The following is a 55948-nucleotide window of genomic DNA, read 5'->3' on the forward strand; positions in this document are numbered from 1 at the left end:
GCGTAGACGAAGACCGTGCGGCCCTCCACCGTGCCCCAGCCGGTGACCACACCGTCGGTGTACGGCTTCTTCGCCTCCAGGCCGAACCCCACCGCCCGGTGGCGGCGCAACTGCTCGACCTCGTGGAACGAGTCGGGGTCCAGGAGCAGGTCGATGCGCTCGCGGGCGGTCAGCTTGCCCTTGGCGCGCTGGGCCTCGGTGGCCTTCTCGCTCGGCCCGAGCCTCGCCTGCTCGCGCAGGACGTGCAGTTCGGCGACGCGCACCGCCGCGGTCCCCGGCGTCGGCTGCTCAGTAACGGTCACGGTCGGTCCCTTCCTCATCCGAAGTCGAAATGGAACGCGGAGCCCACGCGTGCGTCGCCCGCGCGCGGACCGCGTCCAGCAGGCTCGCCTGCTCCAGGCACTCCCCGGCGTCCGGCGACTCGACGGCGCCCGAGCGCACCGCACGCACGAACGCCTGCACCGTGGAAGCCACTTGGTCGTGCGGGGCCAGCGTCAGCTCGCGCGGGCCGTGCGCGTCCGTGATCCACACCGCCGGCTTGTGGTCGGCGGGCGGGGTGAACGCCGGCTCGACGCGGATCCGCCCCTCGCTGCCCCACAGTTCGTACGCCGAGCGGTACGCGTGCTCCATGCCGAACGCCAGCTGCCCGAGCACCCCGGCCGGCGAGCGCACCAGCACCGCACCCGACGTCTCCACCGCCGCACCGTCCCCGTGCTCCAGGGCGGCGCCGACGGCCTCCAGGCCCGCGCCCAGGAAGTACAGGGCGGCGCGCACGGGGTAATAACCGACGTCGAGCAGCGCGCCGCCACCGAGTTCGGGGCGGTGTCTGATGTTCCCGGCCGGCAGCGCCGGGATCGCGAACGCCGCACTGAACGCCCGGAGTTGACCGATCGCCCCGCTCGCCACCAGCTCCCGTACCACCGAGTGCTGAGGATGATGGACGAACATGACGTTCTCCATCAGGACCAGGCCCGAGGCGCGCGCCAGGCCGAGCAGCGCCTCTGTGGTGGGCCGGTCCGCGGTGAGGGGCTTCTCGGCCAGTACGTGCTTGCCCGCACGCAGCGCCCGGCCCGCCCACTCGGCGTGCAGGGAGATGGGCAGCGGAACGTACACCGCGTCCACGTCGTCCCGGGTCAGGACCGCGTCGTAGCTCTCCACCGCGGCGCAGCCGAACTGCGCCGCGACCTCCCGAGCGCGCCCGCCGTCCCGGCTCGCCACCGCCGTCAGCTCGATGTCCGGGTCGGCCGCCATGGCGGGCAGCACCCGGCGGCGGGCGATGTCGGCGGTGCCGAGGACGGCGATGCGCAGGGGTCGTTCAGTCATGCGTCAGATGTCCCATGGCGTTGAGGCAGGCAAGGAGCGTCCTGGCCTGCACATTGACATAGTGGCCGTGCTTGATCAGAGCCGTGAGCTGACTGACCGTCACCCACTGGTACCCCGTGGGCGGTTCGATCGGCGCTTGCTGCTCGTCCGCCTCGATAACCAGATAGCGGTTCTCCGCGTACAGGAACCGGCCGCCCTCCTCGGAATGGATGGCGTCGTAGCGGATGCGCTCGGGCGCCGCGTTCAGGACGAGGTCGAGGAAGGGCGGACGGACCTGGAGGCCCTCGAAGTTGTCCGGGGAGCACTGCACGGTGGGGGCCAGCTCGACCGTGTCGAGGAAACCGCCCTCGACCTTGGCGTTGGCCAGGACGTGCAGCACACCGTCGAACGAGCGGGTCAGGAAGGCGGCGACGCCGCGGCTGCACGGCTCGATCAAAGGCTGCGTCCAGCTGGTCACCTCGCGGTTGCCGGCCTGCACCTCGACGGCGACCACATTGAACCAGCGGCCGTCGTCCTTGCCGATGCGCGCCTCGTCACGGGTCCAGCCCGGCACGTCGTCCAGCGGTATCCGCTCGGCCTGCACGTCGTAGCGCGAACGCTCCGCGGTGAACCACGACAGCAGGTCGACGTCGGTGAGCAGCGCGCCGGCCCGCGGGTCGCGCGAGCGGGCCAGGGCGTGGTCGAAACCGTCCCCGCGGGCGGGCCCCGCGCTGTAGGCGGGCAGACAGGCCAGGACCGTACGCGAGTCCATGTTCACCAGGTTGTCCTGGTGCAGGAGATCGGAGATCTGGCCGAGGGTGAGCCAGCAGAAGTCCTCGTCGAGCGGGACATCGCCGTCCACCTCGACGATCATGTTGCGGTTGCTCTTGTGGTAGAACCACGAACCGTGCTCGGACTGGAGCACATCGGCGAGGATCCGGCCCCGCCCACTGCCCGTGAAGTACTCGATGTACTTCACGTCCGTGCCCTGGTGGACCTTGGTGTAGTTGCTGCGGGTGGCCTGCACCGTGGGGGAGAGCTGCAGCAGATTACGGTTGCCCGGCTCCATCTTGGCCTGCATCAGGAAGTGCAGTACGCCGTCGAACTCCTTCACCAGGATCCCGAGGATGCCGACCTCGGGCTGCTTGATGATCGGCTGGAACCATTCCTTGTGCGGGCCGTCGTCGGTGGTGACGTGCAGCCCCTCGACGCTGAAGAAGCGGCCGCTGGAGTGCACCAGGTTCCCGGTGTCCGGCTCGAAGGACCAGCCGCGCAGCTTGGAGAACGGGATCCGCTCGATGTGGAAGCAACCCGCCTTCCTGCGCTCGGCGAACCAGTGGTGGAACTCCCCGGTGGTCAGGAGTCCGCCGGTGGTGGCCGCGGACGCCGCGATCCGGTCGGCGACCGACACCGGCTCACGGGGCTGGACCACCGGCTGAAGCTCAGTCAGCTCCGCAAGTGTCGACGACATGTACGCTCTCTCCTCGTCAAGGGTGCTGGGGTTGAGGGGTGTCGCAGGACGTCACCAGCCGGCGACGAAGTCCCGGATCGAGGCCGTCATGAAGTCGGTGTGCTCGTCGGTCAGGCCGGGATAGACGCCGATCCAGAAGGTCTGCTCGGTGATGATGTCGGAGTTGGTCAGGTCGCCCACGATGCGGTGCGGGGCGTCCACGTAGGCGGGCTGGCGGGTCAGGTTGCCGGCGAACAGATTGCGCGTGCCGATCTTCCGCTCCTCCAGGAAGTTCACCAACTCCTTGCGCTTGAACGGCGCGTCGGGGTCGACGGTGATGACGAACCCGAACCAGCTGGGCTCGCTGCCCAGGGTCGCCTCCGGCAGGATCAGGTGCGGCACACCCTCAAGACCCTCGCGCAGACGCTGCCAGTTGCGACGGCGGGCGGCGGTGAAGTCGTCGACCTTGTCGAGCTGGGTCAGGCCGAGCGCGGCCTGCAGGTCGGTGGCCTTCAGGTTGTAACCGATGTGCGAGTAGATGTACTTGTGGTCGTAGCCGGCCGGCAGGGTGCCCAGCTGGTACTGGAACCGCTTGAAGCAGCGGTCGCTCTCGCCCGGCTCGCACCAGCAGTCCCGGCCCCAGTCGCGCAGGGACTCCACGATACGGGCCAGCGCCAGGTTCGAGGTCAGCACACAGCCGCCCTCACCCATCGTCAGGTGGTGCGCCGGGTAGAAGCTCACCGTCGTCAAGTCGCCGAAGGTGCCGGTGAGTTGACCGTTGTAGAGCGAGCCGACCGCGTCGCAGTTGTCCTCGACGAGGAAGAGGTCGTTCTCCTCGGCGATCTGCGCGACCTCGGCCACCTCGAAGGGGTTGCCGAGCGCGTGCGCGACCATGATGGCGCGGGTCCTGGGGCCGACGGCCGCCTTGATGCGCTCCGCGGTCGTGTTGTACGTCTTCAGCTCGACGTCCACGAAGACCGGGATGAGGCCGTTCTGCAGGATCGGGTTGACGGTGGTCGGGAAGCCCGCGGCCACCGTGATGACCTCGTCGCCCGGCTTGAGAGCGCGGTCCTCCAGGTGCGGCGAGAGGAGCGCCGACATGGCCAGGAGGTTGGCCGAGGAACCGGAGTTCACCAGGTGCGCCTTGCGCCGCTTCATGTAGCGCGCGAAGCGGGACTCGAACTTGCGGGAGCTGGTTCCGGCGGCTATCCGCATGTCGAGCGCCGCCTCCACCAGGGCCACCCGGTCCGCCGGCTCCAGGACCGCGCCGGAGGGCCAGATCTCGCTGACGCCCGGCACGAACTCACCGGACGGCTCCTTCTCCAGGTGGTACTCCCGCACCTGTTCGAGAATCCGTGCCTTGGTGTCACTCATTTTGGCTGCCTCCATGGTCGTCAGTCCGGCACGAAGCCCTCAGCGGTGATCCGACACGGCCATCGTCGTGGGGACGACTTGAAGGGCACTGGACAACGGCTCGCGATCGGTGCCGACCCGGGCCGGCAGGGCGCCGGCCTGCGCGTCGGCGCCACCACCGGCACCGACATCGGCCCAGGCGCGGTCGGCGTCGGCCCGCGCGTCGGCGACGATGGCGGCCCGTGCGTGCGCCAGCAGGTCGCGCAGCGAATCGTCCAGACTGCGCCGCGGCGACCAGCCGAGCAGTCGCCGTGCCCGCCCGATGTCCATGCGCTGCCACTCGGCCTCGGGCGGCCGCCCGCCCGCGCTCGGCGTCTCCACGATCTCGGCGGCCGCGCCCGCCAGCTCGGTCAGCCGCACCACCAGACTGCGCACCGAAGTCGCCTGCCCACCACCGATGTTGAACACCTCCCCGCTCACCTGGGAGCGGGCGGCGGCGAGCGCCGCGTCCGCCACGTCCCGTACGTCCACGAAGTCGCGGTGGGCGAGGAGCGGAGCGAGCCGCAACGGCTCCGGGGCCGAGGTCGCCAGATGGTGGGCCACCATGCCGAGCAGGCTCGCCCGATGGGTACCGGGACCCGACACGTTCGACACGCGCAGGACCAGACCCTCCGCCCGGCCCGCCGCCGCCGCGTCGAGCAGCGCCCGGGCCCCGGCCAGCTTGGAGCGGCCGTACGGGGTGACCGGCGCGGTCGGCGTGGACTCGGTGATCCCGGTACGCGGCACCGGACCGTACTCGTGCACCGAGCCGAGCTGTATGACCCGGGGCCGCGCCGCGAGCGGGGCGGTCGCCGCGACCAGGCGCTCCACCAGATCGGTGTTGGCGCGCGCCATGTCGTCGTCGCTGGCCTGCCACACCGCGCCCGCCGCGTTCACCACCACCCCGGCGCCGCGCTCGGCGAGCAGCGCCGCGATACGGTCCGGCGCGGCGCTCACCACGTCAACGGGCAACACGTCATAGGGAGTTGAAGGCGGACGGGTGGGCGCGCTGCGAGCGACACCGGTCACCGTCCAGCCCGCCGCGTCGAACACCTCGCAGACGTGCCGGCCCACGAACCCCGTGGCGCCGAGCACCACCACCGATCCGGCCGCGCCGCCTCTGCCGCCTGCTCTTCGGTCGTTCACCGACACCGTGACTACCTCCTGTATGCGCGGTTTGAGCGGCACTGTGGCGCGTGGCGCTCGGGGACCGCTGGACAGGTGGTCATGCGGCGCTACCGGAACTTGAGTACGGGCGCCTACCGTCCGCCACCATGAGGATCGAAGAGACCGCCGTACCGGACGCGTACCGCATCATGCCGAAGCTGCTGACGGACCCCCGCGGCAGTTTCCACGAGTCATACCGCTACGACCTGCTCGCCGCCGAGACCGGACACGAGTTCGTGCCGCGCCAGGTCAACTACTCGGCCTCCTCGCGCAATACGGTGCGCGGGCTGCACGGCGTGGCCATCCCGCCGGGCCAGGCCAAGCTGGTCAGCTGCGTGCGCGGGGCGCTGCTCGACGTGGTCGTCGACGTACGCCTGGGCTCGCCCACGTTCGGCGAGCACGTGACGACGGTGCTCGATGCGCGGGACGGTCGGGCGATGTTCGTGGCGGAGGGGCTCGCGCACGGGTTCGTGGCGCTGACCGACGACACGTGCATCAGCTATCTGTGCTCCACCGAGTACGTGCCCGGTACGCAGCTCGACCTGCGGGCGTTCGACCCGGAGCTCGGGCTTCCGTGGTCCCGGTGGCTCACGGGGGAGCCGGTGCTGTCCGAGAAGGACGCGGGGGCACCTACGGTGGGTGAGGCGGGTGAGCTCGGCCTGCTGCCCACGTATGCGCAGTGTGTCTCCCTCTACGGGAGGGGTTCGGAGCGCTCTCGGCATGCCGCCTAGCCGCTTCTGCGGGTAGCTTCTTCGGCCGCCGTCCGCGCCGGGCCACTCGCGCAGTTCCCCGCGCCCCTTGACTACTCGGTGTGGGCTCGCGTGGGCCACCTCAGCCCGTCCGGCGTCTGAGGACGAGCGCCTTTCGGGCGCGAACGGGGTCTGGGGCGGAGCCCCAGGATCCTGGACCTCAGCCCGTTCATAACCCCCGGAGGGTTTCGGGAAGCCCCGATGCTCGTAAGTAGGGGTTCTGTCCCGCACGACCTGATGCCGGGCGGGACAGCTTGTCAGCGCTTGCTAGTTGCCTGTTGAGCGGCGCATCACGGGCAGCTCGTCCCACTGCGGACCGTGGGCCAGTCCTGCGGCGTGGCCAGGGCAGCGTACAACGTGGCGCCGGGGCCGCTGGTGCTCTGTATCCAGCGGACAGCGACCGGCGCGCGTGTGAGCCGCCCCTTGGCGCGGCAGGCGTCGCACGGGAAGGGGCACGCAGGCAGCCGGTTGCCCGGCGGGATGAACACGACTCCCGACCGCACATCTAGAGCCCCGCCGAACGGCGTCCACCACCCTTCTGGGCTTCTCTCGTATGGCGTGCCCGTATACGGGTCACAGCCACCCCTACGCAACGCCGCCAAGCTCAGGACACTCACCGCTGCTTCTTCGCGGGGTGGGGATGGTTCCTGATTTCCGCCGCCGCGTCGTACGCCTCCCCGTACTCCTTGGCTTCACGGGCCCTGGCCAGCTCCGCCGCCAACGCCGTACAAACCCCACACCCGGCTACGGGTGCGCAGCCGTAAAGGTAGTCCTCCATGAACGCGGCCAGTTCGACAGCCGGTAGCGGGTAAGTCCGTGGTTCGGTCATCGCCGATCGCCATCCCCTCACGTGGTCCGATGGCAACCACGCTAGGAAGTGCGGAACCCCAACTCCCAGCCAATTGCGTCTGATTGCACGCGGATTATGTGAGGCAGTCGCGGGCCCGGAGGATCAGCGCCCGTGCTCTGTCGCCGTAGACCGCCATGTTGGCCAGCGTGGCGAAGGTGTCTGCGTACGCCTTTACCTCGCTGGGCTGCGTCAGTGTCAAGTACCCAGAGACCAACTCAACGTTGACTTGCGCATCGTCGTAGATCCAGAAGTTCTCAACCGGAAGTTGAGGGCGCTGCTGAGCCATGGGGACCACCCCGAGACTGACATTCGGTAGGCCGCACACAGTGAGCAAGTGCTCCAGCTGCTCCTCCTGGTCGTCCGCCGCGCTGAGGGTGTTGCGTAGTACGGGCTCCTCGATCAGGAACGCGAATAGCCGTTGCCCCTCGTGCAACACGCGCTGACGCTCCATGCGGGCGGCCACGGCGTCGGCCACATCGTCCGTTGTCACCCGTTGCCGCTGGATCGTGCGAAGCACGTCCTCCGTGTACTGGTAGGTCTGGAGCAGGCCGGGAAGGGCCCAAGAGCAGTACGAGCGGAAGCGGTGCGTGCGCTGATACAGCGGAAGGCGTTCCTCCTGCGACCGTTTCAGTCCGGTGCGTTCCAGCCGGCGCCACGTGAGCCACATGCCCTCAACGGCCCGCAGCGAGGCGATCAGGTCCCCCGCTTGGTCCCCGGCCCTGCAAGCCCGGCACCACGCACGAATGTCGTCCTCGCTGGGCTGAGCCTTCGCTGTCGAGATCCGCGACACCTTGGACGGATGCCAGCCGCACAATGCTGCGAGGTCCTTGCCCTCAAGCCCGGCGTCCTTGAACAACTCGCGTAGGCGGTCAGCCAGGACTTGCCGGGCTTGCTGGACGTTAGATGATGCTGATTGCACTAGACCGGCCGGTACTCCTCATGCGGAGTCGCCCGCTGCCAGATCGCTTCAAAGGCATCAGTGCACCAGGCGGCCAGCGGGGTATCCGTGACGTACTCCCGATCCATCAGCGCACCATCCCCACTGAAGTGGTGGAACAGGACCAACTCCCCGTCGAATACCCAGAAGTCCACGGCCGGAACGGCCACATCCTTCGCCCGGCGACGGGGTAGCCAGCGGACTATCTCCCCGGCAGCCACGTTGGTCACGGCGTAGTCATACTCCCAGCGCACGTACTCCGTCAGCGGCTCGGAGACAACCCGGGCCCGGCGGACGACCACGCCCCGCGAGACAGCGTCATGCACGGCATCGTGCCACCCCTCCCACCAGTCAGCGCGGTTATCCGCCGTGAACTTGCGGTGTCCCTCACGCCACGCGAGGAAATCAGGGTCTGTACTCGCGTAGTGGTCGCGGACCTCAAGGTGAATGGCTGTACGCCGGGCTTGAGCCAGTGGCTCACGTGCCGGGGGCTTCATCGGCGGCGTCTCCGTCCGGGCGCGGGATGTACTGGCGCATGACCTTGGGCAGGCGAATGATCGCTTCGTGATCCGGAACGTCCGTGCCGTGTCCGGGAATTGAGCCGATCTCCTGGCACTTCTTCACCTCCTCATCGGTGGCCCGGTACGACTGAATCAGCAGGTCTCCGCTGTCCTCGTCTAGCCAGATGGTTGGCGAGTCGTCCTTGCCGGTGTCCGGGATGATCCCGAGGAAACGTAAGCGCATGACCTCTCCCTGTGTCGATCCGATTGCGGCCGATTGCTTGAGCGTCGCCCCAGTGGACAGTCAGCGCAAGAGGGCATGCCCGTAGGGCACTTGAGAAAGCACCCCGGTACGACGAAACCCCCGCACCCGACGCCCTGGTGAGGGTGACGAGCGCGGGGGCATGTGTGGCCTTGGCTAGCCGGCTAGGACGTTGGTCAGCCGTGCGGCAGCCTTGCCACCGAAGAGGGCGAGGCCGCAGTAGAAGTCGATGCGGGTGCGATAGACGGGCTTGTCGTGGGACTCGCCGAGGTCGGTGGCCTGTACGCCGCCGTTGGTCAGTCCGCTCACTCCGGCGTCGGCCTCGGTGTGTCCGAAGCGTACGGCGTAGATGTCGCCGGTCTGCTTACCGCCCGTTCCGACCGTCAGCGGGAGCACGTCGGTACCGTCCAGCTTCTGCCCGGCGTCCAGCAGCGGGATGCCCTTCCACGTGACCGTGTTCTTTCCGGCGAGTTCGGCCGAGAGGAGCTGGGCACCGCCGAGCCGCCGGAACCCGGACTCAATTTTCGCCCGGAGAGCGGCGTTCATGTAAAGCGCCCCGTTCGAGCCGTCGATACCGCGCACCTGTGCGGCGAGTGTGTCCAACGCATCAAAGAAGTCATGCCCGTTGGTGATCGGTCCGAAGCCCTTCGCGTCCAGGACCTGACCGCTGAACAGGCGCTTGCGCAGCCCGTCGAACCCCTTCGGATTCACCTCTACGTCACCGTTGAAAAACTGGTCCGAGAAGTGAACGGAGGCCGCCTTGACCTTGAGCGTTTCCTGAATGGCCCGCTGATCATTGATGTTGCCACGCGTCTGCACGATGAACTTGTCCACGTCGGCGTCCCCGCCCAGGATGGCGAGCGTCTCGATCCGCTGGTTCAGCGTGCCCATGCTCTCCGGGTAGGCCTCATTCACGCCCCGGAACGAGACCCCGGGAAGGGTGGATTCCTCGTTGTAGCGGTAGGCGTTGCCCGCCACCGTTATCAGCGGGAGCCGGTCCAAGATCGGCGATTCCTGCACAACTGTTTCAATCACGCCGCGCTGAAGCTGGTCAAGGGAGAGCTTCGCGGATTCAGCAAGAGTCAAAGACATCATTAATTCCTTACTTGGTTTGAATAAAAGAAAAAGGCGCCGAAGCTGGACGCTGGCGACACCCACAGAAATGACCTAATGAGCCAGGCGAAAGAAACGCCTCCCTGCCGATCTTGGGCGGGAGGGGAGGGGAGTACCCCCCTGGTCGGAACGGTATTTATGTCCGAATTGGCTTCGAATTTGCGGAAGCCCAACCACCAGGTTGGCTTTTCGCGGTCTCGCGGTTGTGACAGCGAGTGCACAGCGGACGCAGCCTGTTGAACGCGTCCGGATCGGCGACGCTTTGCGCCACCAACTCACGCCGAGACAAAGGGAAGTGGTCCGCGACCACCGCCGTGCGACCGCACAGCAGACACCACGGATTGCGGTACAGGTACGCCTTACGGATGCGCTGCCAACGCGTCGTGTAACCCCGTTCAGCGCTCGTCCCGCGCTGTTGCTCGGCCTCGCGTCGGTGAGCTTCACAGCGGCCACCACGGGCGGTCAGCTCGGGGCAGCCGGGGACAGAGCATGGGGGGCGGGGTCGTCGGGGCATGGGGGATCACCTCCTGTCAAGGGGAGTAGTTGAGCGCGGCGCGGCATGTCACGATCGTGGAAGGTCGGCACCGCGCCTGACCTGAGAGGGGCAACTCATGCAGGTTTACAGTCAGTTGGCACCGCCCACGATCCCCGGGCCAATCACCAGCTGCACATGCGGTCCCGGCTGCTCGTGTGGTTGTCAGTCCGGCGGGCCCTGCCAGTGCGGCGGCTCCTAGGCCGATAGACGGATTTCATCCGCCCCGGCACATGCACTGACACTGTGCCGGGGCGGAGTCATGTCCGCGCAGCGCCCGCCAGTGGTCAGCTCGGGGCACCCGGGGACAGAGCACGGGGGGCGGGGCTTGCGGGGCATAGGGGATGACCTCCTGTCAAGGGGTCTGGCTGTGAGTGGCGTTGGCATGCCAAGATCACGCACGGTCCGTGATGGACCAACCGCAGAGCTACAGAGGGGCGAGACGAATGACTACCGAGGAACAGACGGAGTTTGAAGTGGTGCTCGTCAGCAGCGAGTCGAACATCAACGTCGCTAAGGAGATTCGCAGCATCACGGGCTTGGGCCTGCCGGAGGCAAGAGAGATGGTGGTCGGGGCGCCTTGCGTGATCGCAGGGAGCGTCCCGCGGAGCGTCGCCGAGGAGCTTAAGAGGCACCTTGAGAATGCGGGCGCCACGATCGAAATCCGCTGACACTGCGCGCCGCCACCCCGGTACAAGCGCCGACACTGTGCCGGGGCTGAGTCACGCCGCAACGCGGGCAGCTCCGAACTCCGTCCGCGTCTTCAGTCCGTGGCAGCCGTGGCACAGCACCTGAACGTTGCTGTCTATGTCCTCGCCACCGAGGGACAGCGGGCGCACGTGGTCCACGTCCACCCCATCCGCCGGGAAGTCGCCCAAGCACCAGTCGCACCACGCGGAGCCCCGTTCCTGCACTCGCCGGCGGAGCCGAGCGGCAGCGTCCCGGCGGTTGGCCCGTCGCCGTCCCCGTGCCCGCCGAGAGCGGACGTTCGGACGATCCTCGTAGGTAGCGTGGTGAGCCTTGCAGCGGCCCCGATGGGTCGCGGGCTCGGTGCAGTCGATACAGCGCATGTGCGTCCCCCTGATGGGTTGTTGTCGAGTGCCCGCCCCCGGAGTCGAACCAGGGAACTGTGCGGATTGCTTACGGATATCCCCGAGGGGGCCGGTACCGCGCTCCCCTGCCGTTGGGTCAGGAGGCTTAAACACCGCCCCATCCGAGCGCCTTTACTCCGGACGGACCAAGCGTTCCTTCGTGAGAGTGTCTTTGCGTGTCGCAGCGCCGTACCGGCCGCTCGCCGGGTAGGGCATGAAAGACCTGCGCGCCGCTTCATTGGAGGGGGCGCGCCCCTTTCAGTGAAAGGAACACAGCACTTATGTCTGAAGAGCCGTCTGTGATCGCGACCGGTTTCAACAACGTCAGCGGCGGTGGCATCCCGGTCGCGGGCGATATTGCCAGTTTGGTCAACCGCGTCATCAAAGCCGGACCGGGTGGGACCGTCACGCAAGACATGGTTGACCAGGCGAACAAGGTCAAGCCCGTTGTAGACAAGGCCAACGGCTGATCTCACCGCCACCTGTCCGCCAGTGGTGGCCAGGTGGGTACGTCCCGCCTCGCCGGCGAGGCTGGACAACGTGGGGACTGCGCGCGCTTACAACCCCTTTCGGCTCGCCCTGATGGGCGGGTTACTCGTGGGCGGTGCAGTCCCCGCACGCGTTGCCTCACGACCCCTGCGACCACCCCGGTAACGCGGGGCGCGTGGTGCACGGGCAACGCTGGTTCCGAGAGTCGGGCACTCAGTCCGCCGGATTCCCCCGTGGGGTGGGTGCGCGGTAGTCCCGCTCTCGGAAGTAGTGGAGAGCGAAGGTTTCCCGTGTCCAGTCGGACAGTCGGGCTCTCGCTCCCGGTCTATGTGGAGAGCGGAGGTTTCCCGGAGCCCCGAGGGGCTTGCAGGAAGGTCCCTTGCGCTCTCTTCCGGGCTGTAGTGGAGAGCGGAGGTTTCCCGGAGCGGAGTTCCGTGGCGGTGTGCCGAAGAGTGGTCCGGTCTCTCTTCTCTTATATTTTTTCTACGTGTTCTAAAAAATGGGTTGGAACCGTCACTCTGACACCGCCCTGCCTCGCTGTACTGCCGAGCCGGCGAGGGCCCACACGCCCGTGTACGGGCAGCAGAAAGCCCCGGCGGTCCGCGAGGACTACCGGGGCAGGGGCGGGCTGGTTGTACTGCATTTTCGGGCTCTGAGAACCGTGATGCACCAGCCCTAGCCCGCACACCCATGTTGGTACGGGGTGGGGCGAGCCTATCCGCCGTTTGGGGACGCCGAGGAACCCCGGCGGTCGCGAGGGACCACCGGGGCGTACTCGGTCTCAGACGTCCGTTAGGCAGCCGTCGCGAATGTCTGCGCGGCGATGTTGCGGTGTGCTTTGGCTCCGACGGTGGGGGTGTGGGCGGGCTGGTTCTCGGCGGCAAGCTCGGCGGCCATCGTCGCGTTCTCCTCGATGGCGGGGTCAAGGTGGCCGTTGATGGTGAAGTCCACGCGGCGTAGGTCGAGCGTTCGCCAGCCGCCGCGGGTTCCGCGCTTCACCATGAGTCGTGCCCCTGCCTCTACGAGCATCGTGCGCCGTGCCACGTTGTCCGCGTCGTTCCAGTCGTCGGCGTAGGTGCGTCCCGTGCCGATCACGTCGCGGCGGGGCTCGGTCTTCTCCCGTGTCTCCAGTTCGGCGAGGCGTGCGTCAAGGCTGTCTGCGTGTCGCTGCCATGCCGCGTGTGCGGTCTTGGACTTCTGGCGCCCCTTCTGGCTCTGGTGTTCCTCGAACTCGGCGAGGGTGGCGTCAATCTCGGGTTGCGGGTCGTAGCCGGGTATCTCTATGGTGCGGGTGATCTGTACGGGGCCGACCAGGCGTATGAACTCGGCGGTCACGTACTGGTCTGCCCAGTTCGCGCGCACAGTGGACGGGGCAGGGCAGTTCGATCCGTACTTGTAGGACGAGCAGACGTAGTAGCCCTGGTTCAGGTACATGCGGCCGTTGCAGCCGTCGCAGTGGATCACGCGCAGCAGCATTGAGCCGGAGTCCTTCCGCACGGGGGACGCTCGGCTACGGGCTTGGGGGCGAGCAGCGCGCCCACCTGGTCGAACTCCTCCCGGGTGAGGATCGGGGTTTCGGCGGCAAGGATCGGGTTGCCCTGGTCGTCGCGGACCGGGTTTCCGCGGTGCATCTTCCAGCCCAGGAGCGCGGGGTTCGTGAGCATCTTGACGATGGTCTTGTCCCGCCACTGTGCGGGCTTCCGCTTTGCAGTGGCGCTCTCCTCGGGCTCGGCTCCGCCGTTCTTCGTACGGGCCTTGTAGGCGGCCCAGTGCGCGGACGGGGACAGCACACCGTCAGCGTTCAGCATGCGGCAATGGCGAGGGGGGCGAGGCCGGCGAGCAGCGCGGCAATGATGCGCTCAATGACCTTGACCGCTACGGGGTCCGGAACGAGCGTCCAGCCGACCCCACCGTGTTCTTTCGGCATGGGGGCGGGGAGGTAGCCGTACGTGGTCTTGCCGCCGCCACGCCACCGAAGGGGCATCTTCCGCATGGCTGCCTGTGCGCCGGTCACGCGGTCGCTGGTGGACTGGGTTTCGACCTGTGCCGCGAACGCGAACATCATCATCATGAGTTCGCTCATGGGGTCCATGGGGTTGCGGAAGTCGAAGACGAGCCGACCGGTGCCGCCCAGACCCTCGGCGAAAACGATCATCTTGCGATGCGCGCGGGCCCACTTCGCAAGCTAGTGCATGTCTTGCATGGACCGGATGGCGCGGTCAAACCGCCAGAAGACAAGGGCGTCAAAGGTGTCCGGCCGCTTCAGCCACTCACCGAGCTGCGGGCGGTCGAAGGGGCCGACCTTGGACGCGGACACGTCTAGGTCAACCGCTTCGCGCAGTGCGGCGCCCTCACCGAACTCGATACCGAGGGCCGCCGCGGCTATGTCGTCGGCCTCGCGCTGCCGCTCGGGGCTGGTGGTCTCATCCGTGCGCACCGACAATCGGACGCACCGAACCCCACGAAGGGTCTCCGTGGTCAGTGCTGTTTTGCTATCCATGCCCCCTTGGGGAGAGCAGAGGTTTCCCGCACCGTGCTTGACCTGCACAGATACCGCCACGACCCGATCACTCCAGAACTAGGACTCTGGAACATCGGGAAGGGGCGGGGTGGGGCATCCCGGGGCCTGGGGCGGAGCCCCAGCAACCCCGCCGCCTTCGAGTGCGGACCGTGCTGGGTCGCCCGCGCCCGTCGTGGCGGAGCCGCGCAACAGGCACAGCCCCGCGCCCCTGTAGGGCACCCGGTGCCGACCGGTCGCGCCCGTCGTGGCGGAGCCGCGCAACAGGCGCAGCCCCGCGCCCCTGGTAGGGCACTCGGGGTCACAAGCCGCACCCACGCCACCGCGGCGGAACAGCGCGAAGGCACAGCCCCGCCTCCCTGTAGGGCACCCGGCGTCGTGGCGCACACCACTTGGGCCCGCTCCCGGGATTTCCGGGGGCGGGCCCAAGTGGTGCACTCAGTACGACAGTTGGCGGGACGGGACGGGGCTGACGCCCAGGGAGGTGAGGGCGGTCGACGGGGTCTCCTTCGCTGTGCCGCGCGCGGCCAGATAGCCGTCGGGGCGGATCAGGAGCCAGCTGCCCTCGGGGGCGCCCAGGGCGGTGGCGAGGTGGCCGGCCGGGTCGGACAGGGTGTCCGGGCCCGGGGTGTTGACCGTGCGGACGCGTACCGAGGGGCCGTAACGCTCCTCGGGGGCCGCGCCGAAGGTGAGCAACAGCCATTCGGGACGCTGGAGTTCGGCCACCAGCTCCTGCCAGCCGGGGCTGGTCGCGAGGGTCGGGGCCGTGACGCGGGCGACGCGCTCGCCCGGGCGCACCCCGGGTGACGGGGTGGAGGCGTGGGCCAGGGGGCCGGCCGCGTAGCCGAGGCCGAGCGCCGACATGCCGCCCATGATCTTGCGCTGGATGCGGCCCTTGACGGGGGGCAGCGAGCGAAGGACCGTGAACGCGGCGCGCAGCGCGGCCGCCGCCTTGCGGCTCCTGAGCTGGACCAGCATCGTCGCCATCTTGGTGGTGCGCAGCAACTCCGCGCCCACCGGGACCCGTTCGTCGCTGTAGCTGTCCAGGAGCGAGTCGGGTGCCTCGCCGCGCAGGACCGTGGCGAGCTTCCAGGACAGGTTGACCGCGTCCTGGACACCGGTGTTCATGCCCTGCCCGGAGGCCGGGCTGTGCACATGGGCCGCGTCGCCGGCGAGCAGCACCCGGCCGTGACGCATCTGCGCGATCATCCGCTGCTGGATGGTGAACACCGAGACCCAGGACGGCGATTCGACCACGGCGGGCTTGCCCGTACCCGTGGTGATCTTCGCCGAGAAGCGCCGGGCGACCATCGCGTCGTCGCCGCCGTAGGACGTCTCCGCGGTGTCGAGCAGGCGCCACTTGCCGGGCTCGGGGAACGGCACCATCATCACGGTGCCGGTCGGGGTGCGCATCCAGTGGATGCTGTCCTTCGGCAGGTCGCAGTGGACGGTCGCGTCCGCGATCAGCCAGGTCTCGCTCGACTCGCCCTCCAGTTTCAGGCCGAGCTGCTTGCGGATGGTGGAGTGGCCGCCGTCCGTGCCGACCAGCCAGTCGGTGGTGACGGACTCGGTGCGCCCGTCGGCGTGGACGAGGTGGGCCCGTACGCCGTCGGCGCCGAGGTCCTCGAACTCCGTGAGCCGCACGCCCCATTCGACCTCGACGCCCCGGCGGGCCGTCGCCGTGCGCAGCACCTCCTCGGTGATCACCTGGTCGACCATGAGCGTGAACGGGAAGCGGGTGGGCAGCCGGCTGTAGTCGGTGTCGAAGCGGATCAGGCGGCGGCCGTTCTGGTGCAGCGTGAAGTGCTCCACTCGCTGGCCGCGCGGCAGCAGCTCGTCCAGGATGCCCATCTGGTCGTACGTCTCCAGGGTGCGGGCGTGCGTGGCGAGCGCCCGGCTGGTGGTGGCCGGGCCGGCCGCCGCGTCCACGAGCCGGACCCGCACACCGTGCCGGGCCAGCTCATGGGCGGCGCTCAGCCCGACCGGACCGGCGCCCACGACCAGCACCTGGGGTGCGGGCGCCGTCTCGTTGAGCAGTGTCACTTCTGACCCTCCTGCGGCGCGTGCTTGACCGCCTTCCACCAGCTGGGGTTGTCGCGGTACCAGGCGGCGGTCTCGGCGATACCGTCCTCGAAGGAGATGCGCGGCGCGTAGCCGAGCTCCTCGGCGATCTTCGCCTCGCTGAGCGAGTAGCGCAGGTCGTGGCCCTTGCGGTCGGCGACCCGGACCACCTTCGACCAGTCGTTGCCGGTCAGCTCAAGCAGGCGCTCGGTGATCTGGCGGTTGGTCTGCTCGTTGCCGCCGCCGACGTTGTAGATCTCGCCCGCGCGGCCCTTCGTCAGGACGAGCTGGATGGCGCGGCAGTGATCGTCGACGTGCAGCCACTCGCGGATGTTGGCGCCCTCGCCGTACAGCGGGACCGTCTCGCCTTCGAGCAGGTTGGTCACGAAGCGCGGGATGAGCTTCTCGGGGTGCTGGTAGGGCCCGTAGTTGTTGGAGCAGCGGGTGATCGACACGTTCAGGTCGTGGGTGCGCCAGTAGGCGCGGGTGATCAGGTCCGAGCCGGCCTTGGAGGCGGCGTACGGGGAGTTCGGCAGGAGCGGCCACTCCTCGGTCCAGGAGCCCTCGTCGATCGAGCCGTACACCTCGTCCGTGGAGACGTGCACGACGCGCTGGACACCGGTGCGCAGCGCGGCCTCCATCACGTTCTGGGTGCCGCCGACGTTGGTGGCGATGAACTCGGCGGCCGACTCCAGGGAGCGGTCCACGTGGGACTCGGCCGCGAAGTGGACGACCGCGTCGTGGCCGGGGAAGAGGTCGAGGAGCAGCGGCAGGTCGCAGATGTCGCCCTCGACGAAGGTCAGGCGCGGGTGCTCGGCCGGCAGGTTGTCGCGGTTGCCCGCGTAGGTGAGCTTGTCGAGGACGGTGACCTCGGCGTTCTCGTACCCCTCGTAGCCGCCCGCGAGGAGCGTGCGGACGTAGTGCGAGCCGATGAAGCCCGCGCCGCCGGTGACCAGGATCTTGTTCATGCCGCTCTTCTTCGTCGGGGCCGGGTTGGGGTGGGTGGTGGTCATGCCGCGACCTCCACGCGGGTGTGGTCGCCGACCACCAGACGGTGGTGGCGGCTGGCCAGGTCGATGCCCGTGACCGCGGCGCCCCTGCCGAGCAGAGAGCCGTGCAGGCCCCGCACCGCGGAGATCGTCGCACCGTCGAGGGCGATCGAGTAGTCGAGATGGGTGCCGGACAGGACGCAGTCCCGGCCGATGGACGTGTGCGGCCCGACGTGGCTGTCCTCAAGGACGGTGCCCGCGCCGATCACGACGGGGCCCTCCACGAACGACCGGGTGATCTTCGCGCCGGCCTCGACGACGACCGCGCCGATCAGCACGCTCTGGTCGTCGACGTCGCCCTCCACCCGGCGCGCGATGCCGTCGAGAAGCATCTGGTTGCACTCCAGGACGTCCTCGACGCGGCCGGTGTCCTTCCAGTACCCGGAGTACTCCTGGGCCCGCACGGTCGCGCCGCTCGTCACCAGCCACTGGATGGCGTCGGTGATCTCCAGCTCGCCGCGCGCGCTCGGCACGATCGAGTCGACGGCCTCGTGGATGGCCGGCGTGAAGAAGTAGACGCCGATGAGCGCCAGGTTGGAGCGCGGCACGGGGGGCTTCTCCACGAGCCGCTCCACCACACCGGTCGCGTCGACCTCCGCGACGCCGAAGGCGCGCGGGTCCTCGACCTGGGCGACGAGCACCTGCGCGGCGGGGCGCAGCGCGTGGAACTCGGCGGCCGCCTCGGCGATGCCCTCGGGCAGCATGTTGTCGCCGAGGTACATCACGAAGTCGTCGTCGCCGAGGAAGTCCTGGGCGAGCTGCACGCACTGGGCGAGGCCCTTGGGGCTCTCCTGCGGGATGTACGTGATCTCGACGCCGAGCCGGGACCCGTCGCCGAGAGCCTCGGCTATCTCCTCGACGTGGTTGCCGACGATGATGCCGATCTCGGTGACACCGAGGTCACGGATGTTGTCGAGCACCCGCTCAAGGACGGGCTTGTTGGCGATCGGGATGAGCTGCTTGGGCATGGAGTAGCTGAACGGGCGCAGTCGGCTTCCCGTACCGCCGCTCAGAACCAGAGCCTTCATGGGGTCCTCTTCTGTGGTGGTTACGTCGTGATCGACACATCAACAGGCGCATGAGCAGGGGGCGTTGAGGCGCAGGCGCACGGGAGGGTCCCGTGACCGCGGTCAGGCGGCCAGGCGCACGGGAGGGTCCCGTGACCGGGGTCAGGCGGCCAGGCGCACGGGAGGGTCCCGTGACCGGGGTCAGGCGGCGGGCACCAGCCGGACGGCCGGGGTGGTGGCCCCCGTGGCTCCCGTAGCCCCCGTGACGCCATCGGTGGCGCCCTCGGTGAGGCTCTCCACCAGGTCGGCGAAGGCGTCGGTGGCCTCGTGCAGCAGGGCCTCCGTCTCGGGCTCCAGGCCGGCGAAACCGCCCGGGCCCCTGCGGATGCCACCCGCGTGCACGAAGAAGCTCTCGGAGACGGCCCGCGGCTTCATCGACATCAGCACCGGGCGCAGCCCGTAGTCGAGGGCGAGCACATGGGCGAGCGAGCCGCCGGTGGCCAGCGGCAGCACCACCTTGCCTTCGAGGCCGAACTGTGGAAGGACGTCGAGGAAGGACTTCAGCAGCCCCGAACAGCCCGCCTTGTAGACCGGCGTGGCCAGGACCACGGCGTCGGCCGCCGCGAACAGGGCCGCCGCGTCGGCGAGTTGGGGGTGGCTGATGTCGGCGCGCAGGAGCTCGGCCGCGGGCAGAGTGCGCACGGCGAGCGATTCCACCCGGTGACCGCGGGCGGCGAGCCGCTCGGCCGCGAGGGTGAGGACCTGGTGGGTGCTGGAGACCGGCGACGGACTGCCGGAGACGGCGAGGATCGTCGGCATGGACAACCTCCTGAAACAAGAAGGGAGTTGCTCGTGGTCAAGTCTGGGAGACGGACGTGGGTGCCGCCCGGCCCGGGTGTCAGGCAACGAGGGCCGGCTCCGCCGCCGTGGCCGCCGCGTGACGTACCGCGGCGACCCGTTCGAGGGAGGCGAGTACGAGCTCCGGGTCGGCGACGAAGTCCACCAGGCAGGCGATCTCGTCGACTCCGGCCGCCCGCACCCGGCGCGCCGTCTCGGTGCACTCCGCGACCGAGCCGATCAGCGAGTTGCCGGACAGATAGCGGTTGAGCCCGAGCTCGGCGAGCTTGCGCTGCGCCTTCGCCGCGGACAGCACCTCGCGGCCCTGCTTGTTGCCGCTCATCCGGCCGCCGGCCTCGACCGCGAGGGCCTCCAGGTCGATGGCGGAGAGCAGATAGTCGCGCAGGGCGCCGCCGCCGACCCGGCGGGCCTCGTCGGCGTCGTCGGTGACATAGGTGTGCATCATGACGGTGATCGTGCCCGGGCCCTCCCAGCCGGCGTCGGCGCGCGCCGCCCGGTACAGGGCGATCTTGTCGCCGAGCGACTCCACGTCCTGGTTCTCCAGATGGGTCAGGATGTTGCAGCCGAGCCGGCCCGCCTCGCGGAACGTTCCCTCGCTGCGCGACGCGGTCACCCACACCGACAGCTCGTCCTGGACCGGACGCGGGAAGACGGGCAACGTGGTCTCGACGCCCAACGGGTTGGGGCCCGTCCAGTTGCCGGTGCGCCAGGCGGTCCTGATGGCACCGACATCCTTGATCATCTGCTCGCGCCGGGTCTCGTACTTGTCCGGCGCGATCACGAAGTCGTTGACGTTCCACCCCGAGCCCACCGAGATCGCGACCCGGCCGCCCGATATGCCGTCCACCATCGCGAAGTCCTCGACGATACGGGCGGCCGGGTGCAGCGGCGTCACGACGCTGCCGGCCCGGATCTGGATGCGGCTGGTCACCGCGGCGATCGCCGCCGAGGTCACCGCGGGGTTCGGGAAGGCGCCGCCGAACCGGTGGAAGTGGCGTTCGGGTGTCGATACGAAGCCGAGGCCGAGCTCGTCGGCGCGGCGGGCCGCGTCGAGCATCAGACGGTAGGTCTCCTGAGCCCGGTCGCCGACCGCGGCGAAGAAGAAGACACCGAAGTCCAGCGGCTGCTCACCTGCCGAGCCGTCCGCACCGTGGCTGCCGGTCTGCCGGGAATCCGCGTTCATTTAGCGCTGCCTCCTTCCCCGTCGGACGTCGTCGCGGCGGGGTCGTCACCATGGGGGCTTGCTGCCCGGCGACACCATGGGGCGGCCTCCTCGCACCGGACTTGAGTCCCGGGCAGGCCCGGACCGCTCCAGCACGGCTCAAGTGCGGCGCGAGGCAGCCCGGTTGTGATGGATCGAGCGGAACACGAGGGAGGCTCGATGCCGACGCGGACCCGGTACGGCCAACCCGGCCGGCACCCGTTGGGGGCCGGCGCGTTCAACCCCGCCAGGGGCGCGGGGAACCGCGTGCTCAGCCACGGACGGCCCGCAGCCGAAGTGCAGCACCACCCGCGGAGTGCCGGACCCCGGCCCGCTGGACCGGCGTCCACCGCCGCTCGACCCGGGGTCGAGGCCATCCCGCCACGCTCAGGGCGACCACCTTCCGCTCCGATGACCACGAGGTTGCTGGATGACGACTCAGACGCTGGTTGCCGCGGACACCGGCACCGGCACCGACACCGACCCCGTCGACACCACCACCGTTCATGGGTTGCTCGCCGCGGCCGTGGCCACCCGCCCCGACGCCCCCGCGGTGCGTGACGCCTCCGGCGTGTGGACGTACGCGGAACTGGACGCCTGGTCACGGGCGTACGCCGACTGGCTCACCGCCCAGGGTGTGGGACACGCGGACCGCATCCTCGTCCGCGTCGGCAACACCCGCGAATTCACCGCCCTGATGTTCGGCGCGCTGCGCCGCGGTATCGCCTTCGTGCCGGTCAACCCGGCGATGAAGCCCTTCCACCTGAACACCGTCGTACCGGACTGCGACCCGGTCCTCGTGATCGGGCAGGACGCCGACGACACCGCGATCCTGCGGGAGCTGACCGACAGCCCGGTCTTCGAGCTCGACGAGGTGCGCCGCGACGCCGAGGCGCGGTACGACGCCGGCCCCGCCGCGCTCGACGAGGCGCCCGTCGCCCCCGACGACCTGGCCCTGCTCATCTACACCTCGGGCTCGACCTCCGCGCCCAAGGCCGTGGTCAGCACCCACGCCCCCGTCGTCTTCGCCGCCCGCGCCATCCAGGCCCGGCTGAACTACCGCGAGGACGACGTCGTCCTCGTCGCGGTGCCGGTCTCCTTCGACTACGGGCTCTACCAGATCCTGCTCTCCGTCATCGCCGGCGCCCAGGTGCTGCTCACCTCGCCGGACCGGCACGTACGCCTGCTCGGCGCCCTGCACGAGCACCGGGTCACCGTGGTTCCGCTGGTGCCCTCGCTCGGCGAGATGCTGCTGACGCTGGCCAAGCGGGACCGCCGCGAGGCGCCCCCGGTGCGGCTCTTCACCAACACCGGCGCGGCCCTGACCGGCCCCGTCATCGCCCAGCTGCGCGCGGCCTTCCCGCACGCCCGGGTCTCCCCGATGTTCGGCACCACCGAGTGCAAGCGCATCACCGTGCTCGAACCCGACGGTGACATCGAGCACCCCGGCTCGGTCGGCCGGGCCCTCGACTGCACCGAGGTGCTGATCCTGGACGACGACGGACGGCTCCTGCCGCCCGGCACCGTCGGCGAGATCTGCGTCCGCGGACCGCACATCATGACCGGCTACTGGCAGGCCCCGGAGCAGACCGCGCTACGGTTCCGCCCCGACCCGGTCACCGGCGAGGTCACCCTGCACACCGGCGACTACGGGCACCTCGACGCCGAAGGCCACCTCTACTTCGAGGGCCGCCGCGACGACCTGTTCAAGCGCAAGGGCGTCCGCATGGGCACCCTGGAGATCGAGACGGCCGCGCTCGACATCGACGGCGTCACGGCCGCCGCCGCCCTGGCCCCGGCCGAGGGCCACGACCTCACGCTGTACGCCGTCACCGACCTGACGTCCGACGAGGTGCTCGCGCAGCTCACCGAGCGCCTGGAGGCCGCCAAAATCCCCGCCGCCTGCCACCTGCTCGACGCACTTCCGCTCACCCCGAACGGCAAGACCGACAAGCAGCGCCTGCGCCGCGAACAGTAACCCTGTAAGGAGATTGAGCCATGACCACCACTGACGTCTCGTGGGACGCCGGCTTCCAAGAGCTGCTGACCTCGGTCCTGCCGCGTGTCACGGGCGCCCTCGACCCCGCGCTCGACCTCAAGAGCGTCGGCCTCGACTCGATGGCCACCATCGAGCTCCTGGTCCGCCTTGAGGACCAGTACGACGTGGAGATCCCCGAGGACAAACTCACCGGCGCGACCTTCGCGACCCCGGCCGCACTGTGGGCGGTCCTCGCCGCGCAGCGCACCGCCACCCGCGCCTGAGTCACCCGCGCCTGAGTCACCCGCGCCTGAGTCACCCGCGCCTGAGCCGCACCTGCCTCATCCGCACCCGTCCGATCCGCACCACAAGTTTCCGCCGCACCACCCAACCCCCCACCCATACACGTCCTTTGGAGGACACCATGAGCCACCTCATCATCGGTCTCGCCGTCACCGTCGTCGTCTGCCTCATCGTGAAGTTCGGCGGCGACGCGCTGAAGAAGCGCCGCGGCTGACCTTCCTCGCCGCACCCCAGAGGGGCCCGCCGACCACCCCGGTCGCCGGGCCCCTCCCGCATGCCGCCACGGGGGCCCTAGGCGGCGCGGGGAACTGCGCGAGACGCGGGCACGGTCCGCACCCGTAGGCGGGGTTTGCTGGGGCTCCGCCCCAGACCCCGTTCGCGGCTTGAGGGCGCTCGTCCTCAATCTCCCCCAAGGCCTTAAGGGCCAGGGGGGACCCCCATGACGGGCTGAGGATGCTGGGGATCGGCACCCTGCCAAGGGCAACCCCGATAGGGGCGCGGGGAACTGCGCGAGACGCGGGCACGGTCCGCAGGCGAGAGCGGGGGTGCTGGGATCGGCACCCTGCCAAGGGCAACCCACCCAGGGGCGCGGGGTGAACAGCGAGGGGCCCCGCCGCATTCGGCGGGGCCCCTTGGTGCGGCGGCGGCGCTACGCGGCGAGGCGTTCCAGGTCCTCAACGACCCGCGCCGGGCTCGGCATCTCCGCCATGTCGGCCCGCAACTCCTGAGCGCACTTGAGGTACCGGGGATCGTCCAGCACGTCCCGGATCGCCTCGCGCACCTGGCCGGGGTCGTTCTGCGGGGCCGCCTCGCCCAGTACCCGGGCCGCGCCGGCCGCGGCCAGGAGCTCCGCCGAGGCGAACTGGTCGACGATCTGCGGGAGCACCACCTGCGGCAGGCCGAACGAGCACGAGGTGAGGGTGGTGTTGGCCCCGCCGTGGTGGATGACCGCGTCGCAGTCGCGCAGGAACAGGTTGAGCGGGACCGGCTCGACGACCCGGACGTTGTCCGGCACCGCGCCGAACCCCTCGTGGAAGACGGCGTCCGCCGTCACCACGGCCTCGACGTTCTCCAGGCCGTCGAAGGCCGCGATGATCGAGCGGTACAGGCCCGTCCCGTTGAGGACCAGGGTCTGGCGGCCCAGGCACACCACGACACGGCGTACGCCGTCCGCGGCCGGCCGGTGCAGCCAGTCGGGCACGGTGCCGGTGCCGTTGAAGGGCACGTAACCGATGGGCGCGCCCGGTGCCGCGCTCGGGTGGCGCAGGGCCGGCGGACACGGGTCGAGCAGGAGGGTCGGGTCGGGCAGCCCGTCGAGGCCGAGGCGCTCGGCGGTCCCGTACAGGAAGTTGCGGGCCGAGGCGCGCGAGGGGCCGCTCAGCGGGTCGACGCCCCAGCGGTGCTGTACGGAGGGGATGCCGAGCGCGCCGGCCACGAGCTGGCCCGCCAGTTCCATCTGCTCGGAGACGATGAGGTCGGGCTCCCACTCCCGGGCGAACTCCAGGTAGGAGCCCACCAGATAGCGGGCGTGGGTCTCCCACAGCTTGGTGGCGCCGGCCATCTTCTCCGGCGGCGTCGGCCCCATCAGCTCCAACGGGCGTACACCCGCCGGGAGATGGCGCTGGAGCACGTCCAGGCCGTGGAAGCGGTCGCCGATGTCGACGGCCGAGATCCCGGCGGCGCGAGCCGCGTCGGTGACGTCAGGCTGCGCGGCGACCGTCACCTCGTGGCCCGCCCCCCGCAGCGCCCAGGCCAGCGGCACCATGGGGGTGAAGTGTGTGGGGAAGGGGGTGCTCAGCATCAGTACGCGCATCGTCGTCGTCCTCCTCGGACGTAAGGGCGGTCTCATCGGCGGTCGTTCCGGGGCCCTCTTCGGTGGCCTGACCCGTGGTCGTTCCGGGGGCCTGCTCGACGGAGGCCTCGGCGGTCGCTTCGGTGGCCTGCTCGGCGGAGGCTCCCGCGGTCTTCTCGGTGGCGGCCTCGGCGGAATCCTCGGCCGGGTCGGCCGGGTCGGCGGGGTCCTCGGCAGGGCCCGCCGCGGCGTCGGCCAGCGCGTTCACATCGACGTCCTTCATGAGCAGCGCCGTGACCAGGGCGAACAGCAGAAGTCCCGCGGCCGTCAGGAGCAGCGTGGACGTGGCGTGCGCGAAGGCGTCGGTCACCAGGTGGCGGCGGCCCGCGTCGAGGCCTGCGAGCTGGGCCGCCGCCGCGTCCGGGTCCTTGACGCCGGATGCCCCGGCGGCCGACGCGAACCGCGCGCTGAGCACCGCGCCGAGCACCGTGCCGCCGATGGTGGTGCCCAGCATCGTGGCAAACCGTGACGTGGTGGTCACCACCCCCAACTGGTCCGGCGTGGCCGCCGATTGGGTCATGAACAGGGCGATCTGGGTGACACCGCCCAGGCCCACGCCGAGCAGCAGAAGCAGCAGGTCGAGCTCCCAGACGGGTGCGTCGCCCGCGGTGAGGCCGAGCCCGGCGACCGCCGCCGTAGCCGTCGCCGTGGTGGCCACCAGGACCGCCTTGCACCTGCCGGTACGGGTGATGATCTTGCCCCAGCCGAGGAAGACGAGGACCACACCGATGGCGAGCGGGATCAGATGCAGGCCGACCGCGTCGAGCGACACACCCCGCACGATGTTCAGGTAGTTGATGAGGAAGACCGGCAGGGACAGAAGGGCGAAGCCGCCCACGAACTGCAGGATCGCGGCGGGCCGGAACACCTTGTCCTTGAACAGGGTGAGCGGCATCAGCGGATCGGCCGCCTTCAGCTGCCGGGCCACGAACGCACCGGCCATCAGGCAGCCGCCGTAGAAGTAGGGCAGGACAGGGCCCGAGAACGAGTTGTGCTCGCCGTACGCCTTCACGCCGAGCAGCAGTGCGCAGGTGGCGGCGGCGATGAGCACCGAGCCGAGGACGTCGACCTTCTGCCGGGTGCCCTTGACCGGGAGCCGCAGCGCCCAGGCCACCCCGGCCAGGGCGAGGCCCGCGAGCGGCACGTTGAGCAGGAAGATCCAGCGCCACGACAGGTTCTCGCTGAGCGGCCCGCCGATCATGGGCCCGGCGATGATGCCGGCCGCGATGAGGGCGCCGCCCGCGTTGGAGCGGCCCGCCCGCGACTTGGGCGGATACAGGGTGGCGATCACGATGAGCGTCATGCTCATCAGGCCGCCGCCGCCGAGCCCCTGGACGGCGCGGAAGACGATCAGCTGGGTGAGCGAGTGGGCGGTGGCGCACAGCGCTGAGCCCGCGAGGAAGGTGGCGAGCGCCCCGAGGTAGATGCGGCGCGGCCCGTAGCTGTCGCTGAGCCGGCCGTACAGCGGTTGCGCCGCCGTCGCGGCGAGCAGATACGCGGTGATCAGCCAGGGGAAGCGGTCGATGCCGTGGGCCGGGTCGAGGTCGCGCACGATCGGCAGGACGGCCGAGGAGATGATCGAGCCGTCGAGCAGGGCCAGCGTCATGGTGGCCATCGCGCAGACGATGAACACCAGGACCTGGATGTCGCTCATGCCATTGGGGTTCGGCTTCTTCTCCTTGGCCGTGTCCTGCGGGGCGATGTCCTGCGGGGCCGTGTCGTGGGATGCGGCGTCCTGGGATGCCGAGTTCGCCGTGGTCGCGGCGATCTCGGTGGTCTCGGTGGTCTCGGTGGTCGCTGTGGTCTCGGCGGTCACATCGGTGCTCACGCCAGCACCTCCTGACGTGTTGTCAGTTGTTCGAGCAGGGGCACGGTGTCGGCCGGGCTCGGCATCGCGCGCACCTCGTCGCGCAGACGCTCGGCGCCGGGACGGAAGGCGTGCTCAGAGAGCAACCGCCTTACGGCGTCGGTAAGTTGGGGGCCGCTGTTCTGGAGCTCGGCGCTGTCCAGGGTGATCCCGGCGCCCGCCGCGGCGACCTTGTCACCGGCGAGGAACGTCTCGTCGAGCTGGGGGAGCACCAGCTGGGGGATGCCGAGCGCGGCCGCGGCGAGCGTGGAGCCGGGGCCGCCGTGGTGGATCACGAGATCGGCGCCGGGGAAGAGGAGGCCGGGCGCGGTCTCCTCGGTGTACGTCATGCCCTCGGGCAGCTCACCGACGGCCGCCCGGTGCTCGGGCGGCGCGGAGACGACCGCCTCCACACCGCCCGCGCCGGCCAGGGCCCCGACGACCCGGCGCAGCAGCGGGGCGCCGTCCAGGTCGAGGGTGTGGCCGCCGAGCGCCACCGCGACCCGGCGCCCGGCCGTGGTCGCGTACGTCCAGGGTGTGCCGTCGCCGGTGTGCGGCTCGGGGCGGATCGGGCGGGCGGGTGGTGCCTTCGTGCTCGCGAGGGCGGGCGGCGCCGGGTCGAGGATCAGATCGGGCTCCGGTACGGAGTCGAGGCCCAGGCGCTCGCACAGCGGGCCCAGCCACATCCGGGTCAGGCCCAGCATGAACGTGCTGGTGGGCGCCACGCCCCAGCGGTGCCAGACGCTCGGTATGCCGAGCACCTTGGCGACGACGGGGCCCGCGAACTCCATGTGGTCGCTGATCACCAGGTCGGCCCCCCAGTCGCGGGCCAGCTCCAGGTAGTCGTAGAGGAAGTACGGGGCGTGGTTGCGCCACATCTGGGCGGCGCCGTCGATCTGCTGGGCCGGCGGGCGGCCCACCACTTCGATGGGGCGCAGGCCCTCGGGGCGCCGGCCCCGTCGCAGGTCGCTGTAGTGGAAGGCCTCGCCGAACGTGGTGGTCGTGAGACCGGCCGCCCCGGCGGGCCCGGTCACGTCGGGCTGTCCGGCGACGCGCACCTCGTGGCCCGCGGCGGTGAGCGCGCGGACCAGCGGCAGCATGGCCAGGAAGTGTGTGTCGACGGGGGTGCTGATGATCAGTGCGCGCATCGGAGGTTCTCCAGGTCACGGACGACGGCGGCGGGGCTCGGCATGGCGGCCATGGTGTCGGCGAGGACGCCCGCGCCCTTGGCGAGCCGCTCCTCGGCGAGCAGGGTGCGCACCGCCTCGGCCACCTGGGCGGGGTCGTTCTGCGCCTCGGCGGTGCGCAGCGTCAGACCGGCGTCGGCGGCGGCCAGCAGATCGCCGCCCTCGAACTGGTCGACCAGCTGCGGCATGATCAGCTGCGGTACGCCGAAACTGGCCACGGCGAGCAGGGTGTTGGCGCCGCCATGGGTGACGACCGCGTCCGTCTTGTCGAGGAAGCCGTTGAGCGGGGTCGGCGGGATGATGGTGACGTTCTTCGGGAGGGTGCCGAGCTCGTCGACGAACTCCTCCTGCACCGTCATCACCGCGTCGGCCTCCGGCAGGTCGCCGAAGGCCTCGACGATGCCCCGGAACATCGGGAGCCCGCCGAGCGAGATGGTCTGGCGGCCCATGGTCACGCAGACCCGGGGCTTGTCGCCGCGCTGGCGCAGCCAACTCGGCACGGAACCCGTGCCGTTGAAGGGAATGTGCCGGATCGGCGCCCCGGCCGGCGCGCCCTTGACCAGGAGCTGCGGAGGCGCCGGGTCGAGCAGCAGGTCGGGCTTGGGCAGGCCGCCCTCGATGCCGAGCCGCTCGCAGGTGCCGGCGAGCAGATCCTCGGCGGTGGCGCGCATCAGGTGGCTCATCGGGTCGACGCCCCAACGGTGCGAGACCACCGGGATCCTGTGCACGCCGCCGACGAGGCAGGCGACCCAGTCGAAGATCTCCGAGATCACCAGGTCGGGCTTGAACGCCGCGGCGACTTCGAGGTACTTGGGTGCCATGTAGCGGGTGTGGAGCACCCACACCCGGGAGCCGATCATCGTCATCTTCGGGGTGAGCGGGCCGACGATCTCGATGGGCCGCTTGTTCGGCGGCAGCGGTGGGCTGAGCAGGTCCTTGCCGAAGAACTGCCGGCCCACCGCGACCGTGTTGAGGCCCGCCGAACGGGCCATCGCAATGATGTCGGGCTGACCGGCGACCAGGACCTCGTGCCCGGCGCCGCGCAGTGCCCAGGCCAGCGGCACCATGCAGGTGAAGTGGGTGGACTCGGGGCTGCTCAGGATCAGTACACGCATGAGGTGTCCTTGGAGGTGAGGGGAGCGGCGGGGGCTTCGGCGCGTGCGGCGGGGCCGCGGCGCAGCCGGCCGGTGTAGTCGGTCACCACCCGGTCCGCGATGCCGGCCGGTATGCGGTCGGTGCGTACCGATGCGGTGATCAGGGCGCCGTCCGGGGTGATGCGGACGTCGAGCTCCAGCTCGGTGAACATGGTGGGGGCGCCGATGCGCGACAACTGGGCGGTGCAGCCCGGGAGTTCGAGGCGCGGATCCGGGTCGTCCTGCATCAGGAAGCTCGGCATCGGGCGCAGTGACTCGCCGCCGCCGGTCAGGACCACGGTCCGGGCCAGCTGCGCGCCGCCGGTCTCCTGAGCGGCCAGCGCCTCGTCGACATGGGCGGCCGCCTGCTCCAGGAGCCCGGCGCCACCGTCCTTGTGCGGCGGCCAGAAGCGCAGGAAGAGCAGGTCGACCCGGCAGCTGACGGCGGAGGCGAGCACCTCGCTGCCCCTGCGGGCCACCGGCACCTTGACGGCGATGTCGTCCTGGCCCGTCAACTCGCGCAGGACGACGCCGAATTGGGCGGCGAGAAGCGCGAACCGGGTGGTGCCGAGTTCGCGTGCCCGCGCGTCCCAGCGGGCGAGCTCGGTGTGGGTCACGGTCAGGGAAGGGGAGTAGCCGGGACCGGCGTTGCGGTCGTTGTCGGTGCGGCCCGGCAGCTCCAGGGGCTCCTGCAGCTCCAGATGGTCCTCCCAGTACGCGGCCTGCGCCGCCAGGTCGACCCGCGCCATCACCCTGCGGTGGTCGGCGGAGACCTCGGCGAGGGTCGCGGCCGGTGCGGGGAAGGCGGGGGCGCGGCCCGCGAGCCGGGCGGCGTAGGCGAGCGAGAGGTCCGCGGCGAGCACCGTCTCGGACGCCCCGTCGAACGCCACATGGTGGGCGACCAGACCGAACAGGGTGCGTCCGGTGTCCTCGGCGCGTACGGCGGCGCACCGCCACACCTGCGCGTCGCGCACCCGCAGCGGGGTGAGGGCCGCGCCCAGCCATGCGGCCGCCGCGCTCTCCTCGTCCGGGGCGCCGGGCAGCCGGATCACCTCGGCATCGGCCGGCCGCTCCGGCACCACCGCGTACCCGATCTCGTTGTTGCGGATCAAGTACCGTGCGTGCAGGGCCTGATGGCGCAGGTGGACGTCGCCGACGGCGGCGGTGAGGGCGTCGAGGTCGAGCGGCCCGTCGAGCCACCAGGTCATCCGGCAGAGCCCGCCGAGCCCGTCCTTGTCGTGGGCTGCGGCGAAGAGAAAGCCGGACTGCTCGGGCGGCAGCAAAATCTCGCCGGGCTCAAGGCCGGGCACCGGGGCATCGGCGGCCCCGGCCGTGCGGGCCGTGGCGTCCAGCCAGGCGGCGAGCCGGTGCACCGTCGGTGTACGGAAGATCTGCGAGGGCTGCACGGCCGCGCCGAGCACCGCGTCCAGGTGCTGGCACAGCCGGGCCGCTTCGAGCGAACTGCCGCCGAGCTCGAAGAACGACACGTCGCCCGGCACCCGGTCGGTGTCGAGCACCGCCCGGAACCCGTCGGCGACCAGGGCCGCCGTACCGTCGAACGACTCGGCGGCAAGCCCTGCCGGGTGCTCCCGCTCGGGGCGGACCCGCGCGGCGAGGTCACGCCGGTCGACCTTGCCGTTGGCGAGCTGCGGGAACTGGTCGAGGAACTGGACCCGGCGGGGCACCAGGTACTCCGGCAGCAGCTCGGCGAGGCGCCCGCGCAGCTCGTCCGGGCCGATCCCGGCGGCGGCGCGCGTGTAGAACAGCGCGAGCCCGTGGTAGGAGCCGTCGGGCTTGGGCACCGGCACGACCGCGGCGCCCGTCACCGTGACCACCCGCTCCACGGTGCGCTCCACCTCGGCCGGCTCGATCCGATGGCCCCGGATCTTGATCTGGCGGTCGCCGCGGCCGGTGTAGTGGAACACGCCCTCGGCCGAGCGGTTGCCCAAGTCGCCGGTACGGTAGAGGCGTTGGGGCCGTCCGTCGATCTCGACCTCGACGAAGACCTCCCGGGTCAGCTCCGGGTTCCCGAGATAGCCGAGCGCCAGGCCCGGCCCGCCCAGGCACAGTTCGCCGGTCTCGCCCGGCGTGCACACCCGGGTGCCGTCCAGGACGTACACATCGGTGTGGGCGAGGGCGCGGCCGAGCGGGATGCCGGCCGGGTCGTCGCAGTCCTCGGCGCACACCACGTGCCCGGTGACGACGGCCCCGCACTCGACGGGCCCGTACACATTGAGCAGCCGGATGCCGGGATGTTCGGTGAGGAAGGCACGCACCCGGGGCGGGGCGGCCCGCTCGCCGCCGATGGACAGCCACTTCATCCCGGCGAAGGCGCCCACATCGGTGGTGACCAGCATGTTGAACAGCTGCGTCGTCATGAACGCGGCGTTCACGCCCTCCTCGGCGATCAGCGCCCGCAGGGTGCGCGGCACGAGGACCGTCTCGTCGAGCAGCACGGTGCGCCCACCGGTCAGGAGCATGCTCCAGCAGTCCAGGGCGAAGCCGTCCCAGGTCGGGGGAGCGGTCTGCGGCATCACCGTGCCGGGGCCCAGCTCGGCGTAGAAGGGGCCGTCGAAGAGCCGCACGACGTTCTCGTGGCTCGACACCACACCCTTGGGGGCGCCGGTGGAGCCCGAGGTGAAGAACACCGAGCAGGCGTCGGAGCCGCGCACCGCGACCGGCGCGGGGGTGAGCCCGCTCGCGGCGGTACGGGCCAGGTCCTCCTTCGGCGGCGTCCACACCGGCACCGGCCAGTCGCCCGCCACGGTGGTCACCAGGAGCGGCGCGCCCAGCCGGCCGATCACTGCCTCGAGCCGGTCGACGGGCCAGCGGGCGTCCAGGAAGGAGTAGGCGGCCCCGCACTTGAACAGGGCGAGCAGCACCGCGATCAGCGGGGTGCCGCGCTCCATGAGCACCGGCACCAGTTGTCCGCGCCGCACGCCGTGCGCCTGGAGGAGCGCCGCGTACGCGTCGGACGCGGCAGCCAGCTCGCGGTAGGAGATGCCAACCCCCCGGTGGCGTACGGCGATCTCCTCGGGAAAGCGGCGGGCCGCGTCCTGGAACAGGCCGTGCATGGTCTCGCCCCGCACGAAGCGGTCGGTGCCCGTCGTGGGCTCAAGGAGTACGGTCATCGTCTTCCTGTCTCCTCAGGTGTGGGAACGTCCGTGCGGCCGGCTCTCACGCACTCCTCCAGGAAGCCCACGAGCCGGTCGGGGGTGGGCATCCGGTCGGTCTCGGCCCGCAGCGCCTGCGACCGCTCCCGGTAGGAGGGGCGGCGCAGCAGGTCCTGTACGGCCGTGCCCACCGCGCCCTCCTCGGCGTCGGCGGGCAGCGCGGTGCCGGCGCCGGAGGCGCGCACCAGATGGGACCAGTGCTCCTGGAAGGCGTTGCGCGGCAGCAGGAGCTGGGGAAGGCCGTGGGTGACGGCGATGAGGCCGCTGCCGACGCCTCCGTGGTGGACCAGCGCGTCGCAGTGCGCGAGCAGCACGTCCAGCGGGAAGGACTCCACCAGCCGTACACCGTTCGGGAGTTGGCCGGTGTGCGCGGCCTGCTCGGGGGTGACGGCGAGGACGACGTCGGTGCCGAGGCCGAGCAGCGAGCGCACCACGTGGTCGCGCACCTCGTCGAGGGCGGAGGTGGTGACGCCGCCGGTGACACACACCAGGGGGCGGCCCGACGGGCGCTCCGAGCGCAGCCAGTCCGGCAGGGCCGCGGGGCCCGCGAACGGGATGTAGCGCATGTTGGCGCGGCGCACCCCGTGCGGCGGGCGCAGCCCCGGCGGGCACGGGTCGATCCACACCGAGGGGCCGACCACCGGGTCGACGCCGAACCGCTCGAAGAGCGCCGCGTACGACGGGCGCAGCTCGGCCTCGCTCTCGCAGTGCACACCGAGCGAGACGCCCCACGTGTGGCCGACCGCCGGGACCTTGACCGCGGCGGCGGCCACCAGACCGGCCGCGGCGGCCGTGTCGTGCACCACGATGTCGGGGCGCCAGAAGCGCGCGAAGTCGACGAGGTCGTCGGTGAGGGTGTCGGCGACGGCGATCATCTTCTCGATGAGCGCCTCGCTCAGATCGGCGTCGAGCACCGCGACCGATTCTGCCGCCGTCTTCAACCGGCCGGGGCCGAGGCCCAGTTGGCGGGCCGCGACCTCGGCGGTCGCGGCCTCGTCGCCGACGGGCACGGCCACCAGACCGGCCCGGGTGACGGGGGCCACGCACTGGGGCCGCACCGCCACCCGCACCTCGTGGCCCGCAAGGCGGCAGGCCCAGGCGAGCGGGATGATCCAGGGGACATGGGCCGGCCCGTGCCCCACGAACAACACGCGCATTCAGTTGCCTCACTCCATCGCGTACGGTCAGTGGCAGGGCAAGGGTGGGGGCATCCGCTCGAATGCGACTCGCGTCCGCTACGAACACGAAAGTGCCCGCGGGGGGAGTCCCCGCGGGCACTTCGGTGGAGCTGACGGAATCAGGCGCGGCGGCCGCCCCTGCGGTAGGCGAAGGCGGCGAAGGCCGCGAGCAGCGCGGTCCACAGGGCGAGCACACCGAGGCCGGTGCCGCTCGGCGCGGAGTTGGCGGCCGCGTCCCAGGAGAGCTGGGCGTAGCGGTAGACCGGGGTCTCCTTCGACAGCGGCTGGAGCCAGCTGGGCAGGGTGTCGGTCGGCATCATCAGGCCGCCGAGCAGGGTGAGCGTCAGATACGAGACGGTGCCGGCGATCTGGGCGAGCTGCGCCTTGAAGAGGTAGCCGATGCCGATGCCGAGCATCGCGAGCGGGGCGATGCCGACCCAAAGCAGCAGGAAGATCTCCAGCCAGGTGCCCGGGGAGAGGTCGACGCCCCGGTAGAACTTGCCGATCAGGCCGATGACCACGATGGGCAGGATGCCGAGGCAGGTGGCGACGGCGCCACGGGCGATGACGACCTGCACCGGCGACAGCGGGGTGAGCCGCAGCTGGCGCAGCCAGCCCAGCGCCCGGTCCTCGGCGATGCCGGTGCCGTTGGTGATGACCACACCGAGCGCGCCGAACGCCGCCGCGCCCACCATCGCCCGTACCAGGGACTCCTGGTCGGGGCCGCCGCCCGCGAGGGTGACATACAGGCCGACCGGCATGATGAGGCTCATCATGAGGTAGCCGCCGTTGCGGATGAGCCGCAGGATTTCGAGGCGGATGTAACCGAGCATCAGGTGGTCCGTCCTTCCGGAGCGGCCGCGTGGCGGGACTGGTGGGTGAGCGCGATGAAGGCCTCTTCCAGGCCCACGCCCGAGACCTCCAGGTCGGTGAAGGCGTCGGCGCGCGACAGCGCGTGCACCGTGGAGTCGGAGTCACTGGTGCGCAGATGGACGCGGCCGCCGCGGTGCTCCACGGAGGAGACACCGGGCAGCAGGTCGAAGCCGTCCTGGTGGCCGCGCGGCACGAAGCTCACCGTGCGGCCCTCGATCATCGACTTGATCTGCGAGGTGGTGCCGTCGGCGACCACCCGGCCCGAGGCGATGACGACGACGCGGTCGGCGCTGTCGTCGGCCTCTTCGAGGTAGTGCGTCGAGAACAGGACGGTGTTGCCGCGCTCGGCGTACCGCTGCATCGCGGCCCACAGCTCGCGCCGCGACTCCACGTCGAGGGCGGCGGTCGGCTCGTCGAGGACCACCAGGTCCGGGTCGCCGGCCAGGGCGAGCGCGAAGCGCACCCGCTGGGCCTGACCGCCGGAGAGCCGGTCCACGTTCCGGCCCGCGATCTTGGTCAGCTCGGCGAGGTCGAGAATCTCCTGGAGCGGCAGCGGCTTGCGGTAGGTCCCGCGCACGAAGTCGACCAGCTCGCGCACCGAGACCCGGGGAATCATCTTCCCCTCCTGGAGCATGGCTCCCAAGTGCCCTGCACGCATGGCGAGTTCTGGCTTCTTGCCGAAGACCTCGATGGTTCCCTGGTCCGGCGGGAAGAGCCCGAGGAGCATGTTGATGGTGGTGGACTTGCCGGCACCGTTGGGGCCGAGAAGGGCGACCGTCTCACCGCGGCCGATCGTCAGATCGATCCCGTCGACGGCACGCACACTGCCGTACTCCTTGACGACACCCTTGAAGACGACCGCGGGCGGGCCGTGCTGTTCTGCCATGGGGGGTGGCACCTGTTCCCTTTCCTGTGTGAGTGAGCGCATGTCAGATCAGCCCTTCCAAGGTGTGGACCAGTTCCGTGGGGCCTGGCAGGCATTCGATCTCCGCGCGAACGTCCTGCGCGGCCTTGCGGTGGCGCTCGTTCTCCAGGAGGCCCGCGAGGGCGTCCCGGACGAGCGAGGGGTCGTGCTGCTCGGCCTCGGTGGCGAGGCTGATGCCGCAGCCGGACTCCTGGACGAGCCGGCCGGTGGTCTGGAGGAACGGCTTGTCACCGGGCAGCACCAGCTGCGGGACGGCCGAGGCGAACGAGGTCATGCTGGTGCCGCTGCCGCCGTGGTGGACGGCGACGGACGTGTGCCGCATCACCGGACCGATCGGGAAGCGGTCGACGACCTTGACCGAGGACGGGATCCCGCCGAGCAGCGCGTGATACTGGGCGTCGATCGGGAAGAGCACGTCGAGCCCGTGCTCGGTGCAGGCGTCCAGGACGTGCCGGAAGCCCAGCGGCAGCTCGCCGGTCTCGGCGAGCACCCGCCCGTGCCACATGCCCAGGCACAGCAGCGCCCGGGGCCGCTCGGGTCTGCGGACCGCCCAGTCGGGCAGCTCGGCGGTGCCGCAGTACGGCACGTACCGCGAGAGCAGGCCGGGCGTGTTGTCGCCCTCGGGTAGCAGCGAGGCCGGGCTCGGGTCGATGATCAGGGCCGGGTCGGGGAAGCCGGCCGCCCCGAACTCGACGCACAGATCGTGGAGTTGGAGCTTGGCCTGGCGCAGCAGCGGGCTGGTGAAGTCGTCCGGTCCCCAGCGGTGGATCACCCCGGGTACGCCGAGCGCGCCGGCGACGACGAGGCCGCCGAACTCCACCGGGTCCGTCATCACCAGGTCGGCCTCCCACTCCCGGCCGAGCTCCACCAGCTCGTCGATGTAGCCGCCGAGCCGGGTACGCCAGCGCTCGCCGGCCGCGTCCCACTCCGCGTCCGCGCGGCGGTCCATGCCGGCCCGGTCGGGCATCGCCACGGCGCCGGGCCGGGTCAGGCGCTGGCGGGTCTCGCCGCCGCCGACCAGCCGGGTGTCCAGGCCGGCCGCCGACGCGAACGTCACCAGCTCGGCGTCGCCCGCCACCAGCACGTGGTGCCCGGCCGCGCGCAGCGCCCAGGTCAGCGGCACCATCGGCACGATGTGGCTGGGGACCAGAGCGGTCACTAGGACACGCATGTCTCCTCCTGCGGAGCGGTCGCGGCGGTCCCGGCGGTCGCGGCCACCAGGGTTTCGAGGTCGGTGACCAGCTGCTCCACCGGCGGACAGGCGAGCACCGAGCGCCGCACGGCCGCCGCGCGCTGCCGGAACGAGGGCTCGGTGAGCAGCCGCCCGAGCGCCTCGGTGACGGTCTCGCCGGTGACCCAGTAGGCGGGCAGATTGATGCCGCTGCCGACATCGGCCACGTGCCCGGCGGAGTTGGGCTGGTCGTCGTACATGGGCGTCACCAGCATCGGCGTACCGCTGCGCAGCCCCTCGCGGATGCTGCTGTGGCCACCGTGCGTCACGAACACGTCCGCCGCTTCGAGCAGCACGTCCTGCGGCACCCACTCGGTGAGCAGCCGCACATGCTCCGGCACCTTGCCGAACTCCTCGGGGTCGCGGCCCACACCGATCGAGACGAGCGCGGTGCACTCCAGGCCGGAGACGGCCTCGATCACGGCGTGCAGCACCTCGTCGGACTTCCACGGCATGGACGGCGCCATCGTGCCGATCGAGGCGTACACGACCGGCCTGTCGTCGGGCAGCTGGGCCAGCCACGGCAGGGCCTTGTCGTCACTGCGGTAGGGCGCGGTCTGGCGGTAGTGGCGCAGGGTGCGCGGGTCCAGGTCGTCGCCGGTGCACTCGGCCGGGAGCCAGCTGATCAGGCCGTGCCGGTAGACGGAGTTGTCGTCCTCGTCCTCGGGGGAGGCGGGCAGGCCGAGCTCGGCCCGCAGCTTGTTCAGCGGTTCGTGCGTCACGGCGGGCGGCAGCAGATGCGTCGAGCCGCCGGCCACCGCTATGTGCGGGATGCCGAGCGATTCGGCGGCGAGCAGGCCGCCCATCTCCTCGCCCTCGCGGACGATCACATCGGGCTTCCAGTCCGCGGCGATCTCCAGGATGGAGCGGGCCGCGGCCAGGGCGGGCGGCCCCAGCACACACTCCACGAGCCCGTCCTCGTACGCCTCCTGGTCGCCCCGGAACAGCGGAAGCGCGATCGCCTCGATGCAGAAGGGGTCCTTGGCCCAGTCGAACCCCGCAGGGAAGAAGGTGAGCCCATAGCTCACACTCTCCTCGCGCATGGACTCGTCGTCGGCCACGGCGACGGTGTGCCCGGCCCGGACGGCGGCCTGGGCCAGAGGGATCAGCAGACGCAGATGCGACTTGCCCGCATGGGCGGTGAACAGGATGCGCACGGCGGGTCTCCGATGGGGGTGGGAGCGGCCTTTGGCGGACCGCCCGTCGGTCATGCCCAAGAGCGTGACCGGCTCCACTCGAATGCCACTTGAGCCGCCCTCGGCCGAAGCCTCCCCTGCCGCACTCAAGTCCGATTCGAGAGGCCATGGCGACCTTGGGCGCATGCCGTATGCCCGAAGGATTCGACCGAACCGCCGAACAGGGGAGTAGCTGGATGCGTTGGAACGAGATCTATGTCGCCTCGCTCGGCACCTGGCTGCCCGAGCCCGTCCCGGTGGCCGAGGCCGTCGCGGCCGGGGAGTGCGGCCAGGAGTGGATCGACGACTTCGGGTACGAGTCCGTGCGGATCGCCCGCGAGAGCGAGACCGAGGGCTGGACGGCGCCGCCGGACATGGCCGTCGCCGCGGGCCGCACCGCGCACCAGCGCTCGGGCCTCGCCAAGTCGGCGTACTCCCTGCTCCTGCACGGCAGCACCTGGTTCCAGGGCCTCGACATCTGGCCCGCCGCGTCCTACATCGCCAAGCGGACCGTCGGCGCCACCGTGCCCGGCCTCGATGTGCAGCAGCGCTGCAACATCGGCATCAGCGGGCTCGACCTGGCCGCCGCCCACCTCACGGCCGGCTACGACAAGGGCAGCGCCGTCATGCTCACCACCGCCGACCGCTTCGGCGGCCCCGGCGCCAACCGCTGGCAGCTGCGGCACGGCAACGCCTACGCCGACGGCGCCACCGCCACCATCCTCTCCACCGAGGGCGGCTTCGCGCGCCTGGTGGCCACCGCGACCGTCGCCGACAACTCCCTGGAGCCGATGGCCCGTGGGGATGAGGAGTTCGGCCCCGTCTCGCGCGCCGCCGAACGGCAGATCGACCTGACCGCACGCGGCGACGCCCAGAAGGCCGTCAGCGACGAGACGATGACCAACATCCGCTTCGGCAAGGTGATGCAGGAGGCCAAGCAGGCCGTCCTCGACGACGCCGGCCTGGAGATGGACGACATCGCGTACGTCATCATCCCCTCCACCGGCCGCATCAAGGGCCCCTTCCAGATCCACCACCTGCTCGGAGTCGACGAGTCCGAGACCACCTGGGAGTTCGCCCGCCGCAGCGGCCACATCGGCGCCGGCGACTGGGCCGCGGGCCTCGAAAACCTGCTGCTCACCGGTGAGTTGAAGCCCGGCGACCACGTGATGCTCTACGGCGGCGGCGCGGGCTACACCATCACCACCGCCGTCCTGGAAATCCTGGAGATCCCGGCCTGGGCCACATCCGCCGCGGCCTGAACAAGCCCCCGTCACAAGGAGTTGGCACACCCCATGGAGATAGTCGGCAGGGGCTTCCTGGCCGGACACCTGGCAGGCATCGCCGAACACCACCCCGACGTGGTGGCGCTGGCCGCCGGGGTCTCGGCCGCCGGTGACATTCCGCCGGAGCAGTACACCCGTGAGTCCAAGCGCCTGTACGAGGTGCTGCGGCACTGCGAGAAGACCGGCAAACGCCTGGTGTTCTTCTCGACCGCGTCCGCCGGAATGTACTCGGTGCCCGACGCCTCGCCCGGCCGCGAGGACGGCCCCGTCTACCCGGCGACCCCGTACGGCCGCCATAAGCTCTCCCTCGAAGCGGTCGTCAAGTCCTCGGACGTCGAGTACCTGATCCTGCGCCTCTCGCACGTCGTCGGCTTCAACCAGCCGGCCCACCAGCTTCTGCCCGCCCTGGTACGGCAGTTGGTGGGCGGCAGCATCCAGGTCCACCGCGGCGCGCAACGCGACCTGATCGACGTCGAGGACGTCATCAAGATCGTGCACGCGCTGCTCGTCGACGGCCGTACCCGTGACGTCGTCAACGTCGCCTCGGGCCACGCCCCGCGCATCGAGGACGTCGTCACACACATGGAGCACCTGCTCGGCGTCCGCGCCGAGAAGTCCTACGTGGAGGCATCCGGCGCCCAGCCCGTCTCCATCGACAAGCTCTGCCGTCTCGTGCCGCCGGTGTACGGGCTCGGCTTCGGACCGGAGTACTACCGCACGGTCCTCGACAAGTACGTCCACGCCTACGCACAGCTGCCGGTCACCGCGTAACCCATCCACCCGAAGCATCGGAAGGTTCACCTCATGAGCGAGAACAGCCCCGTCGTCGCGGTCGCCCACTTCGTCCTCAAGGAGAAGCACAAGGCGAAGGGCGCCGAGTTCGAGAAGGCCTACCTCAAGTACAAGGAGGCCGTCGCCGCCAAGGACGGTCTGCTGCGCACCGCGCTGCTGCGCGGCATCAAGGAGCCCGACAACTTCGTCATCCTCACCTGGTGGCGCGACGCCGACGCGCACCGCACGGTCGTCGGCGACTGGCAGTTCTTCACCGCCGTCTCCAGCCGTTTCGTCTATCTCGCCGCCATCACCAGCGTGCACGGCCCGGTCCTCGCCGGCGAGAACGCGGCCGACGGGCTCGGCGCGCTCGCCGTGCCGTCCGCGGACGCCGCGGTCGCGCTCACCACGTTCACCCTGCGCGAGGGCGCCGACCAGCAGGCCTTCGAGGGCTCCTTCCTCGGCCACCTGTCCTTCGTCAAGGGCCACGAGGGCTTCCTCGGCCACCAGCTGGTGCACTCCAACCGCGAGACCGGCGCCTACGTCAACATCGGCTGGTGGAGCGGCCCCCAGGCCTACCTGCCGGTCCTCAAGAGCCCGGAGATGGCGGCCGACGCGCAGATCATGGCCGTGCACGCCGAGGTCAAGGGCGGCCTGTACAAGGCGGTCGTCGACTCGGCCCGCACCGAGGTCGCCGCCGTCCGAGCCGGCTGAGGCACACCGCACCACCGCACACGGGAGGCGGGCCGGGTCTTGAAGACCCGGCCCGCCTTTTACGTGTCCGCCAGATGTACCTGTGCGACAGCTTCAGCGCGCGGTGAAGAGCCCCTCGGCCACCTCGATCGACGGGTTGCCGAACGCGATGGTGCGCAGCACCTTGCGGTAGACCGGGGTGTGCTTGACCACGGCCGCGAGCTTGGGGCGCACCCGCGTCGCGAACGTACCGGTCGACAGCATCGCCTTGGACTGCATGCCCTGGAGCCGCATCATCGTCGCGATGTCGGGCGCCCTGCGCTCCTCGAACCGCGACAGGAACGCGGCGCTCGCGTCGCTGCGGCCCACCGACTCCACGAGCAGCGGGTGCAGCACGACCGCGTCCTGCACCGACAGGTTGATGCCCTGCGCGCCGATCGGACTGTGGGTGTGCGCGGCGTCGCCCATCAGGACGAGCCCGTCGGTGGCCCACCGCTCGGCGCGCCCCGAGAACACGTCCAGCAGGCTCAGATCGCGCAGCGAGGTGATCTGCGCGTCGATCAGATCCGCGTACGCCGGCACCGCCTTCGCCAGCTGCTCCTTGACGTGGCCGAGCCCCTGTGCGACGACGTGTCTGTACCCGCCGTGCGGCAGCGTCCAGCCGACCTGGATCCGGTTGGGCCAGGACCCGTACGCGAGCACCGGGCTGGTGCCGGCGCTCCTGAACACCCGTACATCGTGGCTGACTTCGGGCTCGTCCCGGGTCAGCTTGAACCACAGCACGTCCTGGTCGAACGCCTCGCTGCGGCCCGCCTCGATCCCGGCGAGCCGGCGTACCTTGGAGAACCGCCCGTCGGCGCCGACCACGACCTTGCTGTGGAAGACGTGCCCGTCGGCGGATGCTCCGGTGATCCGGCCCCGCTCGTCACGCAGCAGCGCGTTGACGCGGCACCCGTCCACGTACTCAAAACCGGCGAACTCGGCGCAGTGCAACAGGAGTTCGGTGAGCAGGTGGGACTGCGGGATGGACAGGAGATGGTCGTACGGGGCCGGCAGCGCGCGGTAGTCGATGTCGAGCAGCACCCGGTCCTGCTCCACAAGGCGGAACCGGTCGTGCTCGTGGCAGCCGCGGGCGCGGGCGCCGTCCAGCACCCCGAGCCGGTCGAGGACCGTCATCGCGCCCGGCTGGAGGATCTCGCCGCGGAACTCCCGCTGGTGCGAGCGCGACCGCTCCACCACACTCACCCGCACCCCGGACTTGAGCAGCAGCAGCGCGAGGGTCAGACCGGCGGGGCCCGCCCCGACGATGCACACGTCACTGCGGTGCTCCTCGTCGGCGCGGGCCCCGGCACGGACCTCCTCGGCGGCCGCCGTCATCGCTGCCCGGCCAGGGCGAGCGCGGACCGCACATCCGCGGTGGCCAGGTCGAGCACCCGGTCGCGGCCGAGCGACGCCACGGCGAGCACATCGGCCCGCACCACGACACCGTCGGGCGTCTGCGTCAGACGCCACCGGCGCCGGTACAGCTCGGCGGGGCCGGGCGGTGTCAGGGGCTTCTGTACGAGGGTGTGGCCGCCGTGCTCGATCTGCACGGCCGGCACACCGTCCTGGACGCCGAACCAGGCGCTGTCCTCACCCCCCTCGTGCGGCGGCAGCGCCGCCAGGAGCCGGGCGTGCACCTCGGCCACCGAGCCGGGAACCACCGCCCTGTCCTCGACCCGGACCACGTCCGAGGTCAGCGAAGCGGGCTGCTCCGTCTTGGACTTGAGGGTGCGCATCTGGAGCCCGCCGTGCCGGTCGAGCTCGCCCGCGGTGTCCTGCGGGTCGGCGTCGGTGGTGAACCAGTGCCCGGACACCACCTGGCAGCCGCCGTCCGAGCGGGGCAGGAAGTCCCAGGTGCCGCCCAACTCCTTGATCGGGCCCACCGAGCCCTGCTGCGCGAAGTCCATGCGCAGCGCCACCGGGTCGAGGGTCCGCCGGGAGGTCCAGACGCGAAGCCCGCCCTCGGGGCCGGGCCGCACCGCCCAGAACTTCACCTCGTCGTCCTGCCCGTCCTGGGCGATGACCTCGGTGTGCGCGATCCAGGGGTACAGCAGCGGCCAGTCGGCCACATGGGTCAGCGCCCGGTAGACGGTGTCGGCGGGCGCGTCGATCTCGATCCCGGCGCGCGTCCGGTGGATCTCCCGGTTGGTCGTGGAAGTGGTCACAGCGGTACCTCTCAGAGGGTGGCGGGGGCGGGGGCGGCGGTCTTGGCGCGGAGCATCCGGCTCAGGGTCAGTCCGGGGTCGGTGACCACGACGGGGCCGAGCGCGGTGTCGATCCGGGCGAGCAGCTCCGGGTCGAGCACGGTGTCGGCGGCCGCCAGATTGCGGCCGATCTGCTCGGGCGCGGAGGCCCCGATGACGGCCGTGGCGACCTGCGTGTTCTGCAACACCCAGGCAAGGGCGAGCTGAGCCATCGTGAGGCCGGCCTCGTCGGCCAGCGCGGCGACCCGGCCGACCGCGGTGAGGACCTCGTCCGACAGGAAGCGGTAGCGCTGGATGGACACCTCGCCGCCCTTGGCGGCCACCGCCCGCGATCCGGCGGGCGCCCGACGACCCGGCCGGTACTTTCCGGTCAGTACGCCGCCGGCCAGCGGCGACCAGACCATCTGGCCGATGCCGAGCGGTGCACAGGCCGGCACGACCTCGGCCTCGATGACCCGCCACAGCATCGAGTACTGCGGCTGGTTGGAGACCAGCTCGATGCCCAGCTCACGGGCGAGCACGGTGGCCCGCTCGATCTCGTCGGCGGCCCACTCCGAGACGCCGATATGGCGGACCTTGCCCGCGGCGACGGCGTCCGCGAACGCGCTCATCGTCTCGTCGAGCGGCGTCGAATCGTCGTACAGATGCGCCTGGTAGAGGTCGATGTGCCCGGTGCCGAGCCGGCGCAGGGAGGCATCGAGGGACGCGGCGATCCGGGTGCGCGACAGAGCGCCCGGCCCTGGCCCACCGCCCCTGCCGACCTTGGTGCAGATCACGACGGTGTCCCGGTCGACGCCCGCGAGGGCCCGGCCGAGGTGCTCCTCGGCCCGGCCCTCGGCGTACGCGTCGGCGGTGTCGAACGTGGTGATGCCCGCGTCGAGCGCGGCCCGCACGCAGGCGGCGGCGGCCCGGTCGTCCAACTGGTTGCCCGCGGTCAGCGAGTTCCCGAACGCGACCCGGCTGACCACCGGTCCCGAGGCGCCGAGACGGCGGTACTCCATGGTGAATCCCTTCTCTTTCTGGGCTCTCTCCGGACGCGGCCGGCCTCCCGAGCCGTCAGGCGCCGGCCGTGGCGAACGCGGCACGACCGCCCGCGACGGCGGACGCGGTGAAGGACATGCGGGGTCTCGCGAAGTCAGCCGGCGACCGGCTGATGAGACGTCAACTGCTGTGCGAGCACCCGGCGTTGGATCTTCCCGTTGCCCGAGCGCGGGATGGCGTCGAGCGTCATGGCGTCACGGACCTGCTGGTAGTACGGCAGGGTGTCGTTGGCCTGCGCGATCACCTCCGCGAGGACGGCGCCGTCGTGGTAGTGGGTGCCCGCGAGCACCACGAGGGCGCCGGCGACCGCGCCGTGCTCGACGTCCGCGAGCTCGACCACCACGACATCGGCGACCCGCGCGTCACGGCGCAGGACGCGCTCCACGTCCGAGGGTGCGACCAGGAAGTTGTCGCACTTGAAGACGTCCTTGAGGCGGTCCACCAGGAACAGCCGGCCGTCCTCGTCGATCCGGCCGACGTCACCGGTGTTCAGCCAGCCGTCCGGTTCGAGTCCCGTGCCGTCGGGGCCGCCCGCGTACCCCTGCATCACCTGCGGTCCGCGCAGCTGCACCTCGCCGACACCGCCGGCCGTGAGCGCCGCGCGCGACTCGATGTCGACGACCCGGCACTCGGTCCCGGCGACGGGGGTGCCGACCGAGCCGTGCACCGGCTGGTCCGGGTCGTCGCTGTGGGTCAGCGGAGAGGTCTCGGCGAGCCCGTACCCCTGGAAGACCGGCACCCCGAACCGCTTGGACAGCCGGCGCGCGGCCGCCACCGGGAGGCCCGAGCCGCCCGACGCGATGCGCTGGACCGTCGGCATCGAGACGGAGTCGAGATCCGGGTCGGCCGCGAGCCGGGCAAGGCGCACCGGCAGGCTGTACAGGATCGTCGCCCCGTGCCGGTTGGCGGTCATCAGGGCCGCGTACGGCTCGGGGGACGCGCACAGCACCTGCGTGGCGCCCGCGGCGATCGCCGAGTTGAGGTGCATCGGGTGGTACGTCGGCAGGTGGTTGAGGGTGACCGACTCGCCGTCGAGCCGGTGCGCCCCCGCGATCTGCGCGGCGTTCACGGTCACATTGCGGTGGCTGAGCCGGACCGCCTTGGGCCGGCCCGTGGTGCCGCTGGTGAACTGGAGGGCGGCGGTGTCGCCGGACCCCTTGCCGTGCGCGGCGAGCGGCTCGTCGCGCGAGAGCAGGTCGAGCCCGTCCGTACCGGCGCCGATCAGCACCACGTCACGCAGCGCGGGCAGCCGGTCGCGGACGTGGCCCAGACGCGCGTTCAGACCCGCGTCGAGCAGAACCACCCGGGCTCCGGCAAGGCCGAGGACGTGCGCCAGGTCGTCCTCGCGCAGCAGCGGGTTGACGACGGCCACGGTGTGCCCGGCCCGCACGGCCGCGTAGTAGGCGACCGCGACATCCGGGTGCAGCACCGTCCCGACCGCCACGACCGACGGCTCCGGCGCGAGCGCCTGGAGCCCGGCGGCCACGGCCGTCACCCGGGCATCGAAGGCGGCGTAGTCCATCGTGAAGTCGTCGGTGACGACGGCGGGCCGCGCCGGGTGTGCGGCGGCCGCCCGGGACAGCAGCTGGTCGAGCCGGTCCGGCACCTCGGGCAGCGCGTCGGGGGACAGCGTGTCAGCCACGGAGCGCCTCCGCGTAAGTGCGGGCAAGCTTCAAGGTGTTGGTGGAGTTGGTGGACAGCGCACGGTGCACATAGGCACGGGCGTCGGCGACCGTCTTGCCCTCACCGAGATACTTCTCGATGGTGTCGGTGCGCAGCGTGACGGTGTGGCGCGAGGTGACGTCGACGCCGCCCTCGGTCTCGGCGATCGTCCAGCGGCCGGTGTGCGCGGTCATGAGCCCCGGCACGGTGGTCTGCTTGTAGACGATGCGGTCCGGCGCGAACACCACGCGGATCGATTCGGTGGTGTGCACCGAACCGTCGGCGGTGCTGGTGTCCATCGCCATGACCTGCACACCCGGCTCGTCCTCGGTCAGCTCCAGACGCGCCACGTGCGGCAGCCGCTCGGGCCACAGGTCGGCCCGGTTCAGGAAGTCGAATACATCGGAGGCGTCGGCGTCCATGTGGACGGTGTCGTCGAACATGAAGACCAGCTCGTCCAACTGGGCGTGCTGCTCGGCGAGTTCCTTGATGTTGTTCAGCTCGGCCCCGCTGTTGCGGTCCACGGCCGCGCGGATCCACTCCACCGACGCCGGAACGTCGTCGACGGCCTCGAAGTCGTGGTGGAGTTCGAGCAGTGAGGTCTCGGCGTCCACGGGCGAGACCACCCAGGCGCCGCCCATGCCGGCCACCGGCGGCGCGGAGACCTCCTGGCGGAAGTCGACCCGCAGCCCCTCGGGGTCGAAGGTACGGCGCGAGATCCAGTTCTTGACGGCGCCGTTGGCGGTCGCCCAGATGTGGATGCGCTCCGCGCGGTCGTCCTGCTCCAGGTGCTCGACGTGCACATTGGGGCCGAAGTACTGCGGCCACTTGGTGACATCGGCGACGATCCCGTACACGACCTCGGCGGGGGCGGCGACGGCGACGCTGTGGAGGGTGTGGTGCTTCGTTCCGGTCACGGACACGGGTGAATTCCTTTACTGCTGACGGGAGTTGCGGGAAGCCGTCGGGCCGGCGGTTCGGTCTGCTCTTTCGCCCTCGGGCTCAGAAGTTGCCGAGGCCGCCGCAGACGTTGAGGGCCTGCGCGGTGATCGAGGCGGCGGTGTCGGTGGCCAGGTAGCCGACCAGACCCGCGACCTCCTCGGGCGTCGAGTAGCGGCCGAGCGGGATCTTCGAGGTGAACTTGGCGAGGATCGCGTCCTCGGAGGTGTCGTACGCCTCGGCGTAGCCCTGGCGCACGCGCTGCGCCATCGGCGTCTCGACGTAGCCGGGGCAGACCGCGTTCACGGTGATGCCGGTCGGGGCGAGCTCATTGCCGAGCGCCTTGGTGAAGCCGACCACGCCGTGCTTGGAGGCCGAGTACGGGGCACCGAGCACCACACCCTGCTTGCCCGCGGTGGAGGCGATGTTGATGATGCGGCCCCAGCCGCGCTCGCGCATGCCGCCCACGTTGAGCGCCTCACGGGTCACCCGGAACACACTGTTCAGGTTGGTGTCGATGACGTCGTCCCACAGCTCGTCCGACACGTCGGCGGTCACGCCGCCACCGCTGCGGCCGGCGTTGTTGACGACGACGTCGACCCGGCCGTACGTCTCGACGGCGGCGGCCACGAGCTCCTTGACGGAGTCGGCGCTGCGGACGTCGGCGGTCGCGCCGGCCACGTCGAGGCCCTCCTCGCGGAGCTCCTTCACGGTCAGCTCCACCGACTCGGCGTTGCGCGCGCAGATGAACACCGCGAGACCGGCCTCGCCCAGCGCGCGCGCCGACGCCAGACCGATCCCGCTGGTCGCCCCGGTGATGAGCGCGACCCGGCGCTCGCTGGTGACCTTGGGCTGAGTCATACGAATCTCCTCGGATGAGTTGGTGTACGCGGCCAAAGTGCGCCGGGCCACTCGAACCGGTGTCGAGCCGGGCTTGACCCCGGGCGCGGGTCGCCGGGCGGGGCTGCGGCCCGCGCCGGGGGATGCGGCCCCCACCGGCGCACCAGCGCGGGTCGAGCGGTGGCCCCGATGCTCAGGGAGCAGGAAGATCCAGGAGGAGAGGACCCCCATGAGCGTCACCGAGCTGCCGCAGACCACCACGGCCGGGCTGTACACGGAGATCCAGCAGTTCTACGCGCAGCAGATGCATCTGCTCGACGACGGCCGGGTCGAGGAGTGGGCCCACACCTTCACCACGGACGGCGTGTTCGCCGCCAACGCACAGCCGGTGCCGGCGGTCGGCCGCGAGGCCATCACCGCGGCGGCCGCAGCCGCGACCGAGGCGTACGCGAAGGCCGGCGTCCAGCGGCGTCACTGGCTGGGCATGGTCTCGGTCGAGGGCGTCGACGGCGACGTCGTGACCGCCCGCTGCTACGCGCTGGTCATCGAGACGCCGCGGGGTGGGCGGCCGGAGATCAAGGCGAGCACGCTGTGTGTGGACCGGGTGGTGCGAGTGGGTGGGGCCTGGCAGATCCAGGACCGCCAGATCACCCGCGACGACCTGATCTGACGACCTGATCTGACGACCTGATCTGACGACCCGGCCCGACGCCATGCCCCTCCGGGGCCCCAGAGCAAGTGCCCGCACGCAATCCCCCGGCGTGCGGGCACTTCTGCGCGTGCGCGGCGCCCAAGTCCCCTCCGCACACCCCCCCCCGCACCCCGGACCCCGAGCCTGCGCAGTTCCCCGCGCCCCTGTAGGGCACCCGACAGCGGCCGGTGAAGCACGGCAACCCCGCGGAACGCAGAAGGCTGCCGCACCCCGGGGCGGGGCACGGCAGCCGACGTGAGGACTACGCCGCAGCCGTCGCAGACGTCAGGCACTCGTTGATGAACTCCAGCAACACCCGCGGGGTCGACGCCTCCGCCACCGTGTCGTCCGACAGCTGGATCTGGTAATCCCGCTCGATCACACCCGTCACCTGGAGGATGGCGAGCGAGTCGTACCCCAGGTCGTCGAAGGGCACGTCCAGGACGTCCCCGTCCAGGTCGATCCCCTCGCCGACACCCGCGCACTCACGAAGCAGCGTGGTCAGTTCCTTGAGATTCATGAAGGTCGCCTCTCTCAATCCGCAATGACAACAGGGGAGTTCAGTGCGCCGCGGTCACGACGGCCGCAGCGTTGAAGCCGCCGGTCCCGCGGGCCAGGACCAGTGCGGTGCGTACGGGCCCGCGCCGGGCCTCGGTGACCAGGTCGAGCGCGTCGGCCGCGACCGGGTCGGTGACGTTCACGGTCGGCGGGATCACCGCGTCCCGGATGGAGAGCAGCGCCGCCGCGAGATCGAGCGAGGCGCCGCCGGCGGACAATCGGCCCGTCATGGTCTTCGGGGCCGTCACCGGCACCCCGCGGGGCCCGAACAGCGCGGTCAGCGCCGCCTCCTCCTGGCGGTCGAGCTCGGGCACCCCGGACGCGTCCGCGAAGACGACGTCCACGTCGGAGTCCGTCAACCCGGCTTCCATCAGCGCGAGTTCGGCCGCTCGGCGCAGGCCCGGCTCGCCACCCCGACCCGGCCCCGGGTCGAAGGTGGCGGCATAACCCGAGAGCTGGCCGTAGATCCGCGCGCCGCGCTCACGGGCCGCCTCGGCGTCCTCCAGGACCAGGATCGCGCCGCCCTCTCCGGCGACGTAACCGCTGGCCTCACGGTCGAAGGGCAGGAACGCGCGCCCGGGGTCGGCGACCGGGCTCATCCGCCCGCCGGCGAGCTGCGCCGTCCAGCCCCACGGGCAGACCGCGCCGTCCACGCCGCCCGTGACGATGAGCTTGCTGCCCTTGCGCAGCTGGCGCCGGGCCTGGGCGACCGCGTCGAGGCCGCCCGCCTGCTCGGTGACGAGCACACCGCTGGGCCCGCGAAGGCCGTGCCGGATGGAGATCTGGCCGGTGTTGACGGCGTAGAACCACGCGTACGACTGGTAGGCGGAGACGTACTGACCGCCCTTGCTCCACAGCGCCTGGAGCTCGCGCTGGCCGAACTCGAAACCGCCCGCGGAGGCCGCGGTGACCGCGCCCGCCGAGTACGGCGGCATCTCGGCCGGGTCGGCGCCGGAGTCCTCCAGGGACTCCTTCGCGGCGGTCAGGGCGAGCCGCGTCATGTGGTCGGTCTGGGGGAGCAGCCGGCTGGGGATGTGCTCGGCGGCGTCGAAGCCGGGCACCTCGCCCGCGAGGGTGGCGGGGTAGCCGGAGGCGTCGAAGCGGGAGACCGGCCGGATGCCGCTCTCGCCCCTCACCGTCGCCTCCCACCAGGCCTGCGTACCAAGCCCGTTGGGCGCGGTGACGCCGATCCCGGTGAACACAGCGGTCGCGGAGCGCACCGCCGTACGTTCGAGCAGCTCGCTCGTCATGCCGTCTTCCTCCGCTCGGGCTTGGTGAGCACGATCGCGCTCTGGAATCCGCCGAAGCCGCTGCCCACACTGAGTACGGTGTTGATCTCGCGCTCCCGGGCGTGGACCGGCGTGTAGTCGAGGTCGCACTTGGGGTCGGCCTCGTGCAGATTCGCGGTCGGCGGCACCATGCCGTGCTCGATGGCGAGCGCGGACGCGGCGATCTCCAGGGAGCCGATGGCGCCGAGCGAGTGCCCGATCATCGACTTGATGGAGGAGACGGGCGTCGCGTACGCGTGGTCGCCGAGGCTCTTCTTGAACGCGGCCGTCTCGTGGCGGTCGTTCTGGAGGGTGCCCGAGCCGTGCGCGTTGATGTAGTCGATGTCGGTACCGGGGATCCCGGCCTCCTCCAGCGCCGCGCCGATGGCCTCGGCCATCTCCGCGCCGTCCGCCCGCAGGCCCGTCATGTTGTACGCGTTGGAGCGTGAGGCGAACCCGGCGATCTCGGCGTAGATGTGCGCGCCGCGCGCCACGGCCTGCTCGTACTCCTCCAGGACGAACACCGCGCTGCCCTCGCCGAGCACGAAGCCGTTGCGGGACTTGTCGAAGGGCCGCGAGGCCGTCTCCGGCTCGTCGTTGCGGTTCGACGTGGCCTTGATCGCGTCGAAGCAGGCGACCGAGATCGGCGAGATCGGCGCCTCCGTGGCGCCGGCGATCATGACGTCGGCGCTGCCCTCGCGGATCAGCTCGACGGCGTGGCCGACCGAGTCCAGACCCGATGTGCAGCCGGTGGAGACCACCGCCGTGGGGCCTTGCGCGCCGAACTCCCACGCCACCTCGGCCGCGAACGAGCTCGGCACGAAGTAGTCGTACAGGTGCGGTACGGCCCGCTCGTGGTCGACGAGCCACTCGGCGCCGTTGTTGCTGACCGCCGCGTACTCGTAGTCGAGCCCGGTGGTCGCGCCGACCGCGCTGCCGATGGTGACGCCGGTGCGGAACGGGTCGATGCCCGTCATGTCCAGGCCGCTGTCCGAAACCGCCTCACGGGCGCCGACCAGGGCGAACTGGGCGGCCCTGTCGAGCCGTCCGGCCTGTTCCTCGGTCAGCCCCTGGGCGACCGGGTCGAAATCGACCTCCGCGGCGATCTTCGACCGGAAGGCCGAAGCGTCGAAAAGCGTGACGGCCCTGGTCGCGGTGCGTCCCGCGGTCAGCAGGGACCAGTACTCCTTGGTGCCGACGCCTCCGGGGGCGACCACACCGATTCCGGTGATGACTACGCGTCGGCTCACCTGTCCCCCTCGTTGGGCTGGGCCTGGGGGTGCGCCCCGGGAATGTGCAGCACGGCTGCGTCACCTCTCTGATAGGTCCGCTGTCAGATCCGCTGTCGGAAGGAGTCTCGTCCCGTCCTCTCGACGCCCGCTCGACTCGCCGCCGTACTTCCCCTTGAGCGACTCCCGCAGCTCAAGGGCCACCTTGCGCAGCAGCTCGGGGACTCCGCGCTCGCGTACGAAGAAGTGGTCGCCCGGCAGCGTCTGGAGACGGAAGTGGGTCACCGAGTAGTCGGCCCATTCGGCCACCTCCCACAGCGGCGCGATCGGGTCGTCCCGGCCGGCCAGCGCCATCAGCGGGGTGCCGACCGCTTTGTCCGCGTTGACCTGGCACAGCGCCTCGCCGAGCCGCAGATCGTCGCGGAGCGCCGGGATCACATGGCGCTGCCACAGGGAGCGGTCGCGCCCCGCGGCCTCCGCCGGCGCCGCCTCCAAGTCGACCAGCAGGTCGATGAGTTCACGGTCGGGCAGGCGGGCGCCGCGCAGCAGGGTGTTGCGCAGATGCGGGGGAGGTACGGCGCCGATCACCAGGCGGGCCGGCGGCAGTAGGCCGTCGTCCTCCAGGGTCCGGGTCAGCGCGTGCGCGACCAGACCGCCGAGGCTGTGCCCGTACAGCAGGTAGGGCCGGTCGAGCAGCGGAGTGATCAACTCCCGTAGCTCGTTCATGAGTTCGGCGGCGTCGGTGATCCGGGCCTCCTTGGCCCGCGGCCCGCGGCCCGGAAGGAGCACCGGCACGACCTCGGCCGTGTCACCCAGAATCTTCTGCCACTTGGCGAACGAGGAGATCCCGGCGCCGGCGTGGTGGAAGCAGAACAGCCAGGGCGTCACGGTCTCTTCGCGGGTGGCGCTCGCGGTTCTCATTCGTCGATCAGGGCGACGGCCCGGGTCCAGCCCGCCCCCGCTCCGGCGATCTTGACGGGGAAGCAGGACACCCGGAAGCCGTGCGTGGGCAGCGTGTCGAGGTGGGCGAGCCGCTCGACCTGGCAGTACTCGCGGCGCCGGCCCGCGAAGTGCGCGGGCCACAGCACCGATTGGTCACCGGTCTCCTGGAAGGTGCGGATCATGTGGCCGAAGGGCGCGTCCAGGCTCCAGGCGTCGGTGCCGATGACGCGCACGCCGAGGTCGAGCAGGAAGTCGGTGGCCGGCCCGTCGAGCCCGGCGAAGTCGGTGAAGTACCGCGGCGTACCGGCGTGTTGGGAGGCCCCGGTGTGCAGCATGACGATGTCGAGGGGCTGCGGGGTGTATCCGATCTCGGCGATCTGCTTCTCGACGCGCTCGACACCGATCGCGCCGACGCCGACGTCGCTCACGTCGAGCACGACGGCCGGGCGCAGGAACCAGTCGAGCGGCATCTCGTCGATGTGCCGGGGCCGCCCGTAGTCGCCGACCGAGCCGTAGTGCGAGGGCGCGTCGACGTGGGTGCCGGTGTGGCTGGTCAGGGTGAGCGTGTCCAGGGACAGGAGTTCACCCCCCGGCAGGTCCGCCGGGTCGAAGTCGAGCCCGAAGTGCTCCTTCATCTCCGCCGCCATGTGCGCGGCGCCCTCGGCGGGCGTCATGATCTCGTGGATGATCGGGTCCGGTTCCCAGCCGGCCGCGTCCACGGGCGACGACAGATCGATGACTCGCAAGGTAACCCCCAGTGTCGTTGGCGACGTTCGCGGGGCACTGTGCGTCCGCCTCCTAGAGGCAGGATCGAGCCACGCACGCGTCGGACCCCCCTGGGGGAGGGGGAATCGAGCCACGCACGCGTCGGACCCCGCCCTGTGGGGGGAGAGGGCGGGGTCCGGACGCGTTGCTGCCGGGCGGTCGGGCCGCCCGTGCGCCGCTCAGGCGGCGAAGAGGTCGAGCACCGGGCGGCGGCCGGCCAGATGCGAGTCGAGCGCCGGGTCACCGGCGAGCACCGCGCGGTGCAGGTGCTGAAGCCGCGCCGAGGGGTCGAGACCCAGCTCCTCGGCCAGCCCGCGCCGCAGGTTCTGGAAAACGTCCAGCGCCTGCCAGGACCGGCCCGAGCGGTAGAGCGCCACCATGCACTGGGCGTGCAGGCCCTCGTGCAGGGGGTGGCGGGCCGTCAGCGAGGTCAGCTCGGCGAGCAGTTGCATGTGACGGCCGAGCCGCAGGTCGGAGTCGATCCGCTGCTCAAGGACCCCGAGGCGGCTCTCCTCCAGACGCACCAGCTCGATCTCCAGGAGCGGGCCAAGGCGCACGTCCACCAGGGCCGGGCCGCGCCACATGCCGAGCGCGTCGCGGTACAGGGCCGCCGCGCTCTCGTCGTCGCCGCGCTCGGCGGCGCCGCGCCCGGTCGCCACCAGACGGTCGTACTCGTGCACGTCCACCGCGCCCGGCGTCACTTCCAGGAGGTAGCCGCCGTGCCGCGTGGCGAGCACCTCACGTGCGGTGTACGGGCTGTCCGGGCCGAGCGCCCCGGCGATCAGCCGGCGCAGCTGAAGGATGTACGTCTGCAGGGTGGTGAGCGCGCTGCGGGGCATGTCGGCCCCCCAGATCTCCTCCATCAGCGTCGGAACCGGCATGACCTGGTTGGCGTACACCGAGAGCAGCGCCAGTATCTGCCGCGGCTTGCCGGCGCTCGGGACGACCGACGTGCCGCCCGACTCGGCCATGAGCGGACCGAGAACCTTGATCTCCATGGGATTCCTCCGGGGTCGGATCTGCCGGATGACCCGATGGTTTTCGGACCCGGCTCCAAGCACCCTCAAAAGCTGTCACCCGGGGATGAGTTGTGGCAGTGCCGGGCTCCTGAACCCAGCATGTGAGTGTCCTGGGCACGGGTATGAAAGTTTCATGTGCATCCCGTGAGCGCGGCACTGGGGCGGATCAGGCCGACCCGGCAGAGTTCTGGACGTCGGGCCGACCAGGAGTCGAGTACCGGCGGCTAGGGGGAGGGGTTCCCCCGGGTCTTCGTCAGATGTCTGCCAGGGGGAAACATGAATGCGAATCTCGGTCTCAGTCACACCGTCTGCGCCAGTGACGACCTTGTGATCGAGGAGTTCGGCAGGTACCTCCTGGCCGGCCAGTTGCCCGTCCCCTGCGGCCTCACCGGGGTCACGCAGCCGCCGTCCGCCGTTGCCCGCGACGCGGCTCGGTACACCGTCTGATGGGGGCCGTCCGGAGCGCCGCCCCGCTCCTGGGGTTCAAGCCGCACCTGCGGGTCGAGCAGGTGCCCGGCGAAGCGGTGTATCTGATCTCCGAGCAGCGGGTGACCGCACTGCACGGCGAACAGATCGCCCGGCTCGCCCCCTTCCTCGACGGCACCCGCCCCCTGGAGCGCATCGCCCAGGACACCGCGGACGCGCTCCCCTCCGGGCAGGCGGCCCGGCTGGTGTCGCGGCTGACCGGCGCCGGGCTGCTGTGCGGCCGCGAGCGTCAGATGTCGGTGCGGGAGGCCGCCGAGCAGGCGTACTGGGAAGCGGCGGGACTGGACGGAACCCGGGCTGCGAACGGCCTGGGGCAGGGCACGGTGGGCGTGGTGGCGGCCGGCAGTGCGGACGCGGGCGAGCTGTCCGCCGCCCTCACCGCTGCCGGCCTCACCCTCACCGACGAGCCGGCCGATCTCACGCTGGTCCTCTGCGACGACTATCTCGACCCTGAACTCGCGGTCAAGGACGCCGAGTTCAGGGCGGCGGGACGGCGCTGGCTGCCGGTGAAGACCGAGGGGACCGAGATGTGGATCGGCCCCTTCTTCGGAGATCCGGACGGCCCCTGCTGGGCCTGCCTGGCCGAACGCCTGTGGCGCAGCCGCCCGGTCGAAGCCCACGTCCAGCGCATGCTGGGCCGCTCCGGCCCGGTAACCCGCCCCGCCTGCACGCTTTCGGCCGCCCGTCTCGCGGCCCTCCAGCTGGCCGGCCTCGAAGCCGCCAAGTGGCTGGCGGGATACCGGGATGCCGGCCAGCAGGCGCTGCGCACGCTCGACGGGCTCACCCTCGCCGGGGAGCTCCACCCGGTTGTGCGCCGCCCGCAGTGCGCCACCTGCGGGGAGCCCGCGATGACCACCGCCCAGGTGCTGGCCCCGGTGGTGCTGCGCTCGCGCATCAAGCGGGACACCAACGGGAACGGGCACCGCAGTCTCACGCCTCGGCAACTCCTCGAACGGTACGGCCATTTGATCGACCCGGTCACGGGTCTGGTACGCGGAGTGGAACGCCACGCATGCGGCCCGGAGTTCTTCAACTCCTTCTCCGCGGGCGTCAACCCGGCCGCGGGAACCCACGGTCTCGGTGCGATACGCGGCGGGCTGCGCGCCTCCTGCGGAGGCAAGGGCGCCACCGAGATCCAGGCCAGGGTCAGTGCACTGGCCGAGGCACTCGAACGCCACTCGGGCCACTTCGAGGGGGGCGAGTCCACCGTCCACGGCACGTACCGCGAGCTGGCGCCGGACGCGATCCACCCCGACAGCGTCCAGCTCTACGACGAACGGCAGTACGCCGACCGGGCCGAATGGAACGAGGCCCACGGCCCCTTCCAGTACGTCGCCGACCCCTTCGACGAGGAGAGACCCACCGACTGGACCCCGCTCTGGTCGGTGACCGAGCAGCGGCAGAAGCTGCTCCCGACCGCGCTGCTCTACTACGGAGTGCCGCAGTCGCCCGGAGCCTTCTCCTGCCTGGCCACCTCCAACGGCACGGCCGCCGGCGGAACCCTGGAGGACGCCGTGCTGCAGGGCTTCCTCGAACTGGTGGAGCGCGACGCGCTGGCCCTGTGGTGGTACAACCGCACCCGTCAGCCGGCCGTGGACCTCGACGCCTTCGACGACCCGTGGATCACTGAACTCAGGCGCGTGCACGCTTCGTTGGGGCGCGAGGTGTGGGTCCTCGACCTCACGGCCGACCTCGGAATCCCGGTGATGGCGGCTCTGTCGAGGATTGCGGACGTCGAACCCGGGCAGCGGCAGGACATCATGTTCGGTTTCGGAGCGCACTTCGACCCCGCGATCGCGCTGCGCCGTGCCCTGACCGAGCTCAACCAGATGATGCCGCACGTCGTGGCACCCGACGGCAGCGTCTCCCGTGCCGCGGCCGAGGACCCCGACGTACACGCATGGCTGCGCACCGCGACTGTCGAGGACCACGCCTACCTGCTGCCGGCCGACGGCGCCCCGACCGGCCCCGGCACGCACCCCTACACTCCCAACGACGATCTGCACGACGACATCGAGGCGGTCGTGGGGCTGCTGCGGAGCAAGGGGATGGAACTCCTCGTACTCGACCAGACGCGGCCCGACGTGGGGCTTCCGGTGGTCAAGGTGGTGGTGCCGGGGCTCAGATCGC

The 55948-nt window shown here is 70.9% G+C and carries 53 protein-coding genes (1 of these 53 cut by a window edge); 11 read left to right on the forward strand and 42 right to left on the reverse strand.

Annotated features, from left to right (window positions below):
• The 5 genes from AB0D31_RS21395 to AB0D31_RS21415 form a co-directional block, all read right to left on the reverse strand.
• Window positions 1-302, reverse strand: a 302-nt coding sequence (locus AB0D31_RS21395) for a carboxyl transferase domain-containing protein (protein WP_362725343.1), incomplete at its 3' end; no start/stop codon positions are given.
• On the reverse strand, window positions 289-1323 hold the full coding sequence (locus AB0D31_RS21400) for a Gfo/Idh/MocA family oxidoreductase (RefSeq protein ID WP_362725345.1): 1035 nt from the start codon (window positions 1321-1323) through the stop codon (window positions 289-291). The genes AB0D31_RS21400 and AB0D31_RS21395, both read right to left, overlap by 14 nt.
• On the reverse strand, window positions 1316-2773 hold the full coding sequence (locus AB0D31_RS21405; protein ID WP_362725348.1) for an NDP-hexose 2,3-dehydratase family protein: 1458 nt from the start codon (window positions 2771-2773) through the stop codon (window positions 1316-1318). Before AB0D31_RS21405 ends, AB0D31_RS21400 begins: the two co-directional genes overlap by 8 nt.
• A 51-nt stretch (window positions 2774-2824) precedes the next feature.
• Window positions 2825-4126, reverse strand: a complete 1302-nt coding sequence (gene rfbH, locus AB0D31_RS21410; RefSeq protein ID WP_362725350.1) for a lipopolysaccharide biosynthesis protein RfbH — start codon at window positions 4124-4126, stop codon at window positions 2825-2827.
• 39 nt (window positions 4127-4165) lie between these two features.
• Window positions 4166-5296 carry an NAD(P)-dependent oxidoreductase gene (locus tag AB0D31_RS21415; protein ID WP_362725353.1) on the reverse strand — a complete coding sequence of 377 codons (1131 nt, stop codon included), beginning with the start codon at window positions 5294-5296 and terminating at the stop codon, window positions 4166-4168.
• 122 nt (window positions 5297-5418) lie between these two features.
• On the opposite strand from AB0D31_RS21415, the gene AB0D31_RS21420 reads away from it, so the two are divergent.
• Window positions 5419-6042, forward strand: coding sequence for a dTDP-4-dehydrorhamnose 3,5-epimerase family protein (locus AB0D31_RS21420; protein WP_362725356.1), 624 nt, complete (start codon window positions 5419-5421; stop codon window positions 6040-6042).
• A 631-nt stretch (window positions 6043-6673) separates the two neighbouring features.
• Here the strand turns inward: AB0D31_RS21420 and AB0D31_RS21425 are convergent.
• The 5 genes from AB0D31_RS21425 to AB0D31_RS21445 all read right to left on the reverse strand — a co-directional run bounded on the left by AB0D31_RS21425 (window position 6674) and on the right by AB0D31_RS21445 (window position 9701).
• Window positions 6674-6889, reverse strand: a complete 216-nt coding sequence (locus AB0D31_RS21425; protein ID WP_362725358.1) for a hypothetical protein — start codon at window positions 6887-6889, stop codon at window positions 6674-6676.
• Window positions 6890-6983: 94 nt separating this feature from the next.
• Window positions 6984-7829 carry a helix-turn-helix transcriptional regulator gene (locus AB0D31_RS21430; RefSeq protein ID WP_362725361.1) on the reverse strand — a complete coding sequence of 282 codons (846 nt, stop codon included), beginning with the start codon at window positions 7827-7829 and terminating at the stop codon, window positions 6984-6986.
• A complete protein-coding gene (locus AB0D31_RS21435; protein WP_359007036.1) occupies window positions 7829-8344 on the reverse strand; it encodes a DUF6879 family protein in 516 nt (171 codons plus the stop codon). Before AB0D31_RS21435 ends, AB0D31_RS21430 begins: the two co-directional genes overlap by 1 nt.
• Complete coding sequence (locus AB0D31_RS21440; protein WP_359007038.1) at window positions 8325-8591, reverse strand: hypothetical protein; 267 nt, start codon at window positions 8589-8591, stop codon at window positions 8325-8327. Before AB0D31_RS21440 ends, AB0D31_RS21435 begins: the two co-directional genes overlap by 20 nt.
• A gap of 174 nt (window positions 8592-8765) precedes the next feature.
• The gene (locus AB0D31_RS21445) at window positions 8766-9701 is read right to left on the reverse strand and encodes a major capsid protein (RefSeq protein ID WP_362725364.1); all 936 of its coding nucleotides are present in this window, start codon (window positions 9699-9701) and stop codon (window positions 8766-8768) included.
• A gap of 999 nt (window positions 9702-10700) precedes the next feature.
• Between AB0D31_RS21445 and AB0D31_RS21450 the strand changes: the two genes are divergently transcribed.
• Window positions 10701-10925 carry a 50S ribosomal protein L7/L12 gene (locus AB0D31_RS21450; protein WP_362725366.1) on the forward strand — a complete coding sequence of 75 codons (225 nt, stop codon included), beginning with the start codon at window positions 10701-10703 and terminating at the stop codon, window positions 10923-10925.
• A 51-nt stretch (window positions 10926-10976) separates the two neighbouring features.
• On the opposite strand, the gene AB0D31_RS21455 is transcribed toward AB0D31_RS21450, so the two are convergent.
• Window positions 10977-11324, reverse strand: a complete 348-nt coding sequence (locus tag AB0D31_RS21455) for an HNH endonuclease signature motif containing protein (RefSeq protein ID WP_362725369.1) — start codon at window positions 11322-11324, stop codon at window positions 10977-10979.
• A 302-nt stretch (window positions 11325-11626) separates the two neighbouring features.
• Between AB0D31_RS21455 and AB0D31_RS21460 the strand changes: the two genes are divergently transcribed.
• Entirely contained in the window at window positions 11627-11815 is a 189-nt protein-coding gene (locus AB0D31_RS21460; RefSeq protein WP_362725372.1) for a hypothetical protein, read from the forward strand.
• Between the two features lie 811 nt (window positions 11816-12626).
• Here the strand turns inward: AB0D31_RS21460 and AB0D31_RS21465 are convergent.
• The 9 genes from AB0D31_RS21465 to AB0D31_RS21505 all read right to left on the reverse strand — a co-directional run bounded on the left by AB0D31_RS21465 (window position 12627) and on the right by AB0D31_RS21505 (window position 20510).
• A complete protein-coding gene (locus tag AB0D31_RS21465; protein WP_362725375.1) occupies window positions 12627-13310 on the reverse strand; it encodes a zinc ribbon domain-containing protein in 684 nt (227 codons plus the stop codon).
• Window positions 13295-13642, reverse strand: coding sequence for a recombinase family protein (locus AB0D31_RS21470; RefSeq protein WP_362725378.1), 348 nt, complete (start codon window positions 13640-13642; stop codon window positions 13295-13297). The genes AB0D31_RS21465 and AB0D31_RS21470 overlap by 16 nt, the downstream gene beginning before the upstream one ends.
• On the reverse strand, window positions 13636-13989 hold the full coding sequence (locus tag AB0D31_RS21475) for a hypothetical protein (protein ID WP_362725380.1): 354 nt from the start codon (window positions 13987-13989) through the stop codon (window positions 13636-13638). Before AB0D31_RS21475 ends, AB0D31_RS21470 begins: the two co-directional genes overlap by 7 nt.
• Window positions 13990-14019: 30 nt before the next feature.
• The gene (locus AB0D31_RS21480) at window positions 14020-14271 is read right to left on the reverse strand and encodes a recombinase family protein (RefSeq protein WP_362725382.1); all 252 of its coding nucleotides are present in this window, start codon (window positions 14269-14271) and stop codon (window positions 14020-14022) included.
• 519 nt (window positions 14272-14790) lie between these two features.
• Window positions 14791-16395, reverse strand: a complete 1605-nt coding sequence (locus AB0D31_RS21485) for an FAD-dependent oxidoreductase (RefSeq protein ID WP_362725384.1) — start codon at window positions 16393-16395, stop codon at window positions 14791-14793.
• Window positions 16392-17426: a dTDP-glucose 4,6-dehydratase gene (rfbB, locus tag AB0D31_RS21490; RefSeq protein WP_362725387.1), complete on the reverse strand. Its 1035-nt coding sequence runs from the start codon at window positions 17424-17426 to the stop codon at window positions 16392-16394. The genes AB0D31_RS21485 and rfbB overlap by 4 nt, the downstream gene beginning before the upstream one ends.
• A complete protein-coding gene (locus AB0D31_RS21495; RefSeq protein WP_362725390.1) occupies window positions 17423-18490 on the reverse strand; it encodes a glucose-1-phosphate thymidylyltransferase in 1068 nt (355 codons plus the stop codon). Before AB0D31_RS21495 ends, rfbB begins: the two co-directional genes overlap by 4 nt.
• Before the next feature lie 180 nt (window positions 18491-18670).
• The gene (gene ssuE, locus AB0D31_RS21500) at window positions 18671-19288 is read right to left on the reverse strand and encodes an NADPH-dependent FMN reductase (protein ID WP_362725393.1); all 618 of its coding nucleotides are present in this window, start codon (window positions 19286-19288) and stop codon (window positions 18671-18673) included.
• Between the two features lie 79 nt (window positions 19289-19367).
• Complete coding sequence (locus tag AB0D31_RS21505) at window positions 19368-20510, reverse strand: MupA/Atu3671 family FMN-dependent luciferase-like monooxygenase (protein WP_362725395.1); 1143 nt, start codon at window positions 20508-20510, stop codon at window positions 19368-19370.
• A gap of 448 nt (window positions 20511-20958) precedes the next feature.
• Here AB0D31_RS21505 and AB0D31_RS21510 point away from each other — a divergent pair, with 448 nt between their 5' ends.
• Together AB0D31_RS21510 and AB0D31_RS21515 are read left to right on the forward strand one after the other, a co-directional pair.
• A complete protein-coding gene (locus AB0D31_RS21510) occupies window positions 20959-22506 on the forward strand; it encodes an AMP-binding protein (protein WP_362725398.1) in 1548 nt (515 codons plus the stop codon).
• 20 nt (window positions 22507-22526) lie between these two features.
• Window positions 22527-22790, forward strand: coding sequence for a phosphopantetheine-binding protein (locus AB0D31_RS21515; RefSeq protein ID WP_362725401.1), 264 nt, complete (start codon window positions 22527-22529; stop codon window positions 22788-22790).
• Window positions 22791-23458: 668 nt separating this feature from the next.
• Here AB0D31_RS21515 and AB0D31_RS21520 read toward each other — a convergent pair.
• The 10 genes from AB0D31_RS21520 to AB0D31_RS21565 all read right to left on the reverse strand — a co-directional run bounded on the left by AB0D31_RS21520 (window position 23459) and on the right by AB0D31_RS21565 (window position 37418).
• Window positions 23459-24622 (reverse strand): nucleotide disphospho-sugar-binding domain-containing protein, encoded by a 1164-nt coding sequence (locus tag AB0D31_RS21520; RefSeq protein WP_362725403.1) that lies wholly within the window; start codon window positions 24620-24622, stop codon window positions 23459-23461.
• Window positions 24510-26489 (reverse strand): MFS transporter, encoded by a 1980-nt coding sequence (locus tag AB0D31_RS21525; protein ID WP_362725406.1) that lies wholly within the window; start codon window positions 26487-26489, stop codon window positions 24510-24512. Before AB0D31_RS21525 ends, AB0D31_RS21520 begins: the two co-directional genes overlap by 113 nt.
• Window positions 26486-27655: a glycosyltransferase gene (locus AB0D31_RS21530; RefSeq protein ID WP_362725409.1), complete on the reverse strand. Its 1170-nt coding sequence runs from the start codon at window positions 27653-27655 to the stop codon at window positions 26486-26488. Before AB0D31_RS21530 ends, AB0D31_RS21525 begins: the two co-directional genes overlap by 4 nt.
• A complete protein-coding gene (locus AB0D31_RS21535; RefSeq protein ID WP_362725412.1) occupies window positions 27643-28809 on the reverse strand; it encodes a nucleotide disphospho-sugar-binding domain-containing protein in 1167 nt (388 codons plus the stop codon). Before AB0D31_RS21535 ends, AB0D31_RS21530 begins: the two co-directional genes overlap by 13 nt.
• Complete coding sequence (locus tag AB0D31_RS21540; protein WP_362725415.1) at window positions 28797-31958, reverse strand: AMP-binding protein; 3162 nt, start codon at window positions 31956-31958, stop codon at window positions 28797-28799. The genes AB0D31_RS21535 and AB0D31_RS21540 overlap by 13 nt, the downstream gene beginning before the upstream one ends.
• Window positions 31955-33157 (reverse strand): nucleotide disphospho-sugar-binding domain-containing protein, encoded by a 1203-nt coding sequence (locus tag AB0D31_RS21545; RefSeq protein ID WP_362725418.1) that lies wholly within the window; start codon window positions 33155-33157, stop codon window positions 31955-31957. The genes AB0D31_RS21540 and AB0D31_RS21545 overlap by 4 nt, the downstream gene beginning before the upstream one ends.
• A 140-nt stretch (window positions 33158-33297) precedes the next feature.
• Window positions 33298-34011, reverse strand: coding sequence for an ABC transporter permease (locus AB0D31_RS21550; protein WP_362725421.1), 714 nt, complete (start codon window positions 34009-34011; stop codon window positions 33298-33300).
• Window positions 34011-34937: an ABC transporter ATP-binding protein gene (locus AB0D31_RS21555; protein ID WP_362725425.1), complete on the reverse strand. Its 927-nt coding sequence runs from the start codon at window positions 34935-34937 to the stop codon at window positions 34011-34013. The genes AB0D31_RS21550 and AB0D31_RS21555 overlap by 1 nt, the downstream gene beginning before the upstream one ends.
• Before the next feature lie 43 nt (window positions 34938-34980).
• Complete coding sequence (locus tag AB0D31_RS21560; protein WP_362725427.1) at window positions 34981-36147, reverse strand: nucleotide disphospho-sugar-binding domain-containing protein; 1167 nt, start codon at window positions 36145-36147, stop codon at window positions 34981-34983.
• Entirely contained in the window at window positions 36135-37418 is a 1284-nt protein-coding gene (locus AB0D31_RS21565) for a glycosyltransferase (protein WP_362725430.1), read from the reverse strand. The genes AB0D31_RS21560 and AB0D31_RS21565 overlap by 13 nt, the downstream gene beginning before the upstream one ends.
• A 161-nt stretch (window positions 37419-37579) precedes the next feature.
• Here AB0D31_RS21565 and AB0D31_RS21570 point away from each other — a divergent pair, with 161 nt between their 5' ends.
• The 3 genes from AB0D31_RS21570 to AB0D31_RS21580 are packed head-to-tail and all read left to right on the forward strand — an operon-like array spanning window position 37580 to window position 40153.
• A complete protein-coding gene (locus AB0D31_RS21570; RefSeq protein ID WP_362725433.1) occupies window positions 37580-38644 on the forward strand; it encodes a ketoacyl-ACP synthase III family protein in 1065 nt (354 codons plus the stop codon).
• 33 nt (window positions 38645-38677) lie between these two features.
• Window positions 38678-39439: an NAD-dependent epimerase/dehydratase family protein gene (locus AB0D31_RS21575; protein ID WP_362725436.1), complete on the forward strand. Its 762-nt coding sequence runs from the start codon at window positions 38678-38680 to the stop codon at window positions 39437-39439.
• Window positions 39440-39472: 33 nt separating this feature from the next.
• Entirely contained in the window at window positions 39473-40153 is a 681-nt protein-coding gene (locus AB0D31_RS21580; RefSeq protein WP_362725438.1) for an antibiotic biosynthesis monooxygenase, read from the forward strand.
• 93 nt (window positions 40154-40246) lie between these two features.
• On the opposite strand, the gene AB0D31_RS21585 is transcribed toward AB0D31_RS21580, so the two are convergent.
• From AB0D31_RS21585 to fabG, 6 genes are all read right to left on the reverse strand, one after another.
• The gene (locus AB0D31_RS21585; protein ID WP_362725440.1) at window positions 40247-41509 is read right to left on the reverse strand and encodes an FAD-dependent monooxygenase; all 1263 of its coding nucleotides are present in this window, start codon (window positions 41507-41509) and stop codon (window positions 40247-40249) included.
• The gene (locus tag AB0D31_RS21590) at window positions 41506-42339 is read right to left on the reverse strand and encodes an SRPBCC family protein (protein WP_362725442.1); all 834 of its coding nucleotides are present in this window, start codon (window positions 42337-42339) and stop codon (window positions 41506-41508) included. The genes AB0D31_RS21585 and AB0D31_RS21590 overlap by 4 nt, the downstream gene beginning before the upstream one ends.
• A gap of 11 nt (window positions 42340-42350) precedes the next feature.
• Window positions 42351-43379 (reverse strand): aldo/keto reductase, encoded by a 1029-nt coding sequence (locus AB0D31_RS21595; RefSeq protein ID WP_362725445.1) that lies wholly within the window; start codon window positions 43377-43379, stop codon window positions 42351-42353.
• A gap of 134 nt (window positions 43380-43513) precedes the next feature.
• Window positions 43514-45061, reverse strand: coding sequence for a class I adenylate-forming enzyme family protein (locus AB0D31_RS21600; RefSeq protein WP_362725448.1), 1548 nt, complete (start codon window positions 45059-45061; stop codon window positions 43514-43516).
• Window positions 45054-46004, reverse strand: a complete 951-nt coding sequence (locus tag AB0D31_RS21605; protein ID WP_362725451.1) for an aromatase/cyclase — start codon at window positions 46002-46004, stop codon at window positions 45054-45056. Before AB0D31_RS21605 ends, AB0D31_RS21600 begins: the two co-directional genes overlap by 8 nt.
• Before the next feature lie 79 nt (window positions 46005-46083).
• Window positions 46084-46881, reverse strand: a complete 798-nt coding sequence (gene fabG / locus AB0D31_RS21610; protein WP_362725454.1) for a 3-oxoacyl-ACP reductase FabG — start codon at window positions 46879-46881, stop codon at window positions 46084-46086.
• Window positions 46882-47089: 208 nt separating this feature from the next.
• Between fabG and AB0D31_RS21615 the strand changes: the two genes are divergently transcribed.
• Window positions 47090-47530, forward strand: coding sequence for a nuclear transport factor 2 family protein (locus tag AB0D31_RS21615; RefSeq protein WP_362725457.1), 441 nt, complete (start codon window positions 47090-47092; stop codon window positions 47528-47530).
• Window positions 47531-47813: 283 nt separating this feature from the next.
• On the opposite strand, the gene AB0D31_RS21620 is transcribed toward AB0D31_RS21615, so the two are convergent.
• From AB0D31_RS21620 to AB0D31_RS21645, 6 genes are all read right to left on the reverse strand, one after another.
• Window positions 47814-48071 (reverse strand): acyl carrier protein, encoded by a 258-nt coding sequence (locus AB0D31_RS21620; protein ID WP_267053288.1) that lies wholly within the window; start codon window positions 48069-48071, stop codon window positions 47814-47816.
• Window positions 48072-48111: 40 nt separating this feature from the next.
• Entirely contained in the window at window positions 48112-49359 is a 1248-nt protein-coding gene (locus AB0D31_RS21625) for a ketosynthase chain-length factor (protein ID WP_362725460.1), read from the reverse strand.
• The gene (locus tag AB0D31_RS21630) at window positions 49356-50627 is read right to left on the reverse strand and encodes a beta-ketoacyl-[acyl-carrier-protein] synthase family protein (RefSeq protein ID WP_362725463.1); all 1272 of its coding nucleotides are present in this window, start codon (window positions 50625-50627) and stop codon (window positions 49356-49358) included. Before AB0D31_RS21630 ends, AB0D31_RS21625 begins: the two co-directional genes overlap by 4 nt.
• 60 nt (window positions 50628-50687) lie before the next feature.
• Complete coding sequence (locus tag AB0D31_RS21635; RefSeq protein WP_362725465.1) at window positions 50688-51527, reverse strand: alpha/beta fold hydrolase; 840 nt, start codon at window positions 51525-51527, stop codon at window positions 50688-50690.
• Window positions 51524-52294, reverse strand: a complete 771-nt coding sequence (locus tag AB0D31_RS21640) for a cyclase family protein (RefSeq protein WP_362725468.1) — start codon at window positions 52292-52294, stop codon at window positions 51524-51526. The genes AB0D31_RS21635 and AB0D31_RS21640 overlap by 4 nt, the downstream gene beginning before the upstream one ends.
• A 198-nt stretch (window positions 52295-52492) precedes the next feature.
• Complete coding sequence (locus tag AB0D31_RS21645; RefSeq protein WP_362725471.1) at window positions 52493-53311, reverse strand: AfsR/SARP family transcriptional regulator; 819 nt, start codon at window positions 53309-53311, stop codon at window positions 52493-52495.
• Window positions 53312-53608: 297 nt separating this feature from the next.
• Between AB0D31_RS21645 and AB0D31_RS21650 the strand changes: the two genes are divergently transcribed.
• Complete coding sequence (locus AB0D31_RS21650; protein ID WP_362725474.1) at window positions 53609-53779, forward strand: hypothetical protein; 171 nt, start codon at window positions 53609-53611, stop codon at window positions 53777-53779.
• On the forward strand, window positions 53779-55948 hold the 5' portion of the coding sequence (locus tag AB0D31_RS21655; protein WP_362725476.1) for a TOMM precursor leader peptide-binding protein. 110 nt of this gene lie beyond the right edge of the window; 2170 of the gene's 2280 nt are visible here — the first part of the coding sequence; its start codon is at window positions 53779-53781; its stop codon lies beyond the right edge, outside the window. The genes AB0D31_RS21650 and AB0D31_RS21655 overlap by 1 nt, the downstream gene beginning before the upstream one ends.

The sequence above is a fragment of the Streptomyces sp. NPDC048361 genome, assembly GCF_040651795.1.
Lineage (GTDB): Bacteria > Actinomycetota > Actinomycetes > Streptomycetales > Streptomycetaceae > Streptomyces.

Excerpts from the sequence above, each read along its gene's own strand:
- rfbB (WP_362725387.1), bottom strand. The coding sequence starts at position 17,426 with ATGACCACCACCCACCCCAACCCGGCCCCGACGAAGAAGAGCGGCATG.
- AB0D31_RS21405 (WP_362725348.1), bottom strand. The coding sequence starts at position 2,773 with ATGTCGTCGACACTTGCGGAGCTGACTGAGCTTCAGCCGGTGGTCCAG.
- AB0D31_RS21565 (WP_362725430.1), bottom strand. The coding sequence starts at position 37,418 with ATGACCGACGGGCGGTCCGCCAAAGGCCGCTCCCACCCCCATCGGAGA.
- ssuE (WP_362725393.1), bottom strand. The coding sequence starts at position 19,288 with ATGCCGACGATCCTCGCCGTCTCCGGCAGTCCGTCGCCGGTCTCCAGC.
- AB0D31_RS21615 (WP_362725457.1), top strand. The coding sequence starts at position 47,090 with ATGAGCGTCACCGAGCTGCCGCAGACCACCACGGCCGGGCTGTACACG.
- AB0D31_RS21570 (WP_362725433.1), top strand. The coding sequence starts at position 37,580 with ATGCGTTGGAACGAGATCTATGTCGCCTCGCTCGGCACCTGGCTGCCC.
- AB0D31_RS21470 (WP_362725378.1), bottom strand. The coding sequence starts at position 13,642 with ATGCTGAACGCTGACGGTGTGCTGTCCCCGTCCGCGCACTGGGCCGCC.
- AB0D31_RS21505 (WP_362725395.1), bottom strand. The coding sequence starts at position 20,510 with ATGAACGCGGATTCCCGGCAGACCGGCAGCCACGGTGCGGACGGCTCG.
- AB0D31_RS21560 (WP_362725427.1), bottom strand. The coding sequence starts at position 36,147 with ATGCGTGTCCTAGTGACCGCTCTGGTCCCCAGCCACATCGTGCCGATG.
- AB0D31_RS21425 (WP_362725358.1), bottom strand. The coding sequence starts at position 6,889 with ATGACCGAACCACGGACTTACCCGCTACCGGCTGTCGAACTGGCCGCG.
- fabG (WP_362725454.1), bottom strand. The coding sequence starts at position 46,881 with ATGACTCAGCCCAAGGTCACCAGCGAGCGCCGGGTCGCGCTCATCACC.
- AB0D31_RS21545 (WP_362725418.1), bottom strand. The coding sequence starts at position 33,157 with ATGCGCGTGTTGTTCGTGGGGCACGGGCCGGCCCATGTCCCCTGGATC.
- AB0D31_RS21555 (WP_362725425.1), bottom strand. The coding sequence starts at position 34,937 with ATGGCAGAACAGCACGGCCCGCCCGCGGTCGTCTTCAAGGGTGTCGTC.
- AB0D31_RS21635 (WP_362725465.1), bottom strand. The coding sequence starts at position 51,527 with ATGAGAACCGCGAGCGCCACCCGCGAAGAGACCGTGACGCCCTGGCTG.
- AB0D31_RS21650 (WP_362725474.1), top strand. The coding sequence starts at position 53,609 with ATGAATGCGAATCTCGGTCTCAGTCACACCGTCTGCGCCAGTGACGAC.
- AB0D31_RS21460 (WP_362725372.1), top strand. The coding sequence starts at position 11,627 with ATGTCTGAAGAGCCGTCTGTGATCGCGACCGGTTTCAACAACGTCAGC.
- AB0D31_RS21510 (WP_362725398.1), top strand. The coding sequence starts at position 20,959 with ATGACGACTCAGACGCTGGTTGCCGCGGACACCGGCACCGGCACCGAC.
- AB0D31_RS21625 (WP_362725460.1), bottom strand. The coding sequence starts at position 49,359 with ATGACGAGCGAGCTGCTCGAACGTACGGCGGTGCGCTCCGCGACCGCT.
- AB0D31_RS21575 (WP_362725436.1), top strand. The coding sequence starts at position 38,678 with ATGGAGATAGTCGGCAGGGGCTTCCTGGCCGGACACCTGGCAGGCATC.
- AB0D31_RS21580 (WP_362725438.1), top strand. The coding sequence starts at position 39,473 with ATGAGCGAGAACAGCCCCGTCGTCGCGGTCGCCCACTTCGTCCTCAAG.
- AB0D31_RS21585 (WP_362725440.1), bottom strand. The coding sequence starts at position 41,509 with ATGACGGCGGCCGCCGAGGAGGTCCGTGCCGGGGCCCGCGCCGACGAG.
- AB0D31_RS21530 (WP_362725409.1), bottom strand. The coding sequence starts at position 27,655 with ATGCGCGCACTGATCATCAGCACCCCCGTCGACACACACTTCCTGGCC.
- AB0D31_RS21620 (WP_267053288.1), bottom strand. The coding sequence starts at position 48,071 with ATGAATCTCAAGGAACTGACCACGCTGCTTCGTGAGTGCGCGGGTGTC.
- AB0D31_RS21440 (WP_359007038.1), bottom strand. The coding sequence starts at position 8,591 with ATGCGCTTACGTTTCCTCGGGATCATCCCGGACACCGGCAAGGACGAC.
- AB0D31_RS21455 (WP_362725369.1), bottom strand. The coding sequence starts at position 11,324 with ATGCGCTGTATCGACTGCACCGAGCCCGCGACCCATCGGGGCCGCTGC.
- AB0D31_RS21645 (WP_362725471.1), bottom strand. The coding sequence starts at position 53,311 with ATGGAGATCAAGGTTCTCGGTCCGCTCATGGCCGAGTCGGGCGGCACG.
- AB0D31_RS21445 (WP_362725364.1), bottom strand. The coding sequence starts at position 9,701 with ATGTCTTTGACTCTTGCTGAATCCGCGAAGCTCTCCCTTGACCAGCTT.
- AB0D31_RS21400 (WP_362725345.1), bottom strand. The coding sequence starts at position 1,323 with ATGACTGAACGACCCCTGCGCATCGCCGTCCTCGGCACCGCCGACATC.
- AB0D31_RS21515 (WP_362725401.1), top strand. The coding sequence starts at position 22,527 with ATGACCACCACTGACGTCTCGTGGGACGCCGGCTTCCAAGAGCTGCTG.
- AB0D31_RS21475 (WP_362725380.1), bottom strand. The coding sequence starts at position 13,989 with ATGATCGTTTTCGCCGAGGGTCTGGGCGGCACCGGTCGGCTCGTCTTC.
- AB0D31_RS21535 (WP_362725412.1), bottom strand. The coding sequence starts at position 28,809 with ATGCGTGTACTGATCCTGAGCAGCCCCGAGTCCACCCACTTCACCTGC.
- AB0D31_RS21495 (WP_362725390.1), bottom strand. The coding sequence starts at position 18,490 with ATGAAGGCTCTGGTTCTGAGCGGCGGTACGGGAAGCCGACTGCGCCCG.
- AB0D31_RS21540 (WP_362725415.1), bottom strand. The coding sequence starts at position 31,958 with ATGACCGTACTCCTTGAGCCCACGACGGGCACCGACCGCTTCGTGCGG.
- AB0D31_RS21465 (WP_362725375.1), bottom strand. The coding sequence starts at position 13,310 with ATGCTGCTGCGCGTGATCCACTGCGACGGCTGCAACGGCCGCATGTAC.
- AB0D31_RS21420 (WP_362725356.1), top strand. The coding sequence starts at position 5,419 with ATGAGGATCGAAGAGACCGCCGTACCGGACGCGTACCGCATCATGCCG.
- AB0D31_RS21520 (WP_362725403.1), bottom strand. The coding sequence starts at position 24,622 with ATGCGCGTACTGATGCTGAGCACCCCCTTCCCCACACACTTCACCCCC.
- AB0D31_RS21450 (WP_362725366.1), top strand. The coding sequence starts at position 10,701 with ATGACTACCGAGGAACAGACGGAGTTTGAAGTGGTGCTCGTCAGCAGC.
- rfbH (WP_362725350.1), bottom strand. The coding sequence starts at position 4,126 with ATGAGTGACACCAAGGCACGGATTCTCGAACAGGTGCGGGAGTACCAC.
- AB0D31_RS21595 (WP_362725445.1), bottom strand. The coding sequence starts at position 43,379 with ATGGAGTACCGCCGTCTCGGCGCCTCGGGACCGGTGGTCAGCCGGGTC.
- AB0D31_RS21435 (WP_359007036.1), bottom strand. The coding sequence starts at position 8,344 with ATGAAGCCCCCGGCACGTGAGCCACTGGCTCAAGCCCGGCGTACAGCC.
- AB0D31_RS21550 (WP_362725421.1), bottom strand. The coding sequence starts at position 34,011 with ATGCTCGGTTACATCCGCCTCGAAATCCTGCGGCTCATCCGCAACGGC.